The sequence below is a fragment of the Sphaerisporangium melleum genome (assembly GCF_014646695.1).
Taxonomy (GTDB): Bacteria; Actinomycetota; Actinomycetes; order Streptosporangiales; family Streptosporangiaceae; genus Sphaerisporangium; species Sphaerisporangium melleum.
In genome coordinates, this window is record NZ_BMNT01000024.1 from 90,464 (window position 1) to 140,954 (window position 50,491).

The window sequence follows — 50,491 nt, forward strand, 5'->3', positions numbered from 1 at the left end:
CCTGGCGAGTGGTCCCGGTTCCTGTCCGGCCTCAAGGCGGGTCGCTTCGGCACCTGAGCCCGAAGCGAGCTCGTTTCCCTCGCTCAGCGACCTGTTGACCGTGTGAGCCCTCCCCACCGAGGGCTCACGCGGGGCCAAGTCCTCGGCACCGGCTACGTCGTGCCCTTCCGGCTGCTGTCGTGAGTGGCCGTTACGCGTCCGGGGGCGATCCCCTGACGGCGGACGGGTCGCTGTGGCGGAAGCGGATTAGTTCACGGCGGCGGGGGTGAAGGTGACTTCGGTGGTGTCGACGGTGCCTGCGGTGCGGCCGGGGGCGGTCTGGAACTTCCAGTAGAGGTTGGTGTGCGCGATCACCTGGTCGGGGGAGGGCGCGCCGTACGCGGTGAGGTCCTCGGTGGTGTGCGCGTCCCCGACCAGGGTCACGTCGTACCCGCGGACCAGGGCGCCGTGCAGGGTCGAGCGGACGCACGCGTCGGTCTGGGCGCCGGTGACGACGAGCCGGCCGACCCCACGCTCGGCGAGCACGGCTTCCAGCTCGGTGTCCTCGAAGGAGTCGCCGTAGAGCTTGTGCACGAGGGGCTCCGCGTCGGCGCGCACCAGCTCGGGCACGTACTGCCACTCTTCGCTGCCCTGCTTGAGACCGTCGTCGGAGTGCTGCACCCAGATCACCGGCACGTCCTCGGCGCGCGCCTTGTCGATCAGCGTGTTGATGTTGGCGATCACGCCGTCGCGGTGCGGCGCACCGGCCATCACGCCGTTCTGGACGTCGATGACCAGCAACGCAGTGTTCGGCCGCTCGGGCAGAGTCGTCATAGGGGAGCCTCCTGTGTCGGCACGGTCGTGTGCCGCTCACAGTAGAAGCCGGCACCGACAATGCGACCTCGTACGGGCCCAGGCATCGGACACCGCGCTGCTCCTGTGCTCGCAGGTCTGACCGTGGCTGCAGTGAGCATGGTGGGGCAGGTGGTGGAAACCGGGACTACCACGGCACCTGGCATTCGCGGCCACGGCTGGGCGGCGGAGTGGTGGTCCGGCTCAGGCGGGAGTTCCGTGACTCATAGCAAGGGTGCTCGGGTGATCGAGATGTACTGATCGCGGGCATGTACTCGGGATATCCGTTTGCGGTGGCGGCCGGTTCGGAAGGGGAAGGGGGCCGCGGGGAGGAGGGCGGCGGTGGGCGAGGTGGCGACGCTGGCCGTACGAGGGCTCTGCGGCGGCCTGCTGGTCATGGCCTTCGCCCTGGTCGGTGAGATCGTCAGTCCGAAGCGGTTCGCCGGGATCTTCGCCGCCGGGCCTGCCGTGGCGCTCGCGGGGATGGCCGTGACCCTGGTCACCCTCGGCCCGGCGGACGTCGCGAAGGCGGCGTACGGGATGATCATCGGAGCGGTGGCGCTGGTCGCCTACTGCGCCTCGGCGGTGTCGCTGGTGCGGCGGCTGGGAGCGGTCGCGGGGACCGTGCTCGCGGTGCTGGTCTGGGCGGCCGTCGCGGGCCTCGGCTGGGTGCTGCTCGGATGAACGGCCGAGCGGGGAGCACTACGACGGGGCGAAGGCGGCGTGGACGCGGGCCGGGTGCGAGCGGGATGGGCCGGCGAGGATGAACAGGCCCGGGGGCATTCGCATTCGGCCTGGGAAGATCCGCGAGGTCTCGCCGGTAGGGCTCGCCCTGCGGTTCGCCTTCGGCCTGGCCGTCTCCGTCGTCGCCGGCCTGGTGGGCACCGTCTGGGGCGAGCAGGCGGGCGGGGTCTTCCTCGCCTTCCCCGCGGTGATGGCGGCGACGCTGACGCTGATCGAGGACGAAGAACGCAGTCGCGTCCCGGTCGTGCAGGACGCCCGCGGGGCGGTGCTCGGCGCGGTCGGCATGATCGCTTTCGCCGCCTGCGTCTGGTTGCTCGTCCTTCTCATCCCCGCGCCGCTGGCGATGGTGGTCGCGACCGTCGTCTGGGGTGCCGTCTCCATCGCCCTTTATCTGATCGTCCATAACCGTCGCGCGAGTCGCTGAGCGGGGCGGCGGCGTACGGGGAGCGTTCGTGAGGCGGTCCGGGACGGACGAACCAGGACGCGGATGGGGGTGGTGCGCTGGAAATCGCCTGGAGATCGTGTACGGGGCGGCCGGGCTGGGGTGGCAGGGGAGGGGTCCTGGGATAGGGGACCTGATAACAGATTAGGGGTGGCCGGCGGTGAATGTTATTCCGTCGTTCCGCCAGATCACCGGAATGACGATTGTGAAAACCCTCGGAAAACGACGAACGCGGCCGGAGAATGATTCTCCGGCCGCTGGCCGCCGTTCAGCCGCTGAGAGGGGCGATCAGGCCCAGGGAGGCCCGGACTGGGTCTGAGCCGGGGTCACTGTGAGGTTCGAGGTCGGAGCGATCGAGCTAGGAGAGCCGTCGGCTTGCGCCATGCCGGCGATGGTGACGCTCGCCCCGAAGGCGACGGTGGTGACGATGGCGATCCGGATGGCGGCGGACTTCAGGTTCTTCGTCATTTCGGCGGCCCTTCTCAGTGGCTCCGGTTCGCTTCCCGGTGCCGTTTCCCTGCTGGCAATTACGAAGGTATGAGGGGGCGCTATCCGGACGTTATCGACCGGCTTCCGTCTCACCACCGAAAAGTTAGGGGTGGACGATAGGGGCTATCGGCGTTCCGCTCGTGGACGATAGGCGCGGGTCCGGGAGGCGATGGTGCGCGCTCCACGACACGCCCCTGGGCCAGGAGGGCGGTGGACTCGCCGCAGGTCAGGCGGTGTCCAGCGGATGTGCAGCCGTGTGACCGATGGTCGTGCCCCCCATCCTGGGCGCTTTTCCCTGTCGCGCGCGTGGACGTACTCCGCACCGGGTGGGCGCGGGAGCCGGATAAGGAGCATCGATAGGGAGGCCGGACCGGTCGGACGCCGTAGGCGGCGCTGGCATCGCCGTACCACGACCCGCCGATCCGGCGCCGATCACCTCCAGCACGTGGCCGGAGTGTGGAGCCGCGCCCGGTGAACGTATGCGGTCACCGAACTACGACTGTCACCAACCTAATGACCCGGTACAACCAGGCGGGAAGCGTGACGCTCGGGGGAGCCGGGTTCCGTTGCCTTTCTCGGGGCTCCGGGGCCGCTCGTCCGGGTTTGTGGTTCTGCGAGCTGTACCCCGCTGGGGCAGCGCTTCGGGGGACCGGGCCGCGCCCCGGTCCCCCGAAGTGGTCCCACCGGGGTAACGGGCCCGGCGGGACGTGATCGCGTGGTCGTGCTATCCGGCCGAGAAGCCGCTGAACAGCAGGGCGGCCAGGACGAGGGCGACCACGACGTTGACGACGGTGGCCGCGGCGAACACGCCCACCGGACGCCAGCCGGCGTCCTTGAGGGAGGCGACCCGGAACTCCAGGCCGATGCTGACGAAGGCCAGGATGAGGAACCAGGTGCGCAGGTCGTTGGCGACGCCGATGACGGCCTTGCCCTCGGCGGCCGGCACGGTGGTGAGCCACCAGGTCGCGATGACCGAGGCGGCCACGAAGCCGAGGACGAACTTCGGGAAGCGCCGCCACAGCTCGGCCACACTCGGCCGGGGGCTGCCGGCGGTGCGTTCGACGCGGAAGGCGAACCAGGCGGTCAGCGCGACGACCACGACGCCGATGAGAGCGTTCTGCGTGACCTTCACGATGGTGGCGATGGCCAGCGCGTTCTCGCCGACGAGGGTGCCTGCGGCGGTGACCGCGGCGGTGGTGTCGATGTTGCCGCCGATCCAGGCGCCGGCCACCTCAGGGCTGAGCCCCAGGGCGGAGGCGAGCGCGGGCAGGATGAAGATGGACGGCAGCGCGAAGGCGATCACCAGGCTGGCGCTGTAGGCGAGCTGCTCGCGTCTGGCCTGGACGGCCCCGGCGGCGGCGATGGCGGCGCTGACCCCGCAGATCGACACCGCGGCCGACAGCAGCGCCCGGAGCCTGTCGTCCAGGCCGAGCTTTCCGCCCAGCCACCAGGTGAACAGGAAGACCGTGCTGATCAGCACGATGGCCTGCACGATGGCCGGTCCGGCCGCCGTCACGATCAGTTTGAGGTTGATCGACGCGCCGAGCAGGACCAGGCCGGTCTTGATGAAGAACTCGGTGCGGAACCCCCCGGACAGCCGGTCGCGTACCCCGGCCGCGGTGAGCACGGCGTTGCCCAGCAGGCCGAGGATGATCGCGTAGACCGGGAACTCGATCGCCTTGGCCAGACCGGACCCGGCGAACCAGGCGGCGACGTTCTTGTCCAGAAGGCGGGTGGCCGCGCCGAGCAGCAGCACGACCAGCACGCCGGCGACCGGCCAGTGCCAGGCGGCGGGGGTACGGGACTCGGCCCGGGTGCTCTGTTCGGTGCTCATCTAGGGCACCAGCCCGGTGGGGATGACGCCGGTGATGACCAGCACGAGGAGCACGAGGCCGACGATGGTCGCCGCCCAGTCCTCGTTGAGGGCGGTACGGCTTTCGCCACTGGTGGGAGGTTCCTGCGTGCTCATGACGTGGCCTCCGGCGATCGCAGCGCGCTCATGGGGGGTGCCTTTCCGCGGCCGGTGGGCCGCCTTCGGGAGTGAGGCCGTCACTCACAGCCACGTCCTAAGGTTCTGGCAGATTAACCTATAAGTCAATAGGTAATACATGGAATACTGTGCGTCGCCAGGGACGCCCCCCGTGCCCGCTCGGCCCGCCGCGGCCGGCTTCCGTCCCTCCGCACAGGGGGCCCAGTACGAGATGTGCGACCTCTCGCCGGGCGCGTGCCGTGATGCTTTCATCACGGCGGTCCGCCCGGCGAGTGCATTTACTGGGAAAACAACAGCCGCCGTCGTTGTATTGTCATTCCAATATTGCCCGGGGCGTGACCGAGTCGTTAGGATCTCTCGGGTGTGCGGTCGTAGCTGGACGGGTGCGGTCGAGCGGCGTGCGGGTTTGCCCGCCACCGAGGTGTCGTCCGCTGCCTTTCCAGCCGGCGCCACGCCATTGACCGGAGTCAATCGTGTTTCCTCGCCTACCGGGCTTTGACCCGGTGAATATCGCGCCGCGCTCGCGCGGAAGCAGCTTTACGGTGGTGCCCGCCCGCATTTTCCGGCCCCGCCGCCCTCGCTGCGCCCGGGCGGGAATGGGCGGCCGGGCGTGACCCGGCCCGCTACCCTGTGCGTGATCTCCCGCGTGCCGCGGGCCCGCGGTGGCCGAGAACGCCGACGTCCGGCGGGCGCCGGTCGTACGGGACGACGACCCCGAAGCGCTGATCGGACCACCGCGCGACCGCGACCGCCGCCACCGGCCCGCCGCCCAGGTGCGCACGGACGCCGCGAGCCCGCCCAGGTGGGGCGAGGCGGCCCGGCGACCGTGGGCGATCTGGTCGGAGGCCATGCTCGGCAGCGAACTGCCGGCGATGGACGGTCGCCCGGCGGGGCGTCCGGACGGTGGCGGCGCGGCACGGTGAGGCGGCGGCCGCCCGGTGGAAGGGACGTGACATGTGGGTCCTCGGACTCAACGCGCCGCCGATGGGCTGGCACGACGTGGCCGCCTGCCTGGTCGACGGCGACGGGGTGGTCCACGCGATGGTCGAACAGGAGCGCGCCGGCCGCGCCAAGCACGGGTTGCGCGAGCATCCCGCGCGGGCGGCCCAGGCGTGCCTGGACATCGCGGGCATCACTCCGGCGGACGTGGACGTCGTCGCGGTGGGCTGGGACATGCCGCGGCACGCCACGCGCACCGATTTCGCCCTCGACCCGCCCGTGCCCGGCCGTGCCTGGCGGTTCGGTGACTCCCGTGACCTGCTGACCAACGGGCTCGGCTGGCGGGTGGACGCCCTGCGCCACCCCGAGGTGGTCTTCGTCCAGCACCACCTGGCCCACGCCTGCGCGTCCTTCTACGCCTCCGGCCACGCCGAGGCGGCCGTGCTGGTGGTGGACGGCAACGGCGACGACGAGAGCATCTCGATCTACGACGCCCGCCACGGCCGCATGCTGGTGCGCCGCGAGCGCTGGCCGCTTCCGCACTCGCTCGGCTACATGTACGACGCCGTCTCCACCATCCTCGGGATGACCTTCCTGGAGGCCGGCAAGACCATGGGCCTCGCGGCGTACGGCAAGGCCCGCGGCGTCGAGCCGTGGCCGATCTTCGACGTGCGGGCCGGCGGGTTCGACCCGCCCTTCGACCTGCCGCCGTACGCTCTGCACCGGCAGGTCATCGACGCCTGGTGGGCGCACTTCGCCCGGCTCGGCTTCCGCCCGCCGCGCGGCGGATCGTTCGGCTTGGACGCGGAGCCGGACGCCGTCCGGCTGGCCTGGAGCGCCCAGGCGAGCCTGCAGGAGGTCATGGCGCTGCTCGCCCGGCGGGCCAGAGACCTCACCGGGCACGACGCTTTGTGCCTGTCCGGCGGCGTCGCGCTCAACTGCTCCGCCAACGGGTTGCTGCCCCCGCCGGTGTACGTCCCGCCGGTGCCGCACGACGCCGGCGTCTCCCTTGGCGCGGCGTGGGCGGTCGTGCCCCCGCCCCGGCCCCGCGCGCCGCTCAGCCCGTATCTGGGCCGCCGGCTGCCGGCCCGCGAGATCGATCGGGCGCTCGGACGGCACGGGCTCGCGGCGGTGGACGCCACGCCCGGCGGCATCGCGCGGCGGCTGCTGGAGGGGCGCATCGGCGCGGTGGTGACCGGGCGGGCCGAGGTCGGGCCGCGCGCGCTGTGCCATCGGTCGATCATCGCGGCGGCGACGGACGAGCACATGCGCGACCGGGTCAACAGCGCCAAGGGCCGCGAGCCGTGGCGTCCGCTCGGCCCGGTGGGCCTGCCCGAGAGCGAGGGCCGCCACTGGGAGGCCAGCACCCTGCATCGCTACATGGTGGGGGCGAGCCTGATGACCGATCTCGGCGCCAAGGAGGTCCCGGCCGCCGTCCATGTGGACGGCACCGCCCGCCCGCAGGTCATCAACCGGGAGGACGGTGTCATGTGGGACGTCCTTGAGCGGTTCAAGGCCGAGGGCGCCCCGCCGGTGGCGATCAACACCTCGTTCAACCAGCGGGGTGAGCCGATCGTCGACGACGCCGAGGGCGCGCTGCGCTCCGCGCGGGCGATCGGCCTGGACTTCGTCGTGCTCGAAGACCGCCTGGCCGACCTGCGCGACCGCTGATCATGCCGTGACCGGTCCGGTCACGGCCGCTCCTCCAGTTCCGCCGCCCGCTCGTACAGGCGGGCGGCCTGCAGCGGCTGGTTGTTGCGGTTGTGCAGTTCGGCCGCGCGGCGCAGATCACCGGCCTGCTCCAGTGCCCACGCCTCCTCCTGCCAGCCCGGGCGGTTGATCGACGTGGGCGTGTTCGCGCCGCGGCGGGTCCTGAACGGCCGGGGCGGGGTGAACCTGGGGAGGAACGACGACCTGCGCGCCGTCTGCCGTTCGCCGCCGCCGGTCTCCGGCATGAGCTCGTGGTCCACCAGGCGCAGCGTCCGCTCCACCCCGGGGGGAAGCTGCACGTCGATCTCGGGCGGCTCGCCGGCCCACAGGTACCACGCGGGGACGGCCTGCGACAGCGCGAAGGCGTGGCCGCCGGTGGCGGTCAGCACGATGGCGTCGCCGCCGAGCGCGGGGAACAGCTCGCGCCGCGCCGCCGGGGGCAGCAGGGGCCGCAGGCGGTGACCGAGGGGCAGGTAGAGCTGGCCGGGGCCGAGGCAGTGCAGGGGCTCGCCGACCGGCAGGTCCTCCAGCAGCCCGCCGGGCGCAATCAGCAGGTGCCGGTCGCGGCCTCGCACCAGGCGCGCGGTCTCGGCGAGCGTCCGGCCCTCCAGCACCAGGGGAAGACAGGCCAGCGCCTCGTCGCTCAGCAGCACCGCGTCGACCCGCTGCCCGTGGCCCCGGGCGGGCACCACGGTCACCTCGGGCGGTTCGGGCAGGGTGTCCGGCCATTCGGCGCCGGGGTCCATCGGCGTGAGCGGCACGTCGCGGCCGAGCCGTACGAACGCGGTGCCCGGCAGGCGCTCGCCGTGCGCGGTGAGCCGGGCGCACCCGTGCCCGCCGGTGGCGAGCACCCACACGCCGTGGTCCACCAGCGCGGCGAGCGCGCGGTCGGGCAGCGGCGACGCCTGCCGGTGCTGCACCAGCAGGTCGTCCGCGGCGCGGCGGCACACCAGGACGAACGGGTCCCGTTCCAGCGCGGCGATCAGCGAGGGCGGTACGTCCCCCGGGGCGGCCGCAAGGTCCACCGCGTACGCCGGGCGGGCCGGGCCGTCGGCGAACAGCGGAGTCAGCTCCACCCGCTGATAGGCGACGGTCAGTCGCAGGTCGAGGGCCCGGCGGATCAGGTCGGCCAGCCGCGTGCCGGACGCCAGCACGGTCACCTGGGCGACGGCGGCGGGCGGTGTCGCGGTCAGTCCCGCCGTGCGCACGACCTCGGCGAGCGGCACCGGGGCGAGCGAGGCCCGCTCGGGCCCGGTGCCCCGCGCCGGAGCCTCGCCCCAGCCCCGGTCGCGCACGAGCAGGCCGTCGTGCTCGGCGTACAGCGCGCCGCCGCAGCTCGGCACCGAGTCCCTGGCGGCCCGCAGGGACAGGTGGACCGGCAGCCACCAGGCGCCCTCGCCGCGCAGGCAGCGCGCCGTGCCGAGCTCCTCGGCGCGGTGCACCTGCCCGGCGTACACCAGGGCCGCGCTCGCGGTGGAGAACCGCGCGTAGAACGGCGGCGAGTCGCCGGCCCGGGGCGAGCCGTCGCCGTCGCCATCGCCCAAGGAGGCGGAACCGGGGAAGGGGATCGTCATACCCGCCACCATTCCTCCATCACGGCGGAACCTGTCCGTTCCCCCTGCACGGGATCGGGGAGCACGAGTGAGGTGCGCAGGACGCGCCGCGCCCATTCGGCCCAGCGTTCCCGGGCCTCGGGCCGCCCGCCGGTCACCGCGGCCGCGAAGATCAACGCCACCTGGTCGAACCGGCCGGCCAGCTCGGCGACGGTGACCGCCCAGCGTTCCAGGTCGCGATGCGGGAACGGCACACCGTCGGCGTCGGCCAGCTCGGCGCACGCCCGTGCCAGCGCGGGCAGCACCAGAGCGGCCGGGCGTCCCTCGGCCAGGTCGCAGCGGGCCAGCACCAGCGCACGCCGCGAGTCGCCCGCGTCGTCGCGCACGACCTCGCGGGCGCGGGCGGGCAGGTCCAGGTGGTGGACGAGCAGCCAGCCGGCGATCTCGTCCTCCCCGGCTTCGGCGTAGTCGTCCACGGCCTCGTCGATGCGGCCGATCCGCTCGTGCAGGGCGGCCGCGCGCAGCGGTATGCCGGCCCGCCGGTAGCAGCGCGCCGCGTCCGCCCAGTGCCCGGCCTGCTCGTAACAGGTGGCGGCCTGCCGGTAGAGCACCGCGTCAGCCATCGCGACTCCGGTCGCGCTCGTGTTCGGCCTCTCCGGTCGCATGCGTCCGCCGGATCGGGGCGGGCGCCGTGCCCGGCGGGACCTCGTCGATCCGCGCGTCGCGCTCCACCACGCCGGCGATCTCGGCGCTGACGCGGTCGTGCGTCTCGTCGTGCCCGGCCTCCCGCGGCCCGGTGGAGACGTCGTCCACCTGGAAGAACTCGACCTGACCCGTGGCGGGGTCGTACCGGAAGCGCACCTTGACCCGCACCGTCAGACCTCCAGCTCGAACTCGATGTCCAGCACGCCGCCGTCGCTCTCGGAGCAGGTGATGCCGGTCGCGCGGCGGGTGCGCGCGTAGGCCAGGATCGCGTCGCGGTACGCCTCGGCCAGCGCCCGGTGGAACAGCGCGCGTCCCTCGGCCCCGATGACGGCCAGCACGCGCGCCGCCTGCTCGTCGAGCCGCCGCCCGCGGGCGCCGCGTACGGCGTCCAGCGAGTCACGGGCCCGGCGGCGCGCCTCCTCGGCCACCCCCGCGCCCGCCTGCTCCTCGGCCCGGCGTCGCCGCTGCTCGCGGACCTGCTCCGCCTGCCGGTCCAGCTCCTCCTCGGCGGCCCGGCCGGCCTGCGCGGTGGCGTCGCGCCGGGTGATCCCGCCCCAGCCGTCGTCGTAGTAGGTGCCCGTGCCGGTGACGTCCAGCACGTCGTCGAGCTCGGCACGGACGGTGGCGGTGGCCGTGCCGGTGGCCCGCACCCGCTCGCTGACCCGGGCCGTGATCTCCAGCTCGCGCGTCGCCGGATCGTAGGAGATCGTCCCGCCGTCCAGCGGGTGCCGGAAGACGCCGTCGTCGTCCTCCTCCCAGCCCGGCGTGCGGGCCAGCACGCGGGCCAGCGCCGCCAGGGTGGGCGCGCCGACCGACGCGGCCAGCCGTTCGCCGACCCTGGCCTCGCCCACGGCCTCGCCGGTCAGCTCGACGGCCCGGCGCACCTCGTGGTCCCACGACTCGGCCAGCCGCCGGGTCGCCCGCACCTGGATCCTGCGCGGGTTGCACATCAGCCCAGCCACCTCTCCGGGTCGAGCTCTCTTAGCTTGGTCAGCAGCGCGGCCTGCTCCTGTTCGATCTCGCTCAGCAGCTCGCGCTCGGCCGGATGGTGGCGGCGGGCCTCGTTGGCGAGCCGCTTGTTGTCCTGGGCGAGCTGCCGCAGCTCGGCCCCGGTGCCGGCCAGCTCGCGCAGCCGGGCGATCTCCCGCAGGTCCAGCCGGACCAGCAGCGGGTCCCGGGCGCCGCTGCGCGGGTCGTCCACCGGCACGCCGTGGTCGGCGATGATCCTGCGCAGCGTGGCCTCGTCCCGCGGGTCGGTCCACAGGTGCACCAGCCGGGCGAGGTCGGCCTCGTCGGCCGCCGTCCTGCCCCGCAGCAGCGCCGAGGCGGCGAACACCTTCTGCGCCTTGACCGCCCTGCGGTCGGAGAAGGTCACGCCCTCGGCGCGCAGCGCCCGCAGGATCTTGCCGTACGCCGGGCGGACCGGCGACAGGTCGACGGCGGCCACGGCCTGCTGCAGCTCGGTGAGCTCGGTCTCGTGCAGCGGCACCAGGTCGCGGTCGAGCGGTCCGTCGCCATCGGCTGATTTGTTCGCTCTGATGCGGGCCTGCTCGTCCCGCCAGCCCTGGTCCAGCACGTCGTCCAGGTCGTCGTCGCCCACGTAGTCGACCGTGCAGCGCAGCAGGAACCGGTCACTGAACGCCGCGAGCTCGGGGTCGTCGGGGATGTCGTTGGCCGAGCCGACCAGTGTGACCAGCGGGCTGCGCATCACGGTCTGCCCGGCGTGGAAGGTGCGCTCGTTGATCAGGCTGAGCAGGGTGTTCAGGATGGCCGAGCTGCCCCGGAACACCTCGTCCAGATGGGCGATGCGCGCTTCGGGCAGCATGCCCCTGGTATTGATCTTGTAGGTGCTGTTGTTCTGGAACTCCTTGACGTCGATCGAGCCGAAGATCTCGGCGGGCTCGGTGAACCGGGTGAGCAGATAGCTGAACGGCTCGGTCTCCAGCAGGCGGCAGAACCGCTCCAGCAGCCGCGACTTGGCGGTGCCCGGCGGGCCGATGAGCAGCACGTGCTCGCCGCACATGGCGCCGAGCGCGAGGACGTCCACGGCCTCGTCCCGGTCGACGAAGACGTCCTTGACGTCGCGGAGACGGCCCGCGAGGGCCAGCCCGAGCTGTTGGGGGGTTCGGCTCACTCGTCCTCCTGGGCAGCGCCGCGGCCGGAGTCGTCCGGCACCGTCAGCTCCGTGAAGATCGGCGGCGGCCGGTGCCCCCGCGCGTGTGCGTGCTCCGGCCGCTGCGCGCGGGGGCCGCCGTCCTGCGAACGCGTGTGGTCGCCCCGTACGCCGGCGCCGTCGCGGACCAGCGCGAGGTAGCCGGTGGTCTCGGCGGGCCGGCCCACCGGGCGGCGCTGGTCGATCTCCCGCTGCTGCTGCGCCAGGCGCAGCGCGCCGATCAGCTCGCCCAGCCGCCGCGGGCTCGGCCTCGCCTCCGGCCCGCCCACCAGCTCGTCCGCCCGCGCGTCCCGGAAGATGGACCTGATCTCGTCGCCGTTCATGCCCTCGGTCACCCGGGCGATCATCCGGAACAGCTCGTCGCCGGGCTGCTCGCGCAGGAACGCCTCGGCGTGCACCCGGGCGATCGCCTCCCTGGCCTCCTCGTCCGGCAGGTCGATCTTGATGGCCCGGAACCGGCTCGGCCGCAGCAGCGCGTCGTCGATGATGTCGATGCGGTTGGTCGTGCCGATGATGAGCACCGGCACCTCCGGCCGGAACCCGTCCAGCTCGGTCAGCAACTGGGCCACCACCGCGTTGCCCGCGCGGCTGCCGCCGTCCTCGCGGCCGGTCCGCTTGGCGGCGATCGAGTCGAACTCGTCGAACACCAGCACCGACGGCGCGTTCCTGCGCGCCTCGGCGAACAGCTCGCGGACCTTGCGCTCGCTCTCCCCGACGTACATGTCGGTGACCTCGGGACCCGAGACGACCATGATCGTCGCGTCCAGCTCGGTCGCCACGGCCTTGGCGAACAGCGTCTTGCCGGTGCCGGGCGGCCCGTGGAAGATGAACCCGCGCGGCACCAGGTCCTGGCGCACCTGCTCGGGCAGGTCGGCGAGCCCCGCCGCGCCCGAGATGATGGTCAGGGCGCGCGTCAGCTCGTCCTTGACCGGCTGGTAGCCGCCGATCCTGCGGAACGGCACGTTCGGCACCTCGAAGGAGTTGGAGGTGCGCGCCTTGAACAGCGCCAGCTCCTGCAACAGGTCGGTGAAGTGCGGCTGCGCGGGCCGCCCCTGGTGCTCGTGGTAGGCGAACCGCATGCCGTGCCGCAGCCGCACGGCGTTCATGCCGGCGATGTTCTTGTACAGCGAGATCGGGTCGAAGCCGCGGAACAGCTCGGCCTCCTCCCGCCGCACCAGCGCCTGCCCGACCGGCACCCTGCGCCCGTCGGCGGCCAGCACCTCGCGCGGCAGCACGTCCAGCGCCAGGCGCACCGAGAACCGGTCCGCCAGCACCTCCGGCAGCACCAGGGACGGGTCGGTGAACGCCAGCAGCACCCGCGTGCTCCGGTCGTACAGCACGTCGGTCAGCTCGCGCGCCTCCGAGCTGATCGCCGTGTTGTTGCCGCCGGCCAGCAGGTCCAGGTGGGGGATGACGACCAGCCGCTCCTCGTCGGCGTCGTTGACCTCTTTCTCCAGCGCGGCGAGCTGCGCGCTGCGCCGGCCGGCCGAGGGCAGCCCGAGCGGCGACTCCTCGGCCTCGGCCTCGGCCCTGATCACCGTACGGGTGCGGCCCGACTGGTCGACGATCGCGTCGATCAGGTGCTCGACCAGCAGCTTCTCGCACTGGATCAGCGCCGAGAAGCCGCGCCGCAGGTACGAGCCCGCCCGGTCGATCTCGTCCTGGTGGGCGATGAGCACCGCCGCCCGCTCGCCGAGGTTCTCCGGATGCCCGGACGGCTCGGCGCGCTCGCGCTCCGGCCCGCCGGCCGGGGTGGCCACCTCCACCACCAGCTCGGCGGGGGCCGTGGGCGCGGCGTCGCCGCCGGTGTCCGCGGCCGGAGCGAGCGCCGCGAGCGAGACGCCCGGCGGGAGGTACAGCGGAGCGCCGCCGGCGTCGCCGGTGACCGTGAGCCGCAGCGACCGCAGGGTCACCTCCAGGTAGTCCGGGGCGAACGGCGGGTCGAGCAGCAGCGCCGGCGCCTCCTGGAGCAGCCGTCCCAGCGTCCACTCGTCGTTGTGCAGCAGGCTCAGGTCTTCGAAGCGCTGCGGGTCGGCGCTCACGAACCGGAAATGCGGGCGTCGCGACACCATCAGCGGGCACCTCCCGTCCAGTCGCGATAACGGCGCACCAGCCCGAGCGCGGGCTCGTGGCCGCGCGCGACCGGCCGCGTCCTGCGCAGGTCCACCCGGCCGGCCGGCGCCCAGTAGTCCGCCGTGGCCCTCATCTGCGCGCTCGGCGCCCCGTACCAGCGCAGGGCCCGCCCGATCTGCTCGTCCCAGCGCCGGGCGTGCCGCAGCCGCGCCATGGTGTAGACGTCCCGCACCAGGTCGAGCCGGCCGTGCCGCAGCCACTGGTTCAGCAGGTACGCCCGCCAGGCCAGCACGGCGGCGTCCGGGCTGCACGACGCCAGCCCCGCGACCAGCACCTCGCGCCCGCGCGGACGCTCCAGCAGCAGCTCCGCCGTCCGCTCGGCGTCCCGGCCCTCGGCGGAGTCGGGGTCGCCGGACGGGTGGTGCAGCAGCGCGGTCAGCGGCGAGGCGCGCAGCAACCGCTCGGTGAGCCGGCCGTCGCCCTGACCTTCGCCCAGCGGCGCGAGCGCGGGAGCGACCACCGCGTGCCGGGCCAGCGCGTCCGCCGGGCCGGTCCGCCCGCCGAGCGAGGTGGCGATCAGCACCGCCTGGTCGCGCTGGTCGCGCCCGCCGATCGCCGCCGCCAGCAGCACCGCGCCGACCCCGACCGGCGAGCGGTCGCCGAACGGCGGATCGCCCGCGCCGTGCAGCGCGACACTCCTGCGGGTGATCTCCCGCAGCCGGTCCAGCGCCGCGGAGGGCGGGGCGGCCAGTGCCGACGCCTGCCACAGCGTGCCGTTGGGTAGCGACCCCGCCGGGCGGGCCACCCAGTCCAGCACCCGCTGCGCCGTCTCGACCGCCCCCATCAGGGCGCCGTCCAGTACGGGGCCGGCGCCATGCCGCCGTCCGACCTGCGGTAGAAACGCAGCACCCGGCGGTCCCCCGAGATGTTGACCAGGGCCGCGACCTGCCAGGGACGCTGGAACGTCGTCCGGTGCAGCCGCACGTCCACCGAGGACAGGCCGAGGCCGCCCCCGGGTGCGAACAGGTGGGTGTGGTACCAGCCGACGAGCTGCTCGCCCTCGCGGCGCGCGGCCAGCGACTCCCCGACCCGCAGGAAACTCTCCCCGGTGAAGGTGAAGCTCAGCATGGAGGCCCCGGTGCGCTGCGCGGGGATGATCGCGGTCAGCTCGATCAGGTGCCGTTCCGGCCCCGAGATGTCCCGGAAGACCCGCCCGGCCAGGAAGCCGCCCTCCTCCACCTCCGACGAGAACGGATGCGTCGCCACGAACGACTCGTACAGGCTCTGCGGGAGCACCACCGAGACCGGCGCGGCCGGCGCCGGCCCGTCGCCGGGGACGTCGGCGCCCAGCTCGGCCAGCGTGCGCAGCGGTGGGTCCGGCGGGGGCAGCTCCTCGAGCTGGAAGACGCGGCCGCGCGGGTGCGCCCCGACCTCGATCTGCACGCCGTGCTCCATTTGCGGCGCCGGCCGCACCAGCGGGCCGCGTTCGAAGTTCGGCCCGTGCAGCCCGAACCCCCAGCGCCGCTCGTCCGGCGCGAGCTCGGCGAGCGTGTCCCGCAGGGCACGGCCCAGCAGCTCGCTCACCGGGTGCGGATGCTGGTACAGCACCTCGCCGTCCAGCTTGACCCGCACCTGCACGTGCCCGTACCGGGGGCGCAGGTTGGCGATGGAGAACTCCCCGGTGGTCTCGAACGACCCCGACGGGCTCGGCTCCCGTTCCGGCAGGAACAGCAGCTGGATGCGCGCCCCGCTCAGCGTCTGGTCGAGCTGGCTCTCGAAGAAGCGCCGCAGCACCGGCTCCAGTGGCACCCGGCCGGCCGGCACCAGGTCGGCGCCGCGGAACAACTCCACCTCATAGCTCATGCGTCCCCGGCCCCGAGCCACTCGATGACGTTCACGTAGCTGCCCCGGCGCTGCGGCCGGGCGTGCGCGTCGGTGCCGCCGATCTCCCTGATCCGCCGGCGGCCCTCCTCGGACTCCACCCACGCGGCGGCCTCCCCGTCGTAGAAGTCGACGCCGCCGTCGGGCTTCCACACGCTGTAGTTGCGGTAGGCCGCGATCTCGCGCAGCATCGCGCACAGGTCGCCGAAGTCCAGCGACGCGTCGTACGACTCGTCCAGCGCCCCGAGGCACACCAGCCCGGCGGCCTGACGGTTCTCCCGCATCCGCGGGCCGTCGTAGTTCGGCCAGACGTTGGGATGGTAGAAGGGCGTCATCCAGAACACCTTCGGCGCGACCACCGGGAACTCCGGGCCCAGCATGATCACCACCACGTGCTCGCTGATCCGGACCGGCTCGCCGCCCGGTGTGGCGGGCGGTCCGAAGCTCGGCTGGGTGAACTCCAGGCGGTACTCCGTGGGGGCGAGCGGCGAGTCGCCCAGCACCCGCACGTCGGGGTGGGCCGCCCCGTAGTCCAGGAGCTGGTTCTTCACCCGGAACAGCGCGTCCTCGCGGACCACCGGGTGCACCGCGGCGGCGACCGCGTGGAAGCCGACCCGCAGCTCGTCGCCGTCGCGCACCCCCTCGTCGTGCAGGGTGCCGTCCGGATCCAGCCGCCGTCCCGAGCCGTCCGGGTTGACGTGGTCCACGACGGTCGGCCGCTTCGCGCCCGGGAAGTTCGGCCCGTACGCGCCCACGACCTCGGCCGCGACGTGCCCCACCGTCTGCTGCGCCGGCGCGTCCGAGATGCGGAACCGGCGGCCGTCCGGGCCCTCGATGTAGATCTGCCGGAACAGGTAGTCGGGCGCGCCGGGCGGGACGACCGTCCAGCCGAAGTCGGTGCGGTCGAGGATGCCGCGCACCATGACGGTGTCGGCGGTGTCGATGCGGAACGACACCGACGAGGGGGTGGACCACACTTCGGCGGGGGACAGGCCCGCCGCCTCCAGCAGATTGCGGGCCGCCGTCCGCTCCTCCTCGGTGTCCGCCCGGAAGATCACATGACAGGTGGGGCGGTCCTCCCGCCCGGCCTGCGGCTCCCGCTGTGCGCCGGGGCGCGTACCCTGCTCCGCCCCGGGGTGTTCGGCCCGCTGTGCTCGTTCGGCCTGCCGGGCCTGGTCGTGCTGACCGCCGTGTACGCGCTGCCCGCTCGGTTCGGGCCGTCCGGCCTGCTCGGGGTGCCCGGGATGGACGGTGCCCGCCTGCCGGGACGGTTCGGCGGGCACGGTCAGGTACCGGTCTTGCAGGGCCAGCAGCGCCGAATTGCTGGTGTACACCCGCAGCGCGTGCTCCAGCAGCCGGCGGTACCCGGCGGGCGCGATACCGTTGTGGATCTCCCGGAAGATGTCGTTCCAGGCGACCTCCGGGGTGTCGTTGAACGGCGGGCGGCGCTGGGCGGGGAAGTCGATGGCGTCCAGGATCGGATCGGCCCGGCTCGCGGTGTTGTAGATCCGGGCGAGCGTGGAGAGCAGGTCGGCCCGGTCTGCGGGGGTCAGCCGGATGTCCTCCGGCGCTCCGCCGCTGCCGCCCGGCTCGTCCCGCGGGCCTAACCGCGACTCAAACGCACACATCGGTGCTCTCCCTGGGGTCCGCGTACCGGCAGGATCTCCTCTGGTGCGACGCCCAGTGCCCGCAGCCGGTTGCCCGGCGCCGCCTCGCGCAGGCGCACGCTCGTCACCGGCCGCACCAGCGCCCCGCACCCCCCGCACCGGTCGGCCCCACCGGCGACGCTTCGCCCGCAGACACGGCAGTGCGCGGCCAGCGGGAACTCCGCCCACGTCTCCGGCTCGTCGCCCGGCGACAGCTCGGCCAGCAGCTCGGCCACCGTGGCCGCCGCGGACGCGCGGACCCGCTCCGGCGGCCCCTGCCACGGATGGTGGTACGGGCAGGCCGGATCCCGGGTGAGCTCCACCGGCGCGCTCCGGCCGCCGAGGTCGGCCGACAGCACCCGCCATCCGGGCGGGCGGCCCATCAGCACACCGAGCAGCGCCGCGGTCGCCCAGGCCCCGGCCAGCGCCGTGGCGGCGATGCTGGACGGCTCCGGACCGGTGTCCCGCGGCTCGGCGCAACTCCACGGCAGGTCGCTGTGCGAGCGCTGGTGCTCGGTCAGCGCGCACGCGTGGCAGGGCTCCTCCGCCGACAGGCGCACGCGCACCTCGCAGCCCCACGGCTGCGTCCCCGCGTCCACCAGCGGCGCGCCGACCAGCGCGCAGCGGCCGAGCAACTGCATCCGGGCGCGCACCGTGTCCACACAGCCCGCCACCGCCGCCGCGTCCGCCAGCTCGCCGAGGCCCGCTCCGCTCACCAGCGGCGCGACCCTGGCGTCCACCTCGACGTCCGGGGCCAGCCTGCGCAGCGCCGCGGCCGCCGCCCGGGCCTTGGGACGTCCGAGGTCGCCGGGGGAGAACAGCGTCGTGCGGCTGAGATTGGTCACCGCGACCACGTCCGGATCGCACAGCACCAACCGGCCGACTCCCGCGAGCGCGAGGTTCTTCGCCACCTCGTTGCCGACCGCGCCCACCCCGGCGACCACCACCGTCGCCCGGGCCAGCCGCTGCTGGTCCCACCCCGGGATCAGCCGCTGCCGGTCGTACGCCGTCCCCGGCCCGGCGGCCCGCGTGGCCTCGGCGGCGCCGTCCCGGTCGTATCCGCTCGCCGCGCGGGGCGGCATCGCGGCCGCGAACCGCCGGGTGTACGCCGTCCCCGGTCCGGCGGCCCGCGCCGCCTCGGCGGCGGCGTCCCGGTCGCCCCTGCTCGTCGCGCGGGACGGCCTCGCGGCCGCGAACCGCCGGGTGTACGCCGTCCCGGTCGTGGCTCCAGGCTCAGTCATTTTCGGCCGCCCGTGCCTTGGCGACCGGGCAGATCTCCACCCGGCCGTCCGGCCGCCACCGCTCCCAGCACGACAGCCCGCGCGCGGGGTCGCGGTGCACGGCGGCGCCGCACACCGGCCGCGCCACCTGGCACGGGCAGACCACGACCTGCTCGCCCGGCCGGAAGGTGTGCGCGCAGTAACGGCACTTGGGCGCGGCGGTGCGCAGTCCCGGCCGCGGGATGCGCCAGTCGTCCGCGGCGAGCCGCACCACCGGCACGTTCGCCGGCCACCCGGCCAGCAGCCCATCGGTGAACTCGGCCGCCTCGCCGGACTCCTCGGAGGCGGGCCCGCCCGCGCAGCCCAGGCCCGGCTCCAGGTGCTCGGCCGTGCGCGCGGTCAGGTCGTACCGGACCCGGTCCCCCCGCCGGAACGTGTGCCCGCACGTCCGGCAGACCAGGTGGAACCACCAGTGCGCCGGTACGGTCACCGCCGTGCCGCGCCGCTCGGCGGGCGCGCCGCGCCGGGGCGCGAGACCCGCCGCGAGGCCCAGCGCGAACTCCTCTTGCATGTCGTTCAACCGCACAGCATCTGCTCCATCTCCGGCCCCTCCTCGCCGGGGCCGTTCAGGCTCGCGAGGACCGCTTCGATCTGCTCGGGACGCATGCCGTCACCGAGCACCTCGACCCCGGTCTCGGTGACGGTGATCCGCAGCCGGACCAACCGGCCCTCCGGGTGCTCGGTGTACTCGGCGGGGTCGATCAGGTCGGGCAGGGACGGGACGAACCTGTGCTCGGTCATCTGGGCGGCCTCCTCACGGACGCGGACGAACGGCCCGCCGCGCGCTCCGTCTCCTGCAGGAGAAGGGCCGTGACGAGCGCGGTGAGGTCACCCGTGCCCGGTTCGGGGCGGACCTCGTGGTGGTACGGGCTGAGCGGCCGGGGGCCTGCGGGCTCGGCCGGATGCCGGGTGGTGACCAGGAGCAGAGCCGGCCCGATGGCCTTGTGGTCGACGGGCGCGTGCTGGTGGGTGAGCAGCACGGTGACCCGGGAGGTGTCCGCCGCCGTGGCGAGCGCGGCCCGCAGGGCAGGGCGCGGCGGGCGGAGGGTGCGGCTGGTCCACATGCGCAGCAGCCCTTCCACACCGGTGAGCGGATAGGCCACGTCCGGGTCGGTCAGCGTGATCAGGTGCGGCTGCAACCCGAACTCCCACGAGGCCACCACGAGCGCATGCCCGACCAGCCGCAGCGTCTGCTCGACCGGCCCGAACGTCGGCGGCGTCGTGTCCAGCACGAGGGTGAGCGGGCGGGGGACCGGCGGCTGCGGCGTGGTGTGCCGCCGGTAGAGAAGCTGGCTCTGCAAGGCGCGCAGGTTGAACAGGTCCACCGGCAGCGCCAGATCGGTGTGCAGCAGGTGCGTCGGCCTGCCGTGCCGGACGATGCCGGCGGTGCCGGGCGTATGCCGCGGCGTCCCGCCGTCCGAGCGGCGCGCCCGCCGCTGCGGCAGGTGGGCGTGCGCGGCGAGCAGCCGCAGCCGGCGCTCGGAGAGCGGGGGCAGCGCGGGCGCGTGGTGACCCATGCGCAGCGCGAGCATCGGATCGTCGGCGGACCGCTCCGGCCCGATCAGCGACAGCAGGGTGACCGTCTGCGCGGTGATGGCGTTCGCGGCCCGGTTGAGCCCGTCGAGGTCGGTGTGCGCCGGCGCGGCCTGCCGAGCCGGGCCGGTGGCCATCGCCCTGCCCAGCGCGTCCGCCAGGCCCGGAGTGGCCTCGGACGGCGGGGTGAACACCGGGTCGTGGCCGAGCGGAGCGGCCAGCAGCGCGGCGAACGCCGCCCGCGCCGCCTCCGGCCAGGACAGGCCGCGCAGCCGGACGATGCCCGGATGGGACGCGAACGCAGCGAGCCGCTCGTCGTGTAATCGTCCGGAGCCTCCGCCGGTCAGGGTGACCAGGTCGTCGACCAGGCCGAGCGGCGGCCACAACCCGCCCTCGCCGAGCCGCAGCAACGCCCGCCCGGCCATGCCCACATCCCCGGCCGGAGCGGACGCCGGGGCCGATGGCGTGGCCGCGCCCACCGGAGGCCTCACCACGAGCTCGTAGCGCCGAGCGCCCCGCTCATGCGTGGCCCACAGCTCCACCCGGCCCCCCGGGTGGACCACCCAGCTCACCGACAGCAGGGGGCCCGCACCAGTGGCCCGCCAGTCCAGCAGGTCGCCCGTACGGCCGTCGTGGAAGTGCAGGGTGCCCACGGCATCCCCGGTGACCAGCAGCAACCGCCTGTCCGGGAGCGGTATCCAGGTGATCGCGGTGACCGCGCCGGTGGTGTGCGAACCGAGTTCCTTCACCTGCCGCCCTTGCCTGTCCCAGACGCGCACGACGCCGATGCTGTCGCCGCTCGCCACCAGCGCGAGCCCGTCCCCGCGCACGATGTAGCCGATCGCGGTGACCGTGACGGAGTGCCGGCCCGCGGCGGATCGCCACTGGTGGCTCTCATCCTCCCGCGTCATGACGCCGCCGAATGCGCTCCCGGTCGCCATCCATATGCGCGCCTGGTCGACCACCGCCCATGCGGCCGCCGTGGGAGTCCTGGCCGAGACGTTCTCGGCGGCGATGGCGAGGGTCCTGAACGCGGCCGGTTCCACCTGAGCCACCATGCCTGAGCTCTTCGCGGCGGCTAGGGCGTGCCGTTCGTGCTCCTCCACCACCCACGTCACCTGCCGGGTGGGACGTTGCTCGACGGGTGCGTAGGGGTCCTTCGCGAGGCTGAGACGGTCACCCGTCTCCGCGTTCCAGACGCCCACCTGACCGTCGGGCGCGGCCGTGGCGAGCAGCAGTTGCCCGGCCGCGTCCAGATGCCCGGCGACCGACCTCACAGGTTTCTCGTGTCCCTGGAGACGGCAGACCACACGTCCGGTCTCCTGTTCCATGACGAGCACGCGGCCGTCTGTGAGAGGAACCGCGAGCAGATCGGCCGGCAGCGGAAAGACCAACGCACCGAACGGCGCGCCCAATGATCTCTCGACCGGAACGGGGAGGTCGCTCAGTTGCCGGGGGACACGCAGTTCGAGGTCGTGCAGTTCGAGGTGCCGGATCGGTGGTACAGCTCCGCCGCCCACGTCCCCAGGCTCTTCTCCGGCCGCGCCCCCCGGTGCGGAGGTGGCGGATTCGGCCGGGACAGAAGGACGAGATGGAGCCGGTCCCGGCGGGCCGCCGGGCGGTGTGGTCATGCCGCCGGGACCGGCAGAGGCGGTCGCAGGTGCGGGAGGGGGAGGCGTGACGTCTCTTGGCGGCCCGCTGAGTGGGGTGCTCGGGTCGGCGGGGCCGGGCGGGGTGGTCGCCGGTGGCGTGGGCCCGCCGGGGGGAGAGGTGGGTGCGGGGGCGGCGGCGGGGAGCACGGTGAAGACGTCGAGGCCGCCGGCGGCGCCGCCGGTGATGACGCGGAGCCGGCCGTCGCGGGTGTGCCCGATGGCGACCGCGTGCAGGATGCCACCCCGGTGGGTGCTCTCGGCGAGCCGCGCGCCGCTGTATCCATCCCAGACCCGGACGATTCCGTCGTACCCGCAGGAGGCGAGCAGCGGCCGTCCGTTGGGCAGCATCGTCCACGCCACGCCCGAGGCCTCCATCGAGTGGCCCTTGAGCGTGTGGCGCAGCTCGCCGGTGCGCGGGTCCCAGATCCGGACGTCGCCGTCGTTGGCGGCGGTGGCCAGCAGAAGGTTGCCGTGCGGCAGGTTGACGAACGCCAGGTGCGATACCCAGGCGCCGTGCTGCAGGGTGTGGAGTGCATCCGGCAGTGCATCAGGGCCGTTCATCTGCCACACCCGCGCCGTCCCGTCCGCGCTCCCGCTGGCCAGCAGGTCGTTGCCGCTCATGGCCAGGCTCAGCACCCAGTCGCGGTGCCCCCTGAGCTCACCGTTGCCGACGGACCTGAGCCAGGGATTCGGCGGCGCTATCAGCCCAGGCCAGGTGTCGCCGTCGTCATGCGGAGCCAGCGTGGTGACACTGATGGCCTCGGTCAACCCGGCGGCGGCGAGCAGGTGGCGGGGCCGGTGCGCCGTCTCCAGCAGCCCGCCCGCCTTGAGCACGCGGTCGCACTGTCGTGCCAGTTCCCTGGTCGGCGGCTGCTCGCCACGCTCGACCCGGTCGAGTTCGCCGGCCTCGTGGACCACCAACAGCGCGGCGAGTTGCTGGAGAGAGAGCCCGCGATCGGTGCGCCGCCGCCGGAGCGCGGCGCCGAACCGCACCCGGTCGATGAGTGGCGGGGACATGGCCACCGCCCGGATCTGGAATCCCAGGTCCCCCCCATAAGGCGTGCGGGCAGGCGGCCGATGTGTCCTGGGTCCGGACGTCGCCACCAGGAACTGGGCGGCGAGGTCGCGTCCGAAGATGGTCTCGGCGGCCGAGCCGTCGTCGATGCCGAGGTTGAGCACCGCCGGCTCGGTGCCGTCGGCGATCAGCAGCAGGTCGGTGCCCTCGGCCCGCGTCCAGCGCGCGGCCGAGGTCGCCAGGCCCCACGACCCGATCACTTCTCCGGTCGCCATGTCCAGCACATGGACCTCCGCGCCGTCGGCGCACACCACGGCGGGGCGGCCGTCGCGCAGGACGGTGTAGTCGAGACTGCGGACGGCGCCGGTCTGCGGCAGCCAGGTCTCGACATCGGCGAGGGCGATGCCGCCGCCGGGCGGGATGGGCGCGGCGGCGGGCATGCCGGAACGGCCGGCGGAGCGGGCGTGGGCGGTGGCCCAGGCACGCAGGAGCGTGTCGGTCACGGGCCTCCCTCCCAGCGCCCCGGCACCGGGGTGCCGCACGCGGGGCAGGCGCCGCGGACCAGACAGTTGTCCAGCGTCTCCCAGATCCCGCGATCGACCAGCGTGCCCCCGCAGGCCGGACACGTCGTCCGCCGCCCGTCCACGCCGAGCGCCCGCTCCACGTACACGAACCGCAGGCCCGCCCGGTGCCCGATCTCGCGCGCCTGCGCCAGCGCGGCGGGCGGCGTCGGGGCCTCGGCGCGCATCCGGAAGTCGGGAGTGAACCGCAGCAGGTGCCAGGGCAGGTCGGGGGAGATCGCGGCCAGGTGCCGGGCGATGGTCGTGAGCTGGTCCGGCGCGGCCGACACCCCGGGGATGAGCGGCGTGCTCGCCTCGACCCAGACGCCGGCCGCGTGGAACCGGGCGACCGCGTCCAGCACCGGTTCGAGCGGCGCCCCGGTCAGTTCCCGGTGCCGGGCGGATTCGGCGGCCTTGACGTCGATGTTCACCGCGGTCAGCACCGGGGCGACCAGGTCGATCGCCTCGGCGGTGAGGAAGCCGTTGGTCTTCCACACGATCGGCAGGCCGTGGTCGGCGAGCGCCAGGGTCAGCTCGGGGGCGAGGCCCGGCTCGCTGTAGGACAGCCCGAGCAGCGCGCCGTCCGCCCTCGCCCGCTCCGCGAGCTCCGCCAGGCCGGCGGACCCCGCGGGGGAGCCGGTCCACGGCGCGCTGGTCTCGCGGCCGTACTGGGACAGGCGGTGGTTGACGCAGTAGGAGCAGGAGAAGGTGCAGCCGGGCGCGGCGAGCGTGAGCACCTTCGCGCCGGGCCACAGGTGGTAGAACGGTTTGCGTTCGACGGCGTCCAGGTGCGCGACCGCCACCGCGTACGTCGCGGTCTCCAGCACGCCCGAGTGGTTCCTGCGCACCTGGCACGGCCCGGTGCGTCCTTCGGCGAGCGAGCAGGCGAACGGGCACAGCCGGCACCGCACCCTGCCGCCGGCCATCGCCTCGCCCAGCACCCCCGCCCGCCACCCCGGCCTGCTCGCACCCGTCCGGGCCATGTCAGCCGCTCCCGGACAGGACGATCAGGTCGGCGAGCATGCCCGCGCACTCCGGGTCGGCGCGGGCGACGTCCTCGGCGGCCTGCCGGGCGGCAGGGGCCAGCTCGGGGGTGTCCAGCAGTTCCTCGTACAGCCGCCGGGTGAACAGCACGGCGCAGGCGTCGTCCAGCGGGCCGCGGTGCGCGATGACGACCTCGGCCACGTCCAGGAAGCGCGCCGCCACGGCCGCACCCTCGCAGGACTGCAGGATCAGGCCCGCCATCTTGACCTGGTCGGTGTCGCGGTAACGGGCGAGGGCGCCGGCCACCTCGCTGGCCTCGACCCGCTGGCCGTCGCCGATCCGCGTCTCGAAGTACAGGTGCGTCCCGTCGCCGTGCGTGGACAGGTGCAGCAGGTCGGGGCGCTCCCGCAGCACCGCCCGCAGGTCGGCGAGCTCGGCGGCCAGCACGGCGGACACCTCCAGGTGGCCGAGGCGCGCGGCGGCGCGGATCTCCCGCAGCTCGCGGTCGGCCCGCAGCGGGTCGTCCTCGTCCGGGCTCGCGCCGACGAGCAGCACCCGGCGCAGCCGTCCGGCCGAGAAGGCGCCGTTGGCGGGGAAGTCGCGGTGCGCCCTGGCCAGCAGCCTGCGCCGTCCGCCGGGCAGCGCCCCGTTGGCCAGCGCGCGGGACACCTCGGCCCAGAAGTCGCCGGAGTTCAGTGTGGTGCTCGGGATCAGCGCGTCTGGGAAGCCCGCGTGCCAGAGCAGCTTGTCGGCCCGCATCGTGGGGTACGCGGCGGCGAACGCGGCCAGTTCGTTCTCGCTCAACCGGTCGGTCATCGGGCGTCCCGCCGGCAGGCGCTCATCGGGCCCGCCTCACCGTGTTCCGGCAGGTCGGGAAGCGGCAGTCGGGGCATCTGCTTCCTTGCGGGAGGTCGGCGACGTTGAGTGATCACATTCTCACTCATCGGACCATCGTTTTCTGGTGATTATCCGGAAACGAAGCCCTATCTACTTTGTGCTCACGGGCCGGTGCGGGGCAGTCGGGTCGGTGAGGGCCGTGTGACGGCGAGCCATCAGAGAGCGCGGGTCGGCTGGGGTTAACGAGAGTTTCACATGGCGTTCGGGGACTCTGGACGGGGCCGATCGGTGTCCGATCATGTGGAGAGCGAGGCCAGTTGGGTCGTCTGCCGGGTTAAGGGCGATATGTAATGAATGTCAGCGCCTTGAGTAATGGAAAGCTGACATTTCATGACGTGTCGGATTTAGCGACTCTCCGAGCTGTCTGACTTCTCCGTCCGAGTCCAGGAGCCCCACCTGGCCGGAGAGCAGGCAGAAGGGGAGACTCGTGAGACGGGTTCTCGCCGGCGCCCTCGCCGCCCTCACCGCCACCGTCCTCACCCTCACGCTGACCACCGGGCCGGCCGCCGCCACCCCGCCCAACATCCCCTCGGCCGGCACCGCCGCCTCCCGCCTGGCCGCGCTCACCGTGGCCGCCGAGTCCCACCAGTCCACCTACAGCCGCGACCTGTTCCCGCACTGGATCACCATCTCCGGCGCCTGCAACACCCGGGAGACCGTGCTCAAGCGCGACGGCTCGAACGTCGTGACCGACTCCTCCTGCGCCGCCGTCTCGGGAAGCTGGTACAGCCCGTACGACGGGGCAACCTGGAGCGCGGCCGCGGACGTCGACATCGACCACATGGTCCCGCTCGCCGAGGCGTGGCGGTCCGGCGCGTGGGCCTGGACCACTGCCCAGCGGCAGGCGTACGCCAACGACCTCGGCGGCCCCGAGCTGTGGGCGGTCACCGACAACGTCAACCAGGCCAAGGGCGACCAGGACCCGAGCACCTGGAAGCCGTCGCGCACGGCGTTCTGGTGCACCTACGCCCGCGCCTGGATCCAGGTGAAGTGGTACTACAACCTCACCCTGCAGAGCTCGGAGAAGTCGGCGCTCAGCAGCATGCTCGGCTCCTGCTGACCCCTCCCGGCGGCGCGCGGGCCACCGCGCCTCGGATGTGCGGTGAGCGGGCCGCCGGGGGTGTGCCCGGACGGCGAGACGGCGCCGTCCCGGCCCGGTGACGGGCGGGGGCGGCGCCGTACGCCGAACCGCGGTGGTCAGCCGGTGGCGGCGGTCACCCCGGCGACGGCGTCCGCGTCGCCGGGCGTCGCGGTGGCCGCGCCGGTGCCGCCGGTCCTGCCGTAGTAGGCGTCGCGCATGAGCTCCTGCATGTCGTCCAGCATCGGCATCCGGGGGTTCGCCGGGGCGCACTGGTCCTCGTAGGCGTTGCGCGCCTGCTGCGGCAGCGCGGCCAGGAAGGCCTGCTCGTCGACCCCGAGGGCCTGGAACGACGGCTCGATCAGCGCCGCGTCCCGCAGCCGCTCGACCGCCGAGGCGAGCGACTCGACGCCCTCCTCCGGCGTGGCGGCCGGCAGCCCGAGCGCCTGGGCGATCTCCTGGAACCGCTCGGGGGCGCGGTAGCTCTCGTACTTCGGCCAGCCGGACAGCTTGGCCGGCACCGTGCCGTTGTAGCGGATCACGTGCGGCAGCAGCACCGCGTTCGTCCGGCCGTGCGCGACGTGGAAGGTCGCGCCGAGCGTGTGCGACATGGCGTGCACGATGCCGAGGAACGCGTTGCCGAACGCCATTCCCGCGATCGTGCCCGCGTTGTGCATCCGCTCCCGCGCCTGCGGGTCGGCGCCGCCGCGCCGGACCGCCCGCTCCAGGTTCGCGAAGATCAGCTTGATGGCGTGCAGCGCCGGGCCGTCGGTGAAGTCGCTGGCGTACACCGACACGTACGCCTCGATCGCGTGGGTGAGCGCGTCGAAGCCGCTGTCGGCGGTGATGGCCCGCGGCAGGTCGGCGGTCAGCGCCGGGTCGACGATCGCGACGGTCGGGGTCAGCGCGTAGTCGGCCAGCGGGTACTTCTTGCCGGTCGCCGTGTCGGTGATCACCGCGAACGGCGTGACCTCCGCGCCCGTGCCCGAGGTGGTCGGCACGCAGACCAGGCGGGCCAGGTCGCCCAGCGGCGGGAACTTGAACGCGCGCTTGCGGATGTCGAAGAACTTCTGCCGCATGTCGGCGAAGACGACCTCGGGGTGCTCGTACCGCAGCCACATCACCTTGGCCGCGTCCATCGCCGACCCGCCGCCGAGCGCGATGATGGTGTCCGGCCGGAAGTGGCGCATCAACTCGGCGCCGCGGTCCACCGTGGCCACGCTCGGCTCGGGCTCCACGTCGTCGATGATCTGCAGCGCCACCCGTTCCGGACGCCGGCCGAGGATCGTGATGATCCGGTCGACGTAGCCGAGCCGGGTCATCGTCGGGTCGGTGACCACGGTCACCCGGTGGACGTCCGGCATGTCGGCCAGGTAGCGGATCGCGTGCGGCTCGAAGTAGACCTTCGCCGGCACCTTGAACCACTGCAGGTTGTTGGTGCGCCGTCCGATGCGCTTGATGTTGAGCAGGTCGACCGCCGAGACGTTGTGCGACACCGAGTTGCGGCCGTAGCTGCCGCAGCCCAGGGTCAGCGACGGGATGAACGCGTTGTACATGTCGCCGATGCCGCCCTGGGAGGACGGGGCGTTCCAGATGATCCGGACCGCCTTCACCCGCTGCCCGAACCGCTCGGCCAACCGCTCGTCGCGCGTGTGGATCGCGGCGCTGTGGCCGAGCCCGCCGAACTCCACCATCCGCTCGGCCAGGCCGATGCCCTCCTCATGGCCGCCGGCACGCAGCACGGCCAGCACCGGGCACAGCTTCTCCCTGGTCAGCGGCTCCGCCGGGCCGACCGACCCCACCTCGGCGAGGATCACCGAGGTGTCCGCGGGGACGGTGAACCCGGCCCGTTCCGCGATCCAGGCCGCCGTACGCCCGACGGCGTCGGGGTTGATCCGGGTCTCGTCGCACGACCGGCCGTCCGCGGCGCCGCCGAACAGGAACTCCTCCAGCTTGCGCTTGTCCTCCTCGGTCGCCCGGTAGGCGTGCAGCCGGGCGAACTCGGCGAGCACCGTCTCGTACACCTGCCCGTCGATGATCACCGCCTGCTCGGAGGCGCAGATCATGCCGTTGTCGAACGACTTGGACAGCACGATGTCGTTGACCGCGCGACGCAGGTCGGCGCTGCCCTCGATGTACGCGGGCACGTTGCCGGCTCCGACGCCGAGGGCGGGCTTGCCGGCGGAGTACGCGGCGCGGACCATGCCGTTGCCACCGGTGGCGAGGATCGTGGACACGCCGTCGTGGTGCATGAGCGCGGTGGTGGCGTCGAGCGACGGCCGGTCGATCCACTGCACGCAGTGCTCGGGCGCGCCCGCGGCGACCGCCGCGTCCCGTACGGCGCGGGCGGCCGCGGCGCTGCACTCCTGCGCGGCCGGGTGGAAGGCGAACACGATGGGGTTGCGGGTCTTCAGCGCGATCAGCGCCTTGAAGATCGTGGTGGAGGTCGGGTTGGTCACCGGAGTGACGCCGCAGATGACGCCGACCGGCTCGGCGATCTCCACGATGCCGCTGATCTCGTCCCGGGCTATCACCCCGACGGTCCTGAGCGACGCCATGCTGTTGGTGACGTGCTCACAGGCGAAGATGTTCTTGACCGCCTTGTCCTCGAACACGCCGCGCCCGGTCTCCCGTACGGCGAACTCCGCCAGGGACGCGTGTTCGTCGAGGGCCGCGACCGACGCCTTCCTGACGATCTGGTCGATGTCCTCCTGCCCGAAGGCGGCGTACTCCTCCAGCGCCTTGAGCGCGTTCCCCACCAGGGTGTCGATCATCTGGGCGATGGGCGCGGGAACGCCGGCGGCCTGGTCGGCCATGGTCTCACCTCGTGGCTGTCGTCGGCTTGCGATCACCTCAAGCATCGCGACGACGCGCCTGCGGCGCCGGAGCGTTCCGGCCCCGGACCGCGGGCCCAAAGGCACATCCGCGGCGGGACCTTCGGCGGCCCCGGGAGCTCAGGGAGACGCCGGGACGGCGAACGCCCCCGCACCGCCTCGCCTGTGACGGCGTGGCGCTGCGAGGGCGCGGTGGTGCGCGGGCGGACGGGCTCCGCCGTGCCGGTCAGTCGGTCGCCGGCGGGATGTTCTGGTTGACGCGGAACAGGTTGGCCGGGTCGTACTTGGCCTTGATCTGGCGGAGCCGGTTCCAGGTCTCGCCGGGGTAGGCGTCGCGGACGCGGTCGGGGCCCTCGTCGCTCAGGAAGTTGACGTAGGCTCCGCCGTCGCTCTGCCGGAGGGCCTGCCGGAAGTCGGAGATCCAGGCGTCGCGGACGACCTTCTCCTCGGCGCTCTCGTAGAAGGTCGCGAGGTTCACCAGGATCTTGCTGTCGCGGTGCGCGAACGCGGTGGCGTCGGCCGCCACGCGGGACATCGCCCCGCCGAGCACCCGCAGCTGGACGGCGCGCATCGAGGAGTCGGACGACTCCAGGAAGTGCAGGATCGTCTCGGCCGCGGGGGTGTCGACGCGGTCGATGAACATCGTGGTGGCCGCCGCCGACGGCTGCTCGGCCTCCTCCTCGTGCGGGAACATCCCGGAGTAGGGCATCGGCTGGATGAAGTCGGCCAGCGGGGTGGCCAGCGCCCGGAACGGCGCGAGGACCTCGTCGGCGGCCTCGGGCGCGCCGGACCAGACCACCAGCGCCAGCACGATCAGCTTGCCGTGCACTTCCTCGGGCAGGAACGGCATCGGCGGCGCGTTCATGACGTTGACGATCGTCGAGAGCTCCTCCGGCGCGGCGTCGGCCGCGGCGATGAAGCCGGTGACGGTCTCGGGGGTCGCGGGCAGGGTGATCATGCCGCCGACGATGCCGTCCAGCGGGAACAGCCGGAACTTCAGCCGCGTGACCACCCCGAAGTTGCCGCCACCGCCGCGGATGGCCCAGAACAGGTCGGGGTGATTCTCCTCGTCCACGTACCGGATCTCGCCGTCGGCGGTCACGACCTCGGCCGCCAGCAGGTTGTCGATGGTGAGGCCGTGCTTGCGGACCAGGTAGCCGATGCCGCCGCCGGTGGTGATGCCGCCGATGCCCACCGAGCCGGTGTCACCGAAGCCGGTGGCCACATTGTGCTCGACCGCGGCCTCGGTGTACGCGCCGGCGGTCGCGCCGCCCTGGGCCCACGCGGTGCCGTTCTCCAGGTCGAGGTCGACCGCGGACAGGTCCCGCAGGTCGAGCACGAGGCCGCCCTCGATGACGTTGTGACCGGCATTGCTGTGGCCGCCACTGCGGACGGACAGTTCGGTCCCCGTCTCGCGGGCGAAGTTCACGACCTTCACGACGTCGTCGACGTCGGCGACGCGGACGACGGCCGCCGGCCGGCGATCGAATCCGCCGTAGACCCAGCGCGCCTTGTCGTACCCGTCGTCCTGCGGCTCGATCACCGTGCCGCTGAGGGTTGAGCGCAGGCTCGCGATCGTGGCGGGATAGACATTCACAGACATAAGGGAACTCCTCCGCGGCACCTTTTCCTGCCGCTCGTGGCTGACAGAGAATGCCGTGCTCATGTTCCGCGATGACTCAGTCATCCAATCAGCAATAGCTTCTCCGATCATTGCCTGTGCGGTGGCCGGTTTTCAACTCGAATAGGGGTGGGGTAGGGGTGGCCCGGCGGATGGTCACAGGGGTCGCGACCTGCCCCGGAAGGTCATCGAAGGTGAATATCGAAAATCGGCCGCCATGGCCCGGCTATCGCGTATCCGGCCGGTCGCCGCGCAGCCGGCCGTGCCCCTGGTGGCCGGCGGCACGGCCGCGACGCGGAGAGGGCGGCAGGCGGGCGGGGAGGCGGCCCGGCGACGACGGGCCGCTTGCGATCTTCGATCGCCGAGTCGCGATGGCGGGCTCGCCTGGCGGGCGGTTAGGGTCGCAGATGATGACTCCGCCGGTGGCCCGAGGAGGTCGTGTGCGCAATCCGTCGCCGCCCCTGCACATGCAGCGGGACGGGTTCGATCCCGTTCCAGAGCTCTCCGCGTTACGGGACGAGGAAGGCGTCGCCAAGATCCGCACGGTGTTCGGCACCGATGCGTGGCTGGTCACGCGGTTCGAGGACGTTCGCGCTCTGCTGAGCCGGCCCGACCTCTACAGCAACGCGCTGGTGCCACCGCTGCGGCCGCCCGGCGCGCCGCCGCCGAGTGAGAAGGAGGCCGCCGAGATGCGGGCCGGCAACCTGCTCGGCGCCGACCCGCCCCACCACACCCGCCTGCGGCGCATGCTCACACCGGAGTTCACCGTCCGCCGGATGCGCCGGCTGGAGCCCAGGGTCCAGCAGATCATCGATGATCACCTGGACGCGATGGAACGCGGCGGGCCGCCCGCCGACCTGGTGGCGGACTTCGCGCTCCCGGTCCCGTCCCTGGTGATCTGCGAACTGCTGGGCGTGCCGTACGCCGACCGGGCCGGCTTCCAGCGGACGACCCACCAGATCCTGGACGTCTCGCTGCCGCCGGACGAGCGCGCCGCCGCGGCGGCGGAGGCCCGCGCGTACATCACCGGACTCATCCCCGGGGTCAGGAGCGACCCCGGCGACGACCTGTTCGGCATGCTCGTACGCGAGCACGGCGACGACCTCGGCGACGCCGAGCTCGCCGGCATCGGCAGCCTGCTGCTGATCGCCGGGCACGAGACCACGGCGAACATGCTGGCCCTGGGCACCCTGGCCCTGCTGCGGCACCCCGACCAGCTCAAGCTGCTGCGCGACGAGCCGGACCGCGTGGACACCGCCGTCGAGGAGCTGCTGCGCTGGCTGAGCATCGTGCACAGCGGAACCGCCAAGATCGCCACCACCGAGTCGCGGCTCGGCGGCCGGACCATCGCCGCCGGCGACATGCTGCTCGTCTCGCTTCCCGCCGCCAACCGCGATCCGGCGCTCGTCTCACATCCGGACGAGCTGGACATCCGCCGGGACGCCCTGGGGCACGTGGCGTTCGGGCACGGCATCCACCACTGCCTCGGCGCGCCCCTGGCCCGCATGGAGCTGCGGCTCGGGTTCCCCGCTCTGCTGCGGCGCTTCCCCGAGCTGCGCCTGGCGGGCGAGCCGGTGTTCCGGTCCTACACCGTCGTCCACGGCCTGACCACCATGCCGGTGGCCTGGTAGGCGCGGGTCGCGGCCGGGCCGCGACCCGCGGCAGGTGCGGCGCCGTGGTCAGCGGCGGACTTCGCGTCCCGCCCCCTGGGCGACGTCCAGCACCTCCTGGGCGCTGAAGCGGCACTGGTCACCGTGCACGCTCATCGCCAGGGAGGCCATCGCCGTCCCCCGGCGGAGCGCGTCGCCGGGGGAACCGTCGAGCACCCCCCACAGCACACCGGCCGCGAAGGCGTCCCCGGCGCCGATCCGATCGACCGCGACGGTGGGCAGCGCGGGGGCCGCGAAGGACGCGCCGTCCCACCAGGCGACCGCGCCGTCGGCGCCCGACGTCACCACGACGCGGGTGATGTCCAGCTTCCCCGCCAGATCGCGTGCCAGCGTGACGGGATCGCCCGTCAGGCCGAAAAGGTCGCGAGCGTCCTCGGCCCGGCAGATCAGCACGTCGATGTCCGGCGCCGCCGCGACGGTGACGGCGGCGGCCGTCTCGGTGGCGGACAGCGCCGCCCGGTAGTTGACGTCGTAGACGACGAGCGCGCCGCGCTCGCGCCCCTCCCGCGCCGCGCGCAGCACCAGCGCGTCGGACCCCGGTGCCACGGCGGCGGTGATGCCGGTCAGATGGAGGATCTCCGAGTCGCAGACGGCGGCCCAGTCGAGGTCGTCGGCGGTGAGCGAACCGAACGCGGTGCGGGCCCGGTCGTAGACGACGCTCGTGGGACGCGGCGGGGAGCCGATCTCGGCGAAGTAGAGGCCGAGGCGCTCGCCGGCCGTCCACCGCACCGTGTCGAGGACGACGCCGGCGCTGGACAGCGAGTCGGTGACCCGCCGGCCGAGGACCGTGTCGGGCAGCGCGGAGGTCCAGCGGGTGGAGACGCCGACCGAGGCCAGGGCCACGGCGACGTTCGCCTCGGCGCCGGCGACGTGCACCCGCAGTTCCCCGCACTCGCGCAGCCGCTCGCCAGGCGCGGGTGACAGCCGTAGCATGGCCTCACCCAGTGTGGAGACCTGGACACGCCGTCCGCTCGCCGGACCTTCGCCCTGATGTCCGCTCATGTCCGGAGATCACTCCCTTGACGGATATGTCGCCCTAGGCGCATTCATCATACATATGAGTAACGTCGCTCGCACCAGACGCGCGACGCCCCAGCTCATCGCCGGCCGCGGGGCGGGGAGCTGGTGGCTCCCCGCCCCGCGCGGTGCGAGATCACGGGCGGTTCAGCGCCCCAGCCACCCGCCGTCCACTGGAATGATCGCACCCGAGACGTAGTCGGACGCCGCCGAGCAGAGGAAGACCGTCGCCCCCGCGATGTCGTCGCCGTGCCCCCAGCGTCCCGCCGGGATCCGCTCCAGGATCGACCGGGACCGGTCGGGGTCGTCGCGCAGCGCCGCGGTGTTGTCGGTCGCGATGTAGCCCGGCGCGATCGCGTTGACGTTGACCCCCCGTCCGGCCCACTCGTTGGCGAGCGCGCGGGTGAGGCCGGCGATGCCCGACTTCGCGGCGGCGTAGCCGGGCACGTTGATCCCGCCCTGGAAGCTCAGCAGGCTCGCCGTGAAGACGACCTTGCCGTGGCCGCGCTCCAGCATCGGACGGGCGACCAGCTGGGTCAGGGCGAACTGGCTCGACAGGTCCACCTCGAGCACCCGGTCCCACCATTCGAGCGGATGCTCCGCGGCGGGAGCCCGTTCGATCGTGCCCGCGTTGTTGACGAGGATGTCGGGAGCCCGCTCCGCGAGCTCGGCGCCGAGCGCCAGCACGGCGTCCCGGTCGGCGAAGTCGACCGTGCGGCTCTCGAACGACCGGCCTAGCTTGCGGATGGACGTGGCGACCTCGTCGTCCTCCCGCATCTGGGCGCTCACCCCGATGATGTCGGCGCCGGCCGCCGCGAGGGCCTCGGCCATGGCGCGGCCGATGCCCCGCCGTGCGCCGGTGACGACCGCGACACGACCCTGGAGATCGAACAGGCCGCTCATGCCCGGCCCTCCCCTGCGACGTCCACGAGGATCTTCATGGCCCGGCCCGCCGACAGGTCGGCGACGGCGGAGGCGGTCTCCTCGATCGGGACGACCCCGGAGATGAGGGCGTCCGCCGGGATGACGCCCCGGCCGAGCAGCTCGACGGCACGCTCGAAGTCGGACCGCTGGTAGACCCGGGCGCCCAGCAGGCGGAGCTCCCGCCAGAACACGCGCTGCAGGTCGATCTCGCGCGGTGCGGAGTGGATGGCCACCACGACGATCGTCCCGCGCACCTTGGCCAGCGCGGTGGTGGCGCGGACCGCGGCGGCGGCCCCCGACACCTCGAACACCACGTCGGCGCCGACGCCGCCGGTCCAGCGCTCGACCTCGGCGACCATGTCGGCGGAGGAGGGGTCGATCACCTCGAACCCGAGCTCGGCGATGCGGCTCCGGCGGGAGGCGTCGACCTCGGCGACCATGACATGGGCGCCGGCCTCGCGGGCGACGGCGGCGATGAGCACTCCGATGGGGCCGCCGCCGAGCACGACCGCGCGGTCGCCGACCTGCAGCTCCGAGCGCCGGACGTCGTGCACCGCGACGGCGGCGGGCTCGACGAGCGCCGCCGTACGCAGGTCGAGGCCGGCGGGGAGCGGCACCGCGATCGACGCGGGGACGTTCCACCGCTGCTGCAGGCCGCCGGGGGAGTCGATGCCGACGAAGACGAGGTTCTGGCAGATGTGCTGATGACCGGCCAGGCAGGCGGCGCAGGTGCCGTCCCAGATGAGCGGCATGACGGTCAGCGGGTCGCCGACCTTCCAGCCCTCAACGCCCGCGCCGACCGCCGCCACCGTGCCCGACGTCTCGTGGCCGAAGACCAGAGGTGTCCGTACTCTGGCGTCCATGTTCCCGTGCACGATGTGGAGATCCGTCCCGCACAGTCCGCAGTAGGCCACGGCGATCTGGAGCTCCCCGGGACCTGGTGGCTCGACGTCCACCGAGACCGTCTCCAGGCGGCCTCCACCCATGTACGCAGTACCTCTCATCGGGCGTCCTCACTCTCCGCTGACCCTCATGTAGCAACTCTTGCACACGTCATACGTATGCCATTACTTTTATCACCATCGCTCGTCGCCGACTGTGGGCGACAGAACAAAGGACTCCAACATGTTCCGATTCATACGAGCCGGACGCAAAGGACCATGGTTGCGGGTGATCGGCGGTGTGGGGGCATCGGCCGTCGCCCTCACGTTGGCCGGTTGCGGAGGCGGTGGCGGCGCCTCGGTCGGTTCCTACGGCTTTGCGCAGGTCGAGCAGGATGACAAGGCGCCGATCACGGTCTGGGTGGACTCGGACCGGGTGGGCGCGGCCGACGCCTTCAAGAAGGCCAACGCCGACGTGAAGATCAATGTCGTCACCTACGACGGCTCGGCCAACGGCTCCAACTCGTTCCGGACGAAGGTCCAGCTTTTCGACCGGGCGGGCAGCGGCTGGCCCGACGTGGTGTTCTCGACGCAGAACAACGACGCGGCATGGGCGAGCCAGAAGACCAACGGCAAGGAGCCGTTCGCGGCAGTGCTGAACGGCGGCCTCGTCCCCAAGGCCACGCTCGACGCCTTCACCGAGGGCTCGCTGGCTCCGTGCACCGTCGAGGGCAAGGTCTACTGCCTGCGCAACGACCTCGCCCAGGCAGTGCTCTGGTACGACAAGAGCCTGCTCGACAAGTTCGGCTACGCGGTGCCCACCACCTGGGAGGAGTACCAGGCGCTCGGTGAGAAGGTCGCCAAGGAGCACCCCGGCTACATCGTCGGCACCGTCGGAGACCCCTGGACCCCCGAGGTCTACTTCTGGGGCAGCAAGTGCCAGGCGAACGGCATCACCGGTCCCAAGACGGTTACGGTCAACGTCGAGACCACCGAGTGCAAGCGGGCCGCGACGATGCTCGACACCCTGATCAAGAACGGCACCACGCCCAACATCAGCGTCTTCACCCCGGAGTTCCTGAAGAAGTACTCCGGCAAGGTGCTCATGATGCCGGGTCCGGCGTGGTACGCGGGCGCCATCTTCAACAACCCGCAGTCGCTGAACGTCCCCAAGGGCCAGCTCGGCGTCGGCGCGCCGCCGGCCTGGCAGGGCGACACCGCCGTGACCGGCAACGTCGGCGGCGGCACCTGGTTCGTCAGCAGCCACTCCAAGAACCTCAAGGCGGCCGAGAAGTTCGTCGAGTTCGTCACGACGGCCGACGACTACCAGGTGAACGTGGCGCCCGGCTTCCCGGCCTACGCCCCCGCCGCGGAGAAGTGGATCAAGAAGCAGGAGTCGAGCGGCTACTACGCCACCGACCTGCAGGCGCTGGTCAAGGCCGGATCGCAGATCTGGACCGGCTGGGGCTCTGGTGTCTTCAGCCAGGAGGCGATCTGGGCGAAGACCATGACCCCCGCGATCGCCGGCGGCAAGAGCATCGCCGATCTGCTCCCGGAGTGGGGCACCGCGATCAAGAACCAGGCTCAGGTCAACGGGTACACGGTCAAGTGATATGACGCTCACGGACAAGGCCGCCCGGGCGGCGGTGACATCGCACGGGCGGCCATCGGGGGGCCGGAGTGGCGATGACAAGAGCGCGATGAGCTACGGCTTCGTCGCCCTCTACACGGTGCTGGTGGTGGCGTTCGGGGTCCTTCCCGCCCTGTACGCCGTCTACCTGGCGTTCACCGACGGCGACGGCGGCTTCGCGGGAATCACCAACTTCACCAAGGTGATGAGCGACTTCCGCTTCCTGCCCGCCGTGGCGCACGTCGCGCTCTACCTGGTGATCTGGCTGGTGGCGCTGGTCGTGCTCGTCGCGTTCCTGGCCATCGTCGTGCACGCCGTACGGGTGCGGTGGCTGAGCAAGACGCTCCGGCTCGTCTTCTACCTGCCGGGAGCGCTGGCCGGCGCCTCCAGCGTGCTGCTGTGGCTGTTCGTGCTCGACCCGACCGCGAGCCCGGTCAGCGGCCTGCTGCACCTGTTCGGCTTCACCAGCTTCGTGCAGGTCATCGTGCCGGCGAACCTGCCGCCGATCTTCGCCATCATCGCGTTCTGGACCGGCGCCGGCGGCTGGATCGTCATCATGTACGGCGCGCTCAACAACATCAGCGCCGACGTGATCGAGGCCGCGCGCATCGACGGAGCCACGACCGTGCAGATCGCCTGGCGCGTCCAGCTGCCGCTGCTGCGCAAGTGGATCTCCTACATGGGGATCATGTCGCTCGCCGCCGGCACGCAGCTGTTCGTCGAGCCGCAGTTGCTCTCCCAGGCCAGCAACGCGGTCGTGCCCAACGACTACTCGCTCAACCAGCTCGCCTACCAGTACGCCTTCCAGCAGAACGACTTCAACGGAGCGGCGGCGATCTCCCTGCTGCTGCTCGTCATCGCCCTCGCGCTGTCGGCCGTCTTCGTGACGCGCGGCGGCCTGTTCGAGAGGGGCTGAGCCATGACGACACTGGACATCGGCCGCCACGCCAAGAGCCGGGGCCGTCTCGACGGCTGGAGCGGCCGGACGATCATCGGGGTCGTCCTCGCGGTCTTCGTGCTGTTCTTCGCCATCCCGATCGTCTGGCTGCTGCTGGCGACCACCAAGTCAGCCCGCGGGCTGATCGTCGACCACCCGTTCCTGCCCGGCGGCCTCGGCGACCTGGCCGCCAACTGGGACCAGCTCTTCGGCTTCCAGGACGGCGCGGTGACCGCCTGGGTGGGCAACTCGGCGCTGTACGCCGTGGGCGCGCTCGTCATCACGCTCGTCGCGAGCATCCCGGCGGGTTACGCGATGGCCCTGACGGAGTTCAGGTTCCGGCGGCTGCTGCTGGTGGTGACGCTGATCGTCATGCTGATCCCGAACACCGCGCTGGTGCTGCCGATCTTCCTGGAGCTGAACGTCGTGGGGCTGATCGGCAGCCCGCTGTCGGTGATCCTGCCGATGTCGTTCTTCCCGTTCGGCGTGTACCTCACCTACATCTACTTCTCCACCAGCGTCCCGCGTGACCTGCTCGCCGCGGCACGCCTGGACGGATGCACGGAGTTCCAGGTGTTCACCCGGGTCGCGCTGCCGCTGGCCGCGCCGATCGTGGCCCTCGTCGCGTTCTTCAGCTTCGTGCAGAACTGGAACAACTTCTTCCTCCCCTTCGTGATGCTGCCCTCCAGCGAGGGGTATCCGATCCAGGTCGGCCTGACCTCGCTGCTCGCCTCGACCCCGGCCTTCAACCCCAGCTCCGCCGGGGCCCAGTCCGTGCAACTGCCGACGCTCGCCCTCGCGACCGTCATCTCGGTGCTGCCGGTACTGATCGTCTTTCTGTTCGCGCAGCGTTTCCTGGTCGCGGGCATGACGGCCGGAGGAACGAAGGAGTGAGTCGAATCATCGCCACAAAGGAGCAATCGTGAAGGTCACCGGCTACCGCAGCCTGACGACGGGGCACGACTGGGGCCGGCTGATCGGCGACGCCAACGGTGTCATGCCCGAGCAGCGCACTGACGTGCACGTGCTGATCCTGGAGACCGACAGCGGTCTCGAGGGCGTCGGGCTCGGGGCGCACGGCGATGTCGACCGCGTCTTCGGCGCCATCGAGGGCGAGGACCCGCGTGCCGTCTCGGCGCTCTACGACCGGATGATCGACCGGGTCTTCAAGACCGGCCACGCCGGTGCGGCCTTCGGCGCGATCGGCGCGATCGACATGGCGCTCTGGGACCTCAAGGCGAAGGCGGCCGACGAGCCGCTCTGGCGCACTCTCGGGGGCCGTGACCGGTTCGTCCAGGGGTATGCGTCCGGGCTGGACATCGCGCTCGACGACGACGCTCTCGTGCGCCTGTACGAGCGCTTCGCGGAGCGGGGCTTCAGCTCCGCCAAGCTCAAGGGCGGCCGCGACCTCGAGCACGACCTGCGCCGCCTGACCGCGCTGCGGGACGTCCTGCGGCGCAACTCGGCGCAGCCCGCGCTGATGTTCGACGCCAACGAGTCGTGGAACCGTTCGCAGGCCGTGCGGTTCATCTCGGCGCTGGAGCAGGTGGTGGACCTCACCTGGGTCGAGGAGCCGGTGCGCAGATGGGACGCGGCCGGGCTCGCCTCGGTCCGGCAGAGCATCCGCGCGGGCGTGGCGACCGGGGAGAACCTCACCGGCCTTGAGCAGTACCGGCCGCTCCTGGACGCCGACGCCATCGACATCGTCCAGGTGGGCAACGTGTGGGGCATCACGCACTTCCTGCGGGTGGCCGCGGTGGCGCACAGCCGTGACCTGCCCGTGAGCCCGGTGGCCTACCACACCAACCCGCTCGCGCACGCGGCCGTGGCCGTGCCGAACCACCTGGCCTTCGAGGTCCAGGACCTGTCGGCTCCGATCGGGCTGGACGTCGACCAGGAGTTCCAGGACGGCGGCATCGTGCTGGGCGACGAGCCGGGCCTCGGCATCCGGGTCGACGAGAAGCAGATCAACGCCGCGCGCGCCGTCGACCCGCCGGCCGCGACCACCGGGCCCCATGTCCGTCCCAGCCGGGCGGGCCTGCGCCTGGTCCCCGATTCCCAGCGGGACGGCGACCGCATCGGCGCGGCCGGAGAGAGGATGGTGCACCAGTGAGCGCGGACCGTCGCGTGGAGCGGCACGCCCTCGTCGTCGGCCTGCGGCCCGAGCACCGGGAGCGGTACCTCGAACTGCACAGCCAGGTGTGGCCGCAGGTCGAGCAGACCCTGCGCGAGGCGAACGTCACCAACTACTCGATCTACGTCTTCGGCGACATGCTGTTCGCCTACTACGAGTACGTCGGTGACGATCACGCGGCCGACATGGCCCGTATCGCCGAGGACCCGGTGACCCGCGAGTGGTGGACGCACACCGACCCGTGCCAGGTGCGCATCGGCGAGGAACGCGAGCCCGGAGCCCTGTGGCAGCCGATCGACGAAGTCTGGCACCTGTCGTGACCGGCTCCGCCGGCGCGCCGGTGGTGGACCTGCTCAACCGAGGCCGGTCGGCACATGGTGTCATCGGCTTCGGTGGAGCCCCCCTCGGCAACCTGGCCCGCGCCTTGAGCGACGACGAAGCCGCCCGGACGATGCGCCGGGCGTGGGACCAGGGCGTGCGCTACTACGACACGGCGCCGCACTATGGTCTCGGGCTCTCCGAGCGCCGCGTCGGGGCCGAGCTGCGCCACCACCCTCGTGACCAGTACGTGGTGTCCACCAAGGTCGGCCGCCTGATCGTGCCCAACCCGCGGCCCCGCGAGTGGGACGACGACGGGTTCGCGGTCCCGGGTGATCTCACCCGGCGGTGGGACTTCTCGGCCGCGGGCGTCGAACGCTCGCTGCACGAGAGCCTCGCGCGTCTCGGGATCGACTCGGTCGACATCCTCTACGCGCACGACCCCGACCAGGCGTGGGAGGGCGCGGCCCGGGAGGGCCTGGCGTCCCTGGCACGGCTGAAGGCCGAAGGCGTCGTGCGGGCCATCGGCGTCGGGACGAACTCGACCGCGGGGCTCGCCGGGCTCATCGAGGAGGGCCTCGTCGATGTGATCATGCTGGCCAACCGCTACTCGCTGCTCGACCACAGCGCGCTCGACTCGGTGCTCGCGCCGGCCCACCGCGCCGGCGTCGCCGTGGTCGCGGTCGGTGTCTTCGCGACCGGTCTGCTGTCCACCCCCCGGCCCGCCCCCGGTCTCACCTACGAGTACCGTGCCGCCGACGCCGAGGTGATCGAGCGTGCCCGCCGCATCGCGGCGATATGCGAGGACCACGGGGTGGAGCTGCCGGACGCCGCGCTGGCCTTCCCGCTGTTGCATCCCGCCGTCACGGCGATCGCCGTCGGCATGCGCTCGCCCGATGAGGTGGACGAGGACCTGCGGCGGTTTCGGGCCGACGTCCCGGCCGGACTCTGGGAGGACCTGGTCGCCGAAGGACTGATCCCGGCCGGGGCGGTGCGCGTGGTGGAAGACCACCGCGGTGCCGCTCTCGGCGAGGGAGGACAGGCCTGACCAGAGGTGGCGGGTGGAGTGCGCCCTCCTCAGCGCTCCGCCCGCCATCGGCGAACCGGCGGGGACGGCGTCCCGCGCGCCGGCTCAGCCTTCGGCGTCTCCGCCCAGGGCTCCCCGTACGCCGGGACGGCGCCTGGCCCATGAGCCGAGGATGTGGACGCGCATCGCGGCGGCGGCCCCCTGGGCGTCGCCTTGCAGGATCATCGACTCGATCTGCCGGTGCTCGGCGAGCGACTGGGCGAGTTCGTCCTTGTTCGGCTCGCCGTTGTACCGGCTCGACAGCCGGGCCTTGGCGTGGATGCCGTGGATGATCGCGTGACCGAGACGGTTGCCGGAGGCAAGCATGATCATCTCGTGGAAGGTGACGTCCTCCCGGGCGTAGCGCTCCGGATCGGGCAGGCTCTCGGCGAGGATGTTCGCCTGCTTCGCCAGCGCCTCCGACTGCGCCGGTGTGATCACGCGCGCGCACTGTGCCGCCATGTCGCACTCGAGCGCCGCCCGGACGTTGATGAGGTCGTCGAGGATCGACAGTTCGCTGTCGTGCCGGATCTGCGCCTCGAGGACCAGGGGGTCGAGCAGGTTCCAGCCGATGGGCTCAAGGACCCGGGTGCCCCGGCCCGGAGTGGCCTTGACCAGGCCCTTCGCTTCGAGAAGCTTGATCGACTCGCGGATGACCGTACGGGAGACCGCGAACTCCTGGCACAGCTCGGGCTCGGTGGGGAGCGCGCTGTCCACGGGATAGGCGCCCGACACGATGCGGTCGACCAGATAGGTGACAACGGTGTCGCCCAGCCGCCGGGGGCGCTGGAATCTGGATGGCTCCGGCGAGCCGGAGGAACCGCTCGCGTTCAGATCGGGCTGAGAGAAAGCGGCGGTCACTGGGCCTCCAGGATGATGGTCACACCGTGAGTGTACCCCTTAGCTGCATACGTAATTCATATGATGGGACGCTGTTTCAGCGAGTTTCGTCTCATGGTCACTCCGCGGATACAGAAGGACCGCCTGCGCGCCGGAAGCGGGCAGGCGGTCGAAAGTATGGCCCCGGTGTTCCCCGCGGCCGAAGGGGGGCAATGCGGACGACTGCCGGTGTCAGCGGGCGCGACGTTGCCACTGCTGGTTGGTGCCGCCGTTGCAGCTCCACTGGATGAGGCGGGCGCCGTCGGCGGTGGAGCCGTCGGTGACGTCCAGGCACCTGCCGCTGTGCCGGGCGACGAGGCGGTAGTACCCGCCGCCCGCGTCCTGGAACTGCCACTGCTGGTTCGTCCCGCTGCCACAGGTGTACTGGACCACCTTCGCGCCGTCGGCGGTGGAGACGTTCGCCACGTCCAGGCACAGGCCGCTGTGCTGCGCGACGAGTTGCACGTAACCGCCGCCGGCGTCCCGGGGTGACCACTGCTGGTTGGCGCCGCTGCCACAGGTGTACTGGATCACCTCGGCGCTCAGCGCCGCGCTGCCGTTGACCACGTCCGCGCACTTGCCCGAGTGCCGGGCGACGAGGTTGACGGCCGACGAGGCGACGCCGGCCACCACGCCGGTCTCGGTGTCCACCGTGATCTGCGGGTACCAGTCCAGGGCCAGGCTGGTGGCGCTGGGGAAGCGCAGCGGCAGCCAGACGTACTGCGAGTCGGCGTACGCCGCGCCGAACCCCGGCCCCCAGCGGTCGCCCATGTAGAGGTAGGAAGTGGTCTGGGTGCCCTGCACCGGCAGCACGAACATGGTCTGGGAGCCGTAGGTCGTGGAGTCTCCGGCGTTCTGCCACGCGCTCCAGGGCCCGGCGAGGCTGGTGGCGGTGGAGTACTTCTGCTGGTTGGGGTTCCAGCCGGTGGCGCCGGAGGTGAGCATGAAGTAGACGCCGCCCCGCTTGAACAGCGCCGGAGCCTCCCGGGTGTCCCCCTGCCACACCCGCACGAGCGACGCCACGTTCGTGTAGTCGGCGGTCAGCCGGTAGATGTGCAGGTCGGCGTTCTCCCGGGCGGCGGAGACCATGTAGCCGGCGCCGTCGTCGTCCACGAACGCCGTGATGTCCCGCGACATGTGCTGGTTGAACGGGCGGAAGCTGCCCCGGTAGGTGTAGGTGCCGTCGACCGTGCTCGACGTGGCGACCGCGGCCCGCGCCTCGCCGTAGTCCCGCCCGTTCTCCTTGTGCATCCACATCACGAACTGCCGCGTCGAGGCGTTGTAGATGACCTTGGGGCGCTCGATGTTGGCGACGCCCAGCTCCGACGCCGACGCCTGGGTCAGCGCGTTGTTGCGGAACTCCCAGGTCCGCAGGTCCTGGGAGCGGTAGACGGTCACCGCGCGGAAGGTCGAGTCGGCGTTGCGGCTCTCGCCGAACCAGTAGTAGTAGTCGCCGACCTTGATGACGCCGCCCCCGTGAGCGTGGACGACGTTGCCGGAGGTGTCGCGGAACTGCGTCCGGTTGGTCACCGTGACGGTCGCGGCCCCGGCCTCCGGCACGACGCCCGGTCCGAGCATGGCGGCCACGAGGGCCAGCGCGAGGGCGACCATGCGGCCGGTGGTCCGGCGGCTGAGCAGGGCCTGCAATCGGGACACGAGGGCTTCCTTCCGGTCGGCGTTCGCCGATGGCGCTGCCGCGACGCGGCCGGGGACGGCACGTGGGCCCGCGTGAAAAGGAACACCCGGCCCGGTGCGCCCCGGCGTCCGGGTGCGGCGACAGCTGCAATGTAAGACGCTCACTTTCCCCTGTAAACAGCGGTGGAACGAAGGCGGGACGCCGCGTCGGCGCCCCGAATCGTCCAGCCGGTAAAGCCAGCGGCCATGCGTCATGCTGCCTTCGAGAATGGATATCCGGCGGCCACGACATCGGTGATCCCCGCGGCGGCGGCCAGCACGGGGGAGCTGAAACTTTCATATTCCATCCGCTTTACCGGAAACCCTCCGCCGAGCCGCCGAATGAGAACGACCACGCGGTCTTCCCGGACCGCACGGTGGAGGAGCGGCAGCTCACCTTGACGCACGACCGGGCCGGGCTCATAGTGATGCCGTCGCCCGCTCAGGTGTCGCCTCCCGGCATTGGAGGTCCGCACAGGCCGCATCGCTTCCCGGAATCGTCCGCGCCGGCAGGTCGTACAACAGCCGGTGTTCCGCGTGCTCCCGTACCCGTCGCCTGTTCTTCCGGCGCGGTACAACGCGGTCGTCCGCGCCGGGGCGGGCGAAATGCGGGTTCGGATCCGAGGCGATGTCACCTGGCGGAGAAACACGAGACCTGCGACGGTCGTTGCGGAAGCGGTTTCCCTCTCTGATGGCGTTACCGCGGACGCCGGACAGGTTTGTTAACGTTAACAAGCGAGGTATCCGTGCAGAGACCTTCCCGCCTCCTTCCCCGGGCGGACCGCCGCCGGGCCACGACCATCACCGTGATCGCCGTCGCGCTGCTCGCGTTGTTCCAGTCCCTGCCGGCCGTCACGCCCGCCGCCGCGGCGACCATCGACACGAGCGCCTCGTACGTGCTGGTCAACCGCAACAGCGGCAAGGCGCTGGACGTCTACGAGTGGGCCACGACCGACGGCGCGCCGCTGGTGCAGTGGTCCCGCAACGACGGCGCCTGGCAGCAGTGGCAGTTCGTCGACTCCGGCGGCGGCTACTACCGCCTCAGGTCGCGGCACAGCGGAAAGGTCGTGGACATCTCCGGCCGCTCGACCGCCGACGGCGCCAACGTGGTCCAGTGGGCCGACAACAACGGCACCAACCAGCAGTTCCGCCTCGTCGACACCGACAACGGGTACGTCAAGCTGATCAACCGCAACAGCGGCAAGGCCCTGGAAGTATGGGAGCGGTCCACCGCCGACGGCGCCCGGATCTCGCAGTACACCGATCTGAGCGGCGCCAACCAGCAGTGGCAGCTCGTCAAGCTCGACAGCACCCCGCCGCCCGCCTACCCAGGCCCCGGGTACGTGACCGGTGACATCGGCGTGCACGACCCGGAGGTCGCCAAACGACCCGACGGGAGCTACCTGCTGGCCCACACCGGCGACAACATCGTGCTCAAGACCTCCACCGACCGCACCACCTGGCGCAACGCCGGAGTGGCGTTCCCCGGCGGAGTCTCCTGGGCGCACACCTACACCAACGGCAGCAACACCCTGTGGGCCCCGGACATCACGTACGTCAACGGCAGGTACTACATGTACTACTCGGCCTCGACCTTCGGCTCCAACCGGTCGGGCATCTTCCTCGCGACCAGCACCAGTGGGGCGTCCGGGTCGTGGACCAACCAGGGCCTGGTCATCGAGTCACGGTCGTCCGACGACTGGAACGCCATCGACCCCAACCTCGTCATCGACGACCAGGGCCGCTGGTGGCTCGACTTCGGCTCGTTCTGGTCGGGCATCAAGATGGTCCAGCTCGACCCCGCCACCGGCAAGCGTCTGGACACCACCATCCGTGCCATCGCCGGGCGGGGCGGCGGCGCGATCGAGGCGCCGTTCATCTACCGGCGCGGCGGCTACTACTACCAGTTCGTGTCGTTCGACGCCTGCTGCCGCGGCGCGTCCAGCACCTATCGCATCATGGTCGGCCGCTCGACCTCGATCACCGGCCCGTACACCGACCGCAACGGAACGGCGATGACCTCCGGCGGCGGCACGCAGCTCCTGGCCGGCCATGGGAGCATCCACGGGCCCGGCCACCAGGCGGTCCTGGCCGACACCGACGGCGACATCCTCTTCTACCACTACTACGCCGACAACGGGTCCTCCCTGCTCGGCATCAACAAGCTCGGCTGGGACAGCGCGGGCTGGCCCTACGTCTACTGACGCGGATCCACCCGGCCACGGTTCTCGGCTGCCCGGCAGGAACACAGCGACAGCGCGGTCATCGGCCGGCCGCGGCGTAGCGGCGCCGGTCACGCGGTCGCGACCGAACCGGGACCAGGCCGGTCTGCGGGACCTTCGGCCCTGGCCGCATCGCCGTGCGCGGCGAGGATGGGGACAGGCGCACGACGACCCGGGGAGCGAGATGAGTGGACCGGTGGTCATGTCGCGGTTCGGGTTGTCGTCGGCGGAGGCCGCCAAGCGGTTGGAGCGGGATGGCCGGAATCTGCTGCCCGCCAAGCCGCCGCTTCCGTTGTGGCGGCGGATGGCCGGGCAGCTCCGCGATCCGCTGATCGTCGTGCTGCTGGTGGCCGCGGTGCTGACCGCGGTCACCGGCGACTGGACGGACATGGTCGTGATCCTGCTGGTGATCGTGGTCAACACGACCGTCGGCGTGGTCCAGGAGGTGCGCGCCGACCGTGCCATCACCGCGTTGTCCGCGCTCACCGCGCCAGCCGCCCGGGTCGTACGGGACGGCGCGCAGCAGGAGGTTCCCGCGGCCGAGGTGGTGCGCGGCGACCTGCTCGTACTGGCCGAAGGGGACATCGTTCCGGCCGACGCCCGGGTGGAGGCGGCGGCCGCGCTGCTGGTCGACGAGTCCGCACTGACCGGCGAGTCCGTGCCGGTGGACAAGAACCCCGGCGACGAGGTCGCCTCGGGCACCGTCGTGGTGCGTGGGCGCGGCCGGGCCGAGGTGTACGCGACCGGGGCGGCCGGCGCGGCCGGGCGGATCGCGGCGCTGATGACGACCGGGTCCGCGATCACGCCGCTGCAGCGCCGCCTGGTCGGGGTAGGACGGCTGCTGGCCGGGGTCACGGTGTTCCTGTGCGTGGTGGTCGGGGCGCTGGGGCTGCTGCGCGGGCAGCCGGCGGAGCTGATGGTGGTGACCGCGATCAGCCTGGTGGTGGCGGCCGTACCGGAGTCGTTGCCGGCCGTGGTCACCCTCAGCCTGGCCCTCGGGGCACGGCGGATGGCCGCGCGGCGCGCTCTCGTACGGCGGTTGCACGCGGTCGAGACGCTCGGCTCGGTCACCGTGCTGGCCACCGACAAGACCGGAACCCTCACCGAGGGCGAGATGGTCGTGCGGCGGCTGTGGACGCCCGCCGCACAGGCGGCGCTCACCGGCTCTGGCTACGGCCCGGAGGGGCGGCTCGACGGGGATGCCCCGGCCGAGGCGTTCGCCGGCCTGCTGACCGCCGCCGCGCTCTGCAACGACGCCCGGTTGCTGTACGGCGAGGGCAAGGAGTGGCGGGCGCTGGGAGATCCGACCGAGGCCGCGCTGCTGGCCGCCGCGGCCAAACTCGGCCTGGATCGGCATGATCTGAACATTCGCCTGCCGCGGCTGGCCGAGCGGCCCTTCGACAGCGTGCGCAAGCGGATGAGCACCGTGCACCGGCTGCCCGGCGGGCGGGTGCGGGTGATCTGCAAGGGCGCGCCGGAGGTGCTGCTGCGCGACCAGGTGCTGGCCGACGGCCCCGCGCTGTCGGCCCGGGCCGCCGCGGAGGCAGAACGCCTCGCGGACGCGGGTTACCGGGTGCTGGCCGTCGCCCAGGCCGATCTGGCCAGGCTTCCGGAGGACACACCGGAAGCGGTGCCGGAGACGGGATTGCGGCTGCTCGGGCTGATCGCCATCCTCGACCCGCCCCGTGCGGCCGCTTCCGGGGCCGTCGCCGCGTGCCGCGGCGCCGGGATCCGGCCGGTGCTCATCACCGGCGACCACCCAGGGACGGCCCGCGCCATCGCCATCGAGTTGGGCATCATCCCACCTGAGGGGGAGGTCGTCGACTGCCGTGACGTCCTCCACGGCCAGGCCCGGTCCACCGACCCAGTGGCCGAGTCCGGCCGCTGCGCCGCCACCGGGCTCGCCCCGGAGTCGGCCGTACTGCCCGTCGCCGGACTCACCGTCACGGCCGCCGTCTACGCCCGCGCCACCCCCGAGCAGAAGCTCGCCCTCATCGAAGGCATGCGCGCCGGTGGCGAGGTGGTCGCGATGACCGGCGACGGTGTCAACGACGGGCCCGCCCTGCTCCACGCCGACATCGGCGTCGCCATGGGCGGGCGCGGCACCGAGGTCGCTCGCCAGGCCGCCGACCTGGTGCTCGCCGACGACGACCTGGACACGGTGGTGGCCGCCGTCGAGGAGGGCCGCCGCGTCTACGCCAACATCCGCCGCTTCCTGGTCTACGCTCTGTCCGGCGGCGCCACCGAGATCGCCGTCATGCTGTTCGGCCCGCTGTTCGGCCTGGCGTTGCCGCTGTTGCCCGCCCAGATCCTCTGGGTGAACCTGCTCACCCACGGCCTGCCCGGCGTCGCGCTCGGCGGCGAGCCCGCCGACCCGGCCGAGATGCGCCGCCCGCCCCGCCCGCCCGGCCAGAGCATCCTCGGCGGAGGGCTGTGGCAGCGGGTGATCCGCATCGCGATCGTCCTGACCGCCGTCACGCTCGGCGTCGCCGTCTGGGCCCTGTACACCGGACGCCCCTGGCAGAGCATGGCCTTCTTCGCCCTTGGTGCGGCCCAACTCGGTGTGGCGGTGGGCTCCCGCGCCCGCCCTGGCACGCGGGCCAACCCCGCCCTGCTGCTCGCCGTGGCAGGAGCGCTGCTGCTGCAACTCGCCGGCCTGTACGTGCCGCTGCTGCGCGACCTGCTCGGCACCGTCCCTCTGTCCGCAGGGGACCTGCTGATCGTGGCCGTACTGTCGGTCCTCGGCTACGCCGCCGCCCGCCTGGACCGTGTCCTGCACCAGGAGCCCGTCCCGGTGATCTCCGAGGCCGGGTGACAGTACTGCGCGGGCACCCGGGAGAGCGACGGACTCGGATCGGCTTGTGAAGTATCGCGAACGGTACGCAGATCCAGGTCGATGTGGCCGTTCTGGCGGCCGTGGACCACGGACGCCCGCGACGGGTTCTCTCGCTGGGTGAGGTCAAGTGGGACAGGGTCATGGGGGCCGAGCATGTGGCCCGGCTCCGGCGTGCGCGCGATCTGCTCACGGCCAGGGGGTACGACACTCGTGACACGGTGCTCACGTGCTATTCGGGCGCCGGATTCACCCGGGAACTCGGTGCCGAAGCGGGAAGCGGCGTGCGCTTGGTGACACTTGACGACCTTTACACCTGATCGCTCGCTCTCCAGGTGTCCTGGCTTGGGCTAGGTTGTCGCCGGCGGCAGCGTACAAACGGATGAACGTTTCATCACACGTCTCATCACCCGCAGTGCGGATCGGTCCGGTAATGCCAGTTGGGGGCATTCGAGAAGGTCGAAACGTCCCCGACCTCTCGATCTTCCTCTTGACGCGACCCGATGTGTCCTAGTTTGCTCCGCCCATATCACCGGTATCGAGCCCCGTGGGCGGGACCTCTCGCGTCACGGACCAGTTGTTAGCGCTAACACGCCTGGCCCCGGAAGGAGGGTCTCCATGATCGGAGGCGGTCCGTGGCCGCGCGCCACCCGGAAGGCGTCCCAGGCGTGGGCCGGCTTCGGGAAGGGGCGCACCGAACGCCCCTGGCCCGGAACGGTCGCCGGCGGCAGGACACCGGAGCCTGCGGACCGGCGAGTCATCGGTCCCCCGGACCGGGAGACTCCAGGCGACCACGACTGTTTCGCCCGCTGCTCCGGCCACCACCGGGCAGCGGCGAATGGCTCGGCCGGACGTACCGCCCCCGTAGTCCAGGCCCCCCTGCCTCGTACCGACCCCCAGGAGTAGACCATGGATTCACCCCCCATCCGCTCGATCGCCGATCGATGGCGTTCGCCGGCCGCGAAGGCGGTCCGGACGACCGCCGCGCTGGTGACGGTGCTGGCCGCGGCGCTGGTATGGACGACGCCCGCATCGGCGGCAGCGGCTCCGCTGGTGAGCGCGCAATCGGGCCGGTGTCTCGATGTGTCGGGCAACACCGACGTGCAGGGCACCAACCTGCAGATCTGGGACTGCAACGGGCAGGCCAACCAGGCGTTCGAGTTCACCTCGGCCGGTGAGCTGCGGACGTTCAACGGCACGCGCTGCGTGGACGCGTACGGTGCGGGCACCTCGCCCGGCACCAGGGTGATCATCTGGGCCTGCAACGGGCAGAACAACCAGAAGTGGCGCCAGAACGCCGACGGCTCGATCACCGGCGTGCAGTCGAATCTGTGCCTGAACGTGAACAACTCCGGCACGGCCAACGGGACGCTCGTCAACCTGGGGACCTGCAACGGCCAGGCCAACCAGAAGTGGAGCACCTCCGGGGGCAACCCGAGTCCGACGCCGACCCCGACGCCGACCGGCACCTGCAACCTTCCTTCGACCTACCGCTGGACCTCGACCGGTTCGCTGGCGAATCCGAAGTCGGGCTGGGTGTCGCTGAAGGACTTCACCCACGTCAACTACAACGGCAAGCACCTGGTCTACGGCACGACGCACGACTTCGGGTCGAGCTGGGGTTCGATGAACTTCGGCACGTTCACCAACTGGTCGGACATGGCCTCGGCCAGCCA

The 50,491-nt window shown here is 72.3% G+C and carries 41 protein-coding genes; 15 read left to right on the forward strand and 26 right to left on the reverse strand.

From position 1 onward, the window contains the following. Positions 1 to 246: 246 nt before the first annotated feature. Positions 247 to 813, reverse strand: a complete 567-nt coding sequence (locus IEY93_RS21720) for a cysteine hydrolase family protein (protein WP_189164929.1) — start codon at positions 811 to 813, stop codon at positions 247 to 249. Between the two features lie 360 nt (positions 814 to 1,173). On the opposite strand from IEY93_RS21720, the gene IEY93_RS21725 reads away from it, so the two are divergent. Both IEY93_RS21725 and IEY93_RS21730 read left to right on the forward strand, forming a co-directional pair. Next, a complete protein-coding gene (locus tag IEY93_RS21725; protein WP_189164930.1) occupies positions 1,174 to 1,515 on the forward strand; it encodes a DUF3147 family protein in 342 nt (113 codons plus the stop codon). A 79-nt stretch (positions 1,516 to 1,594) separates the two neighbouring features. After that, positions 1,595 to 1,999: a DUF3147 family protein gene (locus IEY93_RS21730; protein WP_189164931.1), complete on the forward strand. Its 405-nt coding sequence runs from the start codon at positions 1,595 to 1,597 to the stop codon at positions 1,997 to 1,999. A 306-nt stretch (positions 2,000 to 2,305) separates the two neighbouring features. Here the strand turns inward: IEY93_RS21730 and IEY93_RS38450 are convergent, their stop codons facing one another. From IEY93_RS38450 to IEY93_RS39410, 3 genes are all read right to left on the reverse strand, one after another. Further along, positions 2,306 to 2,485, reverse strand: coding sequence for a hypothetical protein (locus tag IEY93_RS38450; protein ID WP_229691344.1), 180 nt, complete (start codon positions 2,483 to 2,485; stop codon positions 2,306 to 2,308). Positions 2,486 to 3,230: 745 nt separating this feature from the next. Beyond that, positions 3,231 to 4,340 (reverse strand): YeiH family protein, encoded by a 1,110-nt coding sequence (locus tag IEY93_RS21740; RefSeq protein WP_189164933.1) that lies wholly within the window; start codon positions 4,338 to 4,340, stop codon positions 3,231 to 3,233. Then, on the reverse strand, positions 4,341 to 4,475 hold the full coding sequence (locus IEY93_RS39410) for a hypothetical protein (protein ID WP_268241574.1): 135 nt from the start codon (positions 4,473 to 4,475) through the stop codon (positions 4,341 to 4,343). Positions 4,476 to 5,158: 683 nt separating this feature from the next. On the opposite strand from IEY93_RS39410, the gene IEY93_RS21745 reads away from it, so the two are divergent. Further along, entirely contained in the window at positions 5,159 to 5,419 is a 261-nt protein-coding gene (locus tag IEY93_RS21745; RefSeq protein WP_189164934.1) for a hypothetical protein, read from the forward strand. 31 nt (positions 5,420 to 5,450) lie between these two features. Next, positions 5,451 to 7,106: a carbamoyltransferase C-terminal domain-containing protein gene (locus IEY93_RS21750; RefSeq protein WP_189164935.1), complete on the forward strand. Its 1,656-nt coding sequence runs from the start codon at positions 5,451 to 5,453 to the stop codon at positions 7,104 to 7,106. Between the two features lie 20 nt (positions 7,107 to 7,126). Here the strand turns inward: IEY93_RS21750 and IEY93_RS21755 are convergent, their stop codons facing one another. The 15 genes from IEY93_RS21755 to IEY93_RS21825 are packed head-to-tail and all read right to left on the reverse strand — an operon-like array spanning position 7,127 to position 25,016. Beyond that, positions 7,127 to 8,719 carry a DUF8588 domain-containing protein gene (locus IEY93_RS21755; RefSeq protein ID WP_189164936.1) on the reverse strand — a complete coding sequence of 531 codons (1,593 nt, stop codon included), beginning with the start codon at positions 8,717 to 8,719 and terminating at the stop codon, positions 7,127 to 7,129. Beyond that, a complete protein-coding gene (locus IEY93_RS21760) occupies positions 8,716 to 9,321 on the reverse strand; it encodes a hypothetical protein (protein ID WP_189164937.1) in 606 nt (201 codons plus the stop codon). Before IEY93_RS21760 ends, IEY93_RS21755 begins: the two co-directional genes overlap by 4 nt. Next, positions 9,314 to 9,571 (reverse strand): hypothetical protein, encoded by a 258-nt coding sequence (locus IEY93_RS21765; RefSeq protein ID WP_189164938.1) that lies wholly within the window; start codon positions 9,569 to 9,571, stop codon positions 9,314 to 9,316. Before IEY93_RS21765 ends, IEY93_RS21760 begins: the two co-directional genes overlap by 8 nt. Before the next feature lie 2 nt (positions 9,572 to 9,573). Beyond that, positions 9,574 to 10,353 (reverse strand): molecular chaperone DnaJ, encoded by a 780-nt coding sequence (locus tag IEY93_RS21770; protein ID WP_189164939.1) that lies wholly within the window; start codon positions 10,351 to 10,353, stop codon positions 9,574 to 9,576. After that, positions 10,353 to 11,537: an AAA family ATPase gene (locus IEY93_RS21775; protein ID WP_203968453.1), complete on the reverse strand. Its 1,185-nt coding sequence runs from the start codon at positions 11,535 to 11,537 to the stop codon at positions 10,353 to 10,355. Before IEY93_RS21775 ends, IEY93_RS21770 begins: the two co-directional genes overlap by 1 nt. After that, positions 11,534 to 13,648 (reverse strand): ATP-binding protein, encoded by a 2,115-nt coding sequence (locus tag IEY93_RS21780; protein ID WP_189164940.1) that lies wholly within the window; start codon positions 13,646 to 13,648, stop codon positions 11,534 to 11,536. Before IEY93_RS21780 ends, IEY93_RS21775 begins: the two co-directional genes overlap by 4 nt. Then, the gene (locus tag IEY93_RS21785; RefSeq protein WP_189164941.1) at positions 13,648 to 14,493 is read right to left on the reverse strand and encodes a hypothetical protein; all 846 of its coding nucleotides are present in this window, start codon (positions 14,491 to 14,493) and stop codon (positions 13,648 to 13,650) included. The genes IEY93_RS21780 and IEY93_RS21785 overlap by 1 nt, the downstream gene beginning before the upstream one ends. Then, positions 14,493 to 15,512: a JAB N-terminal domain-containing protein gene (locus IEY93_RS21790; RefSeq protein ID WP_189164942.1), complete on the reverse strand. Its 1,020-nt coding sequence runs from the start codon at positions 15,510 to 15,512 to the stop codon at positions 14,493 to 14,495. The genes IEY93_RS21785 and IEY93_RS21790 overlap by 1 nt, the downstream gene beginning before the upstream one ends. Beyond that, positions 15,509 to 17,158: an effector-associated domain EAD1-containing protein gene (locus IEY93_RS21795; RefSeq protein WP_189164943.1), complete on the reverse strand. Its 1,650-nt coding sequence runs from the start codon at positions 17,156 to 17,158 to the stop codon at positions 15,509 to 15,511. The genes IEY93_RS21790 and IEY93_RS21795 overlap by 4 nt, the downstream gene beginning before the upstream one ends. Further along, entirely contained in the window at positions 17,134 to 18,417 is a 1,284-nt protein-coding gene (locus IEY93_RS21800) for a ThiF family adenylyltransferase (protein WP_203968454.1), read from the reverse strand. Before IEY93_RS21800 ends, IEY93_RS21795 begins: the two co-directional genes overlap by 25 nt. Further along, positions 18,410 to 18,976, reverse strand: coding sequence for a hypothetical protein (locus tag IEY93_RS21805; protein WP_189164944.1), 567 nt, complete (start codon positions 18,974 to 18,976; stop codon positions 18,410 to 18,412). The genes IEY93_RS21800 and IEY93_RS21805 overlap by 8 nt, the downstream gene beginning before the upstream one ends. After that, entirely contained in the window at positions 18,973 to 19,197 is a 225-nt protein-coding gene (locus IEY93_RS21810) for a radical SAM-modified peptide, FtsH ternary system-associated (protein ID WP_189164945.1), read from the reverse strand. Before IEY93_RS21810 ends, IEY93_RS21805 begins: the two co-directional genes overlap by 4 nt. Beyond that, entirely contained in the window at positions 19,194 to 23,159 is a 3,966-nt protein-coding gene (locus IEY93_RS21815) for a helix-turn-helix domain-containing protein (protein ID WP_189164946.1), read from the reverse strand. Before IEY93_RS21815 ends, IEY93_RS21810 begins: the two co-directional genes overlap by 4 nt. Beyond that, complete coding sequence (locus IEY93_RS21820; RefSeq protein WP_189164947.1) at positions 23,156 to 24,199, reverse strand: radical SAM protein; 1,044 nt, start codon at positions 24,197 to 24,199, stop codon at positions 23,156 to 23,158. The genes IEY93_RS21815 and IEY93_RS21820 overlap by 4 nt, the downstream gene beginning before the upstream one ends. A 1-nt stretch (position 24,200) precedes the next feature. Beyond that, on the reverse strand, positions 24,201 to 25,016 hold the full coding sequence (locus IEY93_RS21825; protein ID WP_189164948.1) for a CHAT domain-containing protein: 816 nt from the start codon (positions 25,014 to 25,016) through the stop codon (positions 24,201 to 24,203). A gap of 508 nt (positions 25,017 to 25,524) precedes the next feature. Between IEY93_RS21825 and IEY93_RS21830 the strand changes: the two genes are divergently transcribed. Continuing rightward, entirely contained in the window at positions 25,525 to 26,157 is a 633-nt protein-coding gene (locus tag IEY93_RS21830) for an HNH endonuclease family protein (protein WP_189164949.1), read from the forward strand. 137 nt (positions 26,158 to 26,294) lie between these two features. On the opposite strand, the gene adhE is transcribed toward IEY93_RS21830, so the two are convergent. Both adhE and IEY93_RS21840 read right to left on the reverse strand, forming a co-directional pair. Beyond that, positions 26,295 to 28,991, reverse strand: a complete 2,697-nt coding sequence (gene adhE / locus IEY93_RS21835) for a bifunctional acetaldehyde-CoA/alcohol dehydrogenase (protein ID WP_189164950.1) — start codon at positions 28,989 to 28,991, stop codon at positions 26,295 to 26,297. Between the two features lie 244 nt (positions 28,992 to 29,235). After that, positions 29,236 to 30,612, reverse strand: a complete 1,377-nt coding sequence (locus tag IEY93_RS21840; RefSeq protein WP_189164951.1) for an FAD-binding oxidoreductase — start codon at positions 30,610 to 30,612, stop codon at positions 29,236 to 29,238. A 458-nt stretch (positions 30,613 to 31,070) separates the two neighbouring features. Between IEY93_RS21840 and IEY93_RS21845 the strand changes: the two genes are divergently transcribed. After that, a complete protein-coding gene (locus IEY93_RS21845; RefSeq protein WP_229691345.1) occupies positions 31,071 to 32,261 on the forward strand; it encodes a cytochrome P450 in 1,191 nt (396 codons plus the stop codon). A gap of 48 nt (positions 32,262 to 32,309) precedes the next feature. On the opposite strand, the gene IEY93_RS21850 is transcribed toward IEY93_RS21845, so the two are convergent. From IEY93_RS21850 to IEY93_RS21860, 3 genes are all read right to left on the reverse strand, one after another. Next, positions 32,310 to 33,302: a sugar kinase gene (locus IEY93_RS21850; protein WP_189164952.1), complete on the reverse strand. Its 993-nt coding sequence runs from the start codon at positions 33,300 to 33,302 to the stop codon at positions 32,310 to 32,312. A gap of 162 nt (positions 33,303 to 33,464) precedes the next feature. Continuing rightward, positions 33,465 to 34,220 carry an SDR family oxidoreductase gene (locus IEY93_RS21855; RefSeq protein ID WP_189164953.1) on the reverse strand — a complete coding sequence of 252 codons (756 nt, stop codon included), beginning with the start codon at positions 34,218 to 34,220 and terminating at the stop codon, positions 33,465 to 33,467. Next, positions 34,217 to 35,245, reverse strand: a complete 1,029-nt coding sequence (locus IEY93_RS21860) for a zinc-dependent alcohol dehydrogenase (protein WP_189164954.1) — start codon at positions 35,243 to 35,245, stop codon at positions 34,217 to 34,219. The genes IEY93_RS21855 and IEY93_RS21860 overlap by 4 nt, the downstream gene beginning before the upstream one ends. Positions 35,246 to 35,411: 166 nt before the next feature. On the opposite strand from IEY93_RS21860, the gene IEY93_RS21865 reads away from it, so the two are divergent. The 6 genes from IEY93_RS21865 to IEY93_RS21890 all read left to right on the forward strand — a co-directional run bounded on the left by IEY93_RS21865 (position 35,412) and on the right by IEY93_RS21890 (position 41,189). After that, the gene (locus tag IEY93_RS21865; RefSeq protein WP_229691354.1) at positions 35,412 to 36,734 is read left to right on the forward strand and encodes an ABC transporter substrate-binding protein; all 1,323 of its coding nucleotides are present in this window, start codon (positions 35,412 to 35,414) and stop codon (positions 36,732 to 36,734) included. Between the two features lie 88 nt (positions 36,735 to 36,822). Further along, entirely contained in the window at positions 36,823 to 37,668 is an 846-nt protein-coding gene (locus tag IEY93_RS21870; protein ID WP_203968456.1) for a carbohydrate ABC transporter permease, read from the forward strand. A gap of 3 nt (positions 37,669 to 37,671) precedes the next feature. Then, complete coding sequence (locus IEY93_RS21875) at positions 37,672 to 38,583, forward strand: carbohydrate ABC transporter permease (protein ID WP_189164957.1); 912 nt, start codon at positions 37,672 to 37,674, stop codon at positions 38,581 to 38,583. A gap of 28 nt (positions 38,584 to 38,611) precedes the next feature. Beyond that, the gene (locus IEY93_RS21880) at positions 38,612 to 39,802 is read left to right on the forward strand and encodes a mandelate racemase/muconate lactonizing enzyme family protein (protein WP_189164958.1); all 1,191 of its coding nucleotides are present in this window, start codon (positions 38,612 to 38,614) and stop codon (positions 39,800 to 39,802) included. After that, entirely contained in the window at positions 39,799 to 40,143 is a 345-nt protein-coding gene (locus tag IEY93_RS21885) for an L-rhamnose mutarotase (protein ID WP_203968457.1), read from the forward strand. Before IEY93_RS21880 ends, IEY93_RS21885 begins: the two co-directional genes overlap by 4 nt. Then, positions 40,140 to 41,189, forward strand: coding sequence for an aldo/keto reductase (locus tag IEY93_RS21890; RefSeq protein ID WP_229691346.1), 1,050 nt, complete (start codon positions 40,140 to 40,142; stop codon positions 41,187 to 41,189). The genes IEY93_RS21885 and IEY93_RS21890 overlap by 4 nt, the downstream gene beginning before the upstream one ends. Before the next feature lie 84 nt (positions 41,190 to 41,273). On the opposite strand, the gene IEY93_RS21895 is transcribed toward IEY93_RS21890, so the two are convergent. Then, entirely contained in the window at positions 41,274 to 42,068 is a 795-nt protein-coding gene (locus tag IEY93_RS21895) for a FadR/GntR family transcriptional regulator (protein ID WP_189164959.1), read from the reverse strand. Positions 42,069 to 42,278: 210 nt separating this feature from the next. Then, positions 42,279 to 43,742: an RICIN domain-containing protein gene (locus IEY93_RS21900; RefSeq protein WP_203968458.1), complete on the reverse strand. Its 1,464-nt coding sequence runs from the start codon at positions 43,740 to 43,742 to the stop codon at positions 42,279 to 42,281. A 764-nt stretch (positions 43,743 to 44,506) separates the two neighbouring features. Between IEY93_RS21900 and IEY93_RS21905 the strand changes: the two genes are divergently transcribed. The 3 genes from IEY93_RS21905 to IEY93_RS38455 all read left to right on the forward strand — a co-directional run. After that, positions 44,507 to 45,964: a family 43 glycosylhydrolase gene (locus IEY93_RS21905; protein ID WP_229691347.1), complete on the forward strand. Its 1,458-nt coding sequence runs from the start codon at positions 44,507 to 44,509 to the stop codon at positions 45,962 to 45,964. 202 nt (positions 45,965 to 46,166) lie between these two features. Next, on the forward strand, positions 46,167 to 48,797 hold the full coding sequence (locus tag IEY93_RS21910) for a cation-translocating P-type ATPase (RefSeq protein ID WP_229691348.1): 2,631 nt from the start codon (positions 46,167 to 46,169) through the stop codon (positions 48,795 to 48,797). Between the two features lie 927 nt (positions 48,798 to 49,724). Further along, positions 49,725 to 50,491: non-reducing end alpha-L-arabinofuranosidase family hydrolase (locus IEY93_RS38455; RefSeq protein WP_229691349.1), on the forward strand; the 767-nt coding region annotated here is incomplete at its 3' end.

Coding starts and splice junctions, on each gene's coding strand:
- IEY93_RS21780 (WP_189164940.1), bottom strand. CDS start 13,648: ATGGTGTCGCGACGCCCGCATTTCCGGTTCGTGAGCGCCGACCCGCAG.
- IEY93_RS21875 (WP_189164957.1), top strand. CDS start 37,672: ATGACGACACTGGACATCGGCCGCCACGCCAAGAGCCGGGGCCGTCTC.
- IEY93_RS21720 (WP_189164929.1), bottom strand. CDS start 813: ATGACGACTCTGCCCGAGCGGCCGAACACTGCGTTGCTGGTCATCGAC.
- IEY93_RS21910 (WP_229691348.1), top strand. CDS start 46,167: ATGAGTGGACCGGTGGTCATGTCGCGGTTCGGGTTGTCGTCGGCGGAG.
- IEY93_RS21770 (WP_189164939.1), bottom strand. CDS start 10,353: ATGTGCAACCCGCGCAGGATCCAGGTGCGGGCGACCCGGCGGCTGGCC.
- IEY93_RS21760 (WP_189164937.1), bottom strand. CDS start 9,321: ATGGCTGACGCGGTGCTCTACCGGCAGGCCGCCACCTGTTACGAGCAG.
- IEY93_RS21840 (WP_189164951.1), bottom strand. CDS start 30,612: ATGTCTGTGAATGTCTATCCCGCCACGATCGCGAGCCTGCGCTCAACC.
- IEY93_RS21800 (WP_203968454.1), bottom strand. CDS start 18,417: ATGACTGAGCCTGGAGCCACGACCGGGACGGCGTACACCCGGCGGTTC.
- IEY93_RS39410 (WP_268241574.1), bottom strand. CDS start 4,475: ATGAGCACGCAGGAACCTCCCACCAGTGGCGAAAGCCGTACCGCCCTC.
- IEY93_RS21785 (WP_189164941.1), bottom strand. CDS start 14,493: ATGGGGGCGGTCGAGACGGCGCAGCGGGTGCTGGACTGGGTGGCCCGC.
- IEY93_RS21750 (WP_189164935.1), top strand. CDS start 5,451: ATGTGGGTCCTCGGACTCAACGCGCCGCCGATGGGCTGGCACGACGTG.
- IEY93_RS21755 (WP_189164936.1), bottom strand. CDS start 8,719: ATGACGATCCCCTTCCCCGGTTCCGCCTCCTTGGGCGATGGCGACGGC.
- IEY93_RS21850 (WP_189164952.1), bottom strand. CDS start 33,302: ATGAGCGGACATCAGGGCGAAGGTCCGGCGAGCGGACGGCGTGTCCAG.
- IEY93_RS21820 (WP_189164947.1), bottom strand. CDS start 24,199: ATGGCCCGGACGGGTGCGAGCAGGCCGGGGTGGCGGGCGGGGGTGCTG.
- IEY93_RS21825 (WP_189164948.1), bottom strand. CDS start 25,016: ATGACCGACCGGTTGAGCGAGAACGAACTGGCCGCGTTCGCCGCCGCG.
- IEY93_RS38450 (WP_229691344.1), bottom strand. CDS start 2,485: ATGACGAAGAACCTGAAGTCCGCCGCCATCCGGATCGCCATCGTCACC.
- IEY93_RS21860 (WP_189164954.1), bottom strand. CDS start 35,245: ATGAGAGGTACTGCGTACATGGGTGGAGGCCGCCTGGAGACGGTCTCG.
- IEY93_RS21870 (WP_203968456.1), top strand. CDS start 36,823: ATGAGCTACGGCTTCGTCGCCCTCTACACGGTGCTGGTGGTGGCGTTC.
- IEY93_RS21795 (WP_189164943.1), bottom strand. CDS start 17,158: ATGTGTGCGTTTGAGTCGCGGTTAGGCCCGCGGGACGAGCCGGGCGGC.
- IEY93_RS21790 (WP_189164942.1), bottom strand. CDS start 15,512: ATGAGCTATGAGGTGGAGTTGTTCCGCGGCGCCGACCTGGTGCCGGCC.
- IEY93_RS21730 (WP_189164931.1), top strand. CDS start 1,595: ATGAACAGGCCCGGGGGCATTCGCATTCGGCCTGGGAAGATCCGCGAG.
- IEY93_RS21855 (WP_189164953.1), bottom strand. CDS start 34,220: ATGAGCGGCCTGTTCGATCTCCAGGGTCGTGTCGCGGTCGTCACCGGC.
- IEY93_RS21810 (WP_189164945.1), bottom strand. CDS start 19,197: ATGACCGAGCACAGGTTCGTCCCGTCCCTGCCCGACCTGATCGACCCC.
- IEY93_RS21740 (WP_189164933.1), bottom strand. CDS start 4,340: ATGAGCACCGAACAGAGCACCCGGGCCGAGTCCCGTACCCCCGCCGCC.
- adhE (WP_189164950.1), bottom strand. CDS start 28,991: ATGGCCGACCAGGCCGCCGGCGTTCCCGCGCCCATCGCCCAGATGATC.